The sequence below is a fragment of the Leifsonia sp. P73 genome (genome assembly GCF_051059105.1).
Classification (GTDB): domain Bacteria; phylum Actinomycetota; class Actinomycetes; order Actinomycetales; family Microbacteriaceae; genus Leifsonia.
Window position 1 is genome coordinate 3,230,845 of sequence record NZ_CP194931.1, and the last position, 55,601, is coordinate 3,286,445.

At 70.3% G+C, this 55,601-nt stretch carries 55 protein-coding genes and 3 pseudogenes (2 of these 58 only partly in view); 38 read left to right on the top strand and 20 right to left on the bottom strand.

Features of this window, described 5'->3' with window-relative positions; translation table 11 throughout:
* From ACQ86L_RS16755 to ACQ86L_RS16775, 5 genes are all read left to right on the top strand, one after another.
* Positions 1-357 carry the final stretch of a diguanylate cyclase gene (locus ACQ86L_RS16755; RefSeq protein ID WP_434316423.1) on the top strand. The gene continues 933 nt to the left of window position 1, outside the view, so the window shows 357 of its 1,290 coding nt (coding positions 934-1,290); the start codon falls outside the window, past its left edge; it ends in the stop codon at positions 355-357.
* A gap of 78 nt (positions 358-435) precedes the next feature.
* Positions 436-1,389, top strand: coding sequence for a serine/threonine-protein kinase (locus ACQ86L_RS16760; RefSeq protein ID WP_434316424.1), 954 nt, complete (start codon positions 436-438; stop codon positions 1,387-1,389).
* Entirely contained in the window at positions 1,377-1,679 is a 303-nt protein-coding gene (locus ACQ86L_RS16765; RefSeq protein WP_434316425.1) for an ATP-dependent DNA ligase, read from the top strand. The genes ACQ86L_RS16760 and ACQ86L_RS16765 overlap by 13 nt, the downstream gene beginning before the upstream one ends.
* Positions 1,679-2,035 (top strand): hypothetical protein, encoded by a 357-nt coding sequence (locus tag ACQ86L_RS16770; protein WP_434316426.1) that lies wholly within the window; start codon positions 1,679-1,681, stop codon positions 2,033-2,035. The genes ACQ86L_RS16765 and ACQ86L_RS16770 overlap by 1 nt, the downstream gene beginning before the upstream one ends.
* A complete protein-coding gene (locus tag ACQ86L_RS16775; RefSeq protein WP_434316427.1) occupies positions 2,032-2,307 on the top strand; it encodes a hypothetical protein in 276 nt (91 codons plus the stop codon). Before ACQ86L_RS16770 ends, ACQ86L_RS16775 begins: the two co-directional genes overlap by 4 nt.
* Positions 2,308-2,328: 21 nt before the next feature.
* On the opposite strand, the gene ACQ86L_RS16780 is transcribed toward ACQ86L_RS16775, so the two are convergent.
* From ACQ86L_RS16780 to ACQ86L_RS16800, 5 genes are all read right to left on the bottom strand, one after another.
* A complete protein-coding gene (locus ACQ86L_RS16780) occupies positions 2,329-3,555 on the bottom strand; it encodes an ROK family transcriptional regulator (protein ID WP_434316428.1) in 1,227 nt (408 codons plus the stop codon).
* Entirely contained in the window at positions 3,552-4,436 is an 885-nt protein-coding gene (locus ACQ86L_RS16785; RefSeq protein ID WP_434316429.1) for a substrate-binding domain-containing protein, read from the bottom strand. Before ACQ86L_RS16785 ends, ACQ86L_RS16780 begins: the two co-directional genes overlap by 4 nt.
* Before the next feature lie 52 nt (positions 4,437-4,488).
* Entirely contained in the window at positions 4,489-5,277 is a 789-nt protein-coding gene (locus tag ACQ86L_RS16790; RefSeq protein WP_434316430.1) for a carbohydrate ABC transporter permease, read from the bottom strand.
* Positions 5,270-6,073, bottom strand: a complete 804-nt coding sequence (locus ACQ86L_RS16795; protein ID WP_434316431.1) for a carbohydrate ABC transporter permease — start codon at positions 6,071-6,073, stop codon at positions 5,270-5,272. The genes ACQ86L_RS16790 and ACQ86L_RS16795 overlap by 8 nt, the downstream gene beginning before the upstream one ends.
* 240 nt (positions 6,074-6,313) lie before the next feature.
* Complete coding sequence (locus ACQ86L_RS16800) at positions 6,314-7,693, bottom strand: ABC transporter substrate-binding protein (RefSeq protein ID WP_434316432.1); 1,380 nt, start codon at positions 7,691-7,693, stop codon at positions 6,314-6,316.
* A gap of 255 nt (positions 7,694-7,948) precedes the next feature.
* Here ACQ86L_RS16800 and ACQ86L_RS16805 point away from each other — a divergent pair, with 255 nt between their 5' ends.
* Genes ACQ86L_RS16805 through ACQ86L_RS16820 form a run of 4 tightly spaced genes read left to right on the top strand, consistent with a single transcriptional unit; the run spans position 7,949 to position 11,429 of the window.
* Positions 7,949-8,701 carry a VOC family protein gene (locus ACQ86L_RS16805; protein WP_434318914.1) on the top strand — a complete coding sequence of 251 codons (753 nt, stop codon included), beginning with the start codon at positions 7,949-7,951 and terminating at the stop codon, positions 8,699-8,701.
* Positions 8,698-9,657 (top strand): aldo/keto reductase, encoded by a 960-nt coding sequence (locus ACQ86L_RS16810; RefSeq protein ID WP_434316433.1) that lies wholly within the window; start codon positions 8,698-8,700, stop codon positions 9,655-9,657. The genes ACQ86L_RS16805 and ACQ86L_RS16810 overlap by 4 nt, the downstream gene beginning before the upstream one ends.
* A 42-nt stretch (positions 9,658-9,699) precedes the next feature.
* Positions 9,700-10,062 carry a tautomerase family protein gene (locus ACQ86L_RS16815; RefSeq protein WP_434316434.1) on the top strand — a complete coding sequence of 121 codons (363 nt, stop codon included), beginning with the start codon at positions 9,700-9,702 and terminating at the stop codon, positions 10,060-10,062.
* Positions 10,063-10,064: 2 nt separating this feature from the next.
* Positions 10,065-11,429 carry a GH1 family beta-glucosidase gene (locus ACQ86L_RS16820; RefSeq protein WP_434316435.1) on the top strand — a complete coding sequence of 455 codons (1,365 nt, stop codon included), beginning with the start codon at positions 10,065-10,067 and terminating at the stop codon, positions 11,427-11,429.
* Positions 11,430-11,435: 6 nt separating this feature from the next.
* Here ACQ86L_RS16820 and ACQ86L_RS16825 read toward each other — a convergent pair whose 3' ends face one another.
* Positions 11,436-12,599, bottom strand: coding sequence for an ROK family protein (locus tag ACQ86L_RS16825; protein WP_434316436.1), 1,164 nt, complete (start codon positions 12,597-12,599; stop codon positions 11,436-11,438).
* A gap of 179 nt (positions 12,600-12,778) precedes the next feature.
* Between ACQ86L_RS16825 and ACQ86L_RS16830 the strand changes: the two genes are divergently transcribed.
* The 5 genes and pseudogenes from ACQ86L_RS16830 to ACQ86L_RS16850 all read left to right on the top strand — a co-directional run bounded on the left by ACQ86L_RS16830 (position 12,779) and on the right by ACQ86L_RS16850 (position 19,308).
* Positions 12,779-14,065, top strand: coding sequence for an extracellular solute-binding protein (locus tag ACQ86L_RS16830; protein ID WP_434316437.1), 1,287 nt, complete (start codon positions 12,779-12,781; stop codon positions 14,063-14,065).
* Positions 14,066-14,069: 4 nt separating this feature from the next.
* Entirely contained in the window at positions 14,070-15,056 is a 987-nt protein-coding gene (locus tag ACQ86L_RS16835) for a carbohydrate ABC transporter permease (RefSeq protein WP_434316438.1), read from the top strand.
* Complete coding sequence (locus ACQ86L_RS16840) at positions 15,053-15,865, top strand: carbohydrate ABC transporter permease (RefSeq protein WP_434316439.1); 813 nt, start codon at positions 15,053-15,055, stop codon at positions 15,863-15,865. The genes ACQ86L_RS16835 and ACQ86L_RS16840 overlap by 4 nt, the downstream gene beginning before the upstream one ends.
* 82 nt (positions 15,866-15,947) lie before the next feature.
* A pseudogene (locus ACQ86L_RS16845) lies at positions 15,948-17,548 on the top strand (glycoside hydrolase family 66 protein).
* Positions 17,545-19,308 (top strand): glycoside hydrolase family 13 protein, encoded by a 1,764-nt coding sequence (locus ACQ86L_RS16850; protein ID WP_434316440.1) that lies wholly within the window; start codon positions 17,545-17,547, stop codon positions 19,306-19,308. Before ACQ86L_RS16845 ends, ACQ86L_RS16850 begins: the two are co-directional and overlap by 4 nt.
* Positions 19,309-19,389: 81 nt before the next feature.
* Here the strand turns inward: ACQ86L_RS16850 and ACQ86L_RS16855 are convergent, their stop codons facing one another.
* Entirely contained in the window at positions 19,390-19,851 is a 462-nt protein-coding gene (locus tag ACQ86L_RS16855) for a MarR family winged helix-turn-helix transcriptional regulator (RefSeq protein WP_434316441.1), read from the bottom strand.
* Positions 19,852-19,912: 61 nt separating this feature from the next.
* Between ACQ86L_RS16855 and ACQ86L_RS16860 the strand changes: the two genes are divergently transcribed.
* The 6 genes from ACQ86L_RS16860 to ACQ86L_RS16885 all read left to right on the top strand — a co-directional run bounded on the left by ACQ86L_RS16860 (position 19,913) and on the right by ACQ86L_RS16885 (position 24,418).
* Entirely contained in the window at positions 19,913-20,281 is a 369-nt protein-coding gene (locus ACQ86L_RS16860) for a VOC family protein (protein ID WP_434316442.1), read from the top strand.
* Between the two features lie 282 nt (positions 20,282-20,563).
* Positions 20,564-20,773, top strand: coding sequence for a hypothetical protein (locus tag ACQ86L_RS16865; RefSeq protein ID WP_434316443.1), 210 nt, complete (start codon positions 20,564-20,566; stop codon positions 20,771-20,773).
* 2 nt (positions 20,774-20,775) lie between these two features.
* The gene (locus tag ACQ86L_RS16870) at positions 20,776-21,939 is read left to right on the top strand and encodes a hypothetical protein (RefSeq protein WP_434316444.1); all 1,164 of its coding nucleotides are present in this window, start codon (positions 20,776-20,778) and stop codon (positions 21,937-21,939) included.
* Entirely contained in the window at positions 21,912-22,400 is a 489-nt protein-coding gene (locus ACQ86L_RS16875) for a hypothetical protein (protein ID WP_434316445.1), read from the top strand. The genes ACQ86L_RS16870 and ACQ86L_RS16875 overlap by 28 nt, the downstream gene beginning before the upstream one ends.
* Positions 22,401-22,967: 567 nt before the next feature.
* Positions 22,968-23,408 carry a MerR family transcriptional regulator gene (locus ACQ86L_RS16880; RefSeq protein WP_434316446.1) on the top strand — a complete coding sequence of 147 codons (441 nt, stop codon included), beginning with the start codon at positions 22,968-22,970 and terminating at the stop codon, positions 23,406-23,408.
* Positions 23,405-24,418 carry an NAD-dependent epimerase/dehydratase family protein gene (locus tag ACQ86L_RS16885; protein WP_434316447.1) on the top strand — a complete coding sequence of 338 codons (1,014 nt, stop codon included), beginning with the start codon at positions 23,405-23,407 and terminating at the stop codon, positions 24,416-24,418. The genes ACQ86L_RS16880 and ACQ86L_RS16885 overlap by 4 nt, the downstream gene beginning before the upstream one ends.
* 147 nt (positions 24,419-24,565) lie before the next feature.
* Here ACQ86L_RS16885 and ACQ86L_RS16890 read toward each other — a convergent pair.
* Together ACQ86L_RS16890 and ACQ86L_RS16895 are read right to left on the bottom strand one after the other, a co-directional pair.
* Positions 24,566-25,267 (bottom strand): annotated as a pseudogene (locus ACQ86L_RS16890) (substrate-binding domain-containing protein); the annotation flags it as partial.
* Positions 25,268-25,299: 32 nt separating this feature from the next.
* On the bottom strand, positions 25,300-25,524 hold the full coding sequence (locus ACQ86L_RS16895) for a LacI family DNA-binding transcriptional regulator (protein WP_434316448.1): 225 nt from the start codon (positions 25,522-25,524) through the stop codon (positions 25,300-25,302).
* A 135-nt stretch (positions 25,525-25,659) separates the two neighbouring features.
* Between ACQ86L_RS16895 and ACQ86L_RS16900 the strand changes: the two genes are divergently transcribed.
* The 6 genes and pseudogenes from ACQ86L_RS16900 (at position 25,660) to ACQ86L_RS16925 (ending at position 31,855) form a co-directional block, all read left to right on the top strand.
* Complete coding sequence (locus ACQ86L_RS16900) at positions 25,660-26,877, top strand: sugar ABC transporter substrate-binding protein (protein ID WP_434316449.1); 1,218 nt, start codon at positions 25,660-25,662, stop codon at positions 26,875-26,877.
* Between the two features lie 57 nt (positions 26,878-26,934).
* Positions 26,935-27,900 (top strand): carbohydrate ABC transporter permease, encoded by a 966-nt coding sequence (locus tag ACQ86L_RS16905; protein ID WP_434316450.1) that lies wholly within the window; start codon positions 26,935-26,937, stop codon positions 27,898-27,900.
* Complete coding sequence (locus ACQ86L_RS16910) at positions 27,897-28,754, top strand: carbohydrate ABC transporter permease (protein WP_434316451.1); 858 nt, start codon at positions 27,897-27,899, stop codon at positions 28,752-28,754. The genes ACQ86L_RS16905 and ACQ86L_RS16910 overlap by 4 nt, the downstream gene beginning before the upstream one ends.
* Before the next feature lie 35 nt (positions 28,755-28,789).
* A pseudogene (locus ACQ86L_RS16915) lies at positions 28,790-29,586 on the top strand (ThuA domain-containing protein).
* Complete coding sequence (locus tag ACQ86L_RS16920; protein ID WP_434316452.1) at positions 29,583-30,698, top strand: Gfo/Idh/MocA family protein; 1,116 nt, start codon at positions 29,583-29,585, stop codon at positions 30,696-30,698. The pseudogene ACQ86L_RS16915 and the gene ACQ86L_RS16920 overlap by 4 nt, the downstream one beginning before the upstream one ends.
* 41 nt (positions 30,699-30,739) lie before the next feature.
* A complete protein-coding gene (locus tag ACQ86L_RS16925; RefSeq protein WP_434318915.1) occupies positions 30,740-31,855 on the top strand; it encodes a Gfo/Idh/MocA family protein in 1,116 nt (371 codons plus the stop codon).
* A 4-nt stretch (positions 31,856-31,859) separates the two neighbouring features.
* Here the strand turns inward: ACQ86L_RS16925 and ACQ86L_RS16930 are convergent, their stop codons facing one another.
* The gene (locus ACQ86L_RS16930) at positions 31,860-32,780 is read right to left on the bottom strand and encodes a LysR family transcriptional regulator (protein ID WP_434316453.1); all 921 of its coding nucleotides are present in this window, start codon (positions 32,778-32,780) and stop codon (positions 31,860-31,862) included.
* Between the two features lie 101 nt (positions 32,781-32,881).
* Between ACQ86L_RS16930 and ACQ86L_RS16935 the strand changes: the two genes are divergently transcribed.
* The 5 genes from ACQ86L_RS16935 to ACQ86L_RS16955 all read left to right on the top strand — a co-directional run bounded on the left by ACQ86L_RS16935 (position 32,882) and on the right by ACQ86L_RS16955 (position 39,227).
* Positions 32,882-34,423: an aminotransferase class I/II-fold pyridoxal phosphate-dependent enzyme gene (locus tag ACQ86L_RS16935; RefSeq protein ID WP_434316454.1), complete on the top strand. Its 1,542-nt coding sequence runs from the start codon at positions 32,882-32,884 to the stop codon at positions 34,421-34,423.
* A gap of 48 nt (positions 34,424-34,471) precedes the next feature.
* Positions 34,472-35,968 carry an amino acid permease gene (locus tag ACQ86L_RS16940; RefSeq protein WP_434316455.1) on the top strand — a complete coding sequence of 499 codons (1,497 nt, stop codon included), beginning with the start codon at positions 34,472-34,474 and terminating at the stop codon, positions 35,966-35,968.
* A complete protein-coding gene (locus ACQ86L_RS16945) occupies positions 35,965-36,870 on the top strand; it encodes a universal stress protein (RefSeq protein WP_434316456.1) in 906 nt (301 codons plus the stop codon). Before ACQ86L_RS16940 ends, ACQ86L_RS16945 begins: the two co-directional genes overlap by 4 nt.
* 37 nt (positions 36,871-36,907) lie before the next feature.
* Positions 36,908-38,167: a diaminopimelate decarboxylase gene (gene lysA / locus ACQ86L_RS16950; protein WP_434316457.1), complete on the top strand. Its 1,260-nt coding sequence runs from the start codon at positions 36,908-36,910 to the stop codon at positions 38,165-38,167.
* Between the two features lie 127 nt (positions 38,168-38,294).
* Complete coding sequence (locus tag ACQ86L_RS16955; protein ID WP_434316458.1) at positions 38,295-39,227, top strand: aldo/keto reductase; 933 nt, start codon at positions 38,295-38,297, stop codon at positions 39,225-39,227.
* A gap of 21 nt (positions 39,228-39,248) precedes the next feature.
* Here ACQ86L_RS16955 and ACQ86L_RS16960 read toward each other — a convergent pair whose 3' ends face one another.
* From ACQ86L_RS16960 to ACQ86L_RS16970, 3 genes are read right to left on the bottom strand one after another with little or no spacing between them, the layout of a single operon-like run.
* Positions 39,249-40,100: a carbohydrate ABC transporter permease gene (locus ACQ86L_RS16960; RefSeq protein WP_434316459.1), complete on the bottom strand. Its 852-nt coding sequence runs from the start codon at positions 40,098-40,100 to the stop codon at positions 39,249-39,251.
* A 5-nt stretch (positions 40,101-40,105) separates the two neighbouring features.
* Entirely contained in the window at positions 40,106-41,065 is a 960-nt protein-coding gene (locus tag ACQ86L_RS16965) for a carbohydrate ABC transporter permease (RefSeq protein ID WP_434316460.1), read from the bottom strand.
* A gap of 4 nt (positions 41,066-41,069) precedes the next feature.
* On the bottom strand, positions 41,070-42,395 hold the full coding sequence (locus ACQ86L_RS16970; protein WP_434316461.1) for an ABC transporter substrate-binding protein: 1,326 nt from the start codon (positions 42,393-42,395) through the stop codon (positions 41,070-41,072).
* Positions 42,396-42,586: 191 nt separating this feature from the next.
* Between ACQ86L_RS16970 and ACQ86L_RS16975 the strand changes: the two genes are divergently transcribed.
* Both ACQ86L_RS16975 and ACQ86L_RS16980 read left to right on the top strand, forming a co-directional pair.
* Positions 42,587-43,627 (top strand): LacI family DNA-binding transcriptional regulator, encoded by a 1,041-nt coding sequence (locus ACQ86L_RS16975; protein ID WP_434316462.1) that lies wholly within the window; start codon positions 42,587-42,589, stop codon positions 43,625-43,627.
* 100 nt (positions 43,628-43,727) lie between these two features.
* Positions 43,728-45,308, top strand: a complete 1,581-nt coding sequence (locus tag ACQ86L_RS16980) for a stealth family protein (RefSeq protein WP_434316463.1) — start codon at positions 43,728-43,730, stop codon at positions 45,306-45,308.
* 9 nt (positions 45,309-45,317) lie between these two features.
* Here ACQ86L_RS16980 and ACQ86L_RS16985 read toward each other — a convergent pair whose 3' ends face one another.
* The 4 genes from ACQ86L_RS16985 to ACQ86L_RS17000 form a co-directional block, all read right to left on the bottom strand.
* On the bottom strand, positions 45,318-46,256 hold the full coding sequence (locus ACQ86L_RS16985; RefSeq protein ID WP_434316464.1) for a phosphodiesterase: 939 nt from the start codon (positions 46,254-46,256) through the stop codon (positions 45,318-45,320).
* Positions 46,257-46,378: 122 nt separating this feature from the next.
* The gene (gene ppk2 / locus ACQ86L_RS16990; protein WP_434316465.1) at positions 46,379-47,209 is read right to left on the bottom strand and encodes a polyphosphate kinase 2; all 831 of its coding nucleotides are present in this window, start codon (positions 47,207-47,209) and stop codon (positions 46,379-46,381) included.
* Positions 47,210-47,329: 120 nt separating this feature from the next.
* Positions 47,330-47,542: a hypothetical protein gene (locus tag ACQ86L_RS16995; RefSeq protein ID WP_434316466.1), complete on the bottom strand. Its 213-nt coding sequence runs from the start codon at positions 47,540-47,542 to the stop codon at positions 47,330-47,332.
* The gene (locus ACQ86L_RS17000) at positions 47,539-48,198 is read right to left on the bottom strand and encodes a sigma-70 family RNA polymerase sigma factor (RefSeq protein ID WP_434316467.1); all 660 of its coding nucleotides are present in this window, start codon (positions 48,196-48,198) and stop codon (positions 47,539-47,541) included. Before ACQ86L_RS17000 ends, ACQ86L_RS16995 begins: the two co-directional genes overlap by 4 nt.
* Positions 48,199-48,233: 35 nt before the next feature.
* On the opposite strand from ACQ86L_RS17000, the gene ACQ86L_RS17005 reads away from it, so the two are divergent.
* A complete protein-coding gene (locus tag ACQ86L_RS17005; RefSeq protein WP_434316468.1) occupies positions 48,234-49,457 on the top strand; it encodes a lactonase family protein in 1,224 nt (407 codons plus the stop codon).
* Positions 49,458-49,488: 31 nt separating this feature from the next.
* Here the strand turns inward: ACQ86L_RS17005 and ACQ86L_RS17010 are convergent, their stop codons facing one another.
* Positions 49,489-50,376 (bottom strand): arginase family protein, encoded by an 888-nt coding sequence (locus tag ACQ86L_RS17010; RefSeq protein ID WP_434316469.1) that lies wholly within the window; start codon positions 50,374-50,376, stop codon positions 49,489-49,491.
* A 162-nt stretch (positions 50,377-50,538) separates the two neighbouring features.
* Positions 50,539-51,186 (bottom strand): TetR/AcrR family transcriptional regulator, encoded by a 648-nt coding sequence (locus ACQ86L_RS17015; RefSeq protein WP_434316470.1) that lies wholly within the window; start codon positions 51,184-51,186, stop codon positions 50,539-50,541.
* A gap of 84 nt (positions 51,187-51,270) precedes the next feature.
* Between ACQ86L_RS17015 and ACQ86L_RS17020 the strand changes: the two genes are divergently transcribed.
* The 4 genes from ACQ86L_RS17020 (at position 51,271) to ACQ86L_RS17035 (ending at position 55,438) form a co-directional block, all read left to right on the top strand.
* Positions 51,271-52,701 carry a purine-cytosine permease family protein gene (locus tag ACQ86L_RS17020; RefSeq protein WP_434316471.1) on the top strand — a complete coding sequence of 477 codons (1,431 nt, stop codon included), beginning with the start codon at positions 51,271-51,273 and terminating at the stop codon, positions 52,699-52,701.
* Positions 52,698-54,317: an amidohydrolase gene (locus ACQ86L_RS17025; RefSeq protein ID WP_434316472.1), complete on the top strand. Its 1,620-nt coding sequence runs from the start codon at positions 52,698-52,700 to the stop codon at positions 54,315-54,317. Before ACQ86L_RS17020 ends, ACQ86L_RS17025 begins: the two co-directional genes overlap by 4 nt.
* Before the next feature lie 91 nt (positions 54,318-54,408).
* Entirely contained in the window at positions 54,409-54,648 is a 240-nt protein-coding gene (locus tag ACQ86L_RS17030; protein WP_434316473.1) for a three-helix bundle dimerization domain-containing protein, read from the top strand.
* A gap of 79 nt (positions 54,649-54,727) precedes the next feature.
* Entirely contained in the window at positions 54,728-55,438 is a 711-nt protein-coding gene (locus ACQ86L_RS17035) for an alpha/beta fold hydrolase (protein WP_434316474.1), read from the top strand.
* An 8-nt stretch (positions 55,439-55,446) separates the two neighbouring features.
* Here the strand turns inward: ACQ86L_RS17035 and ACQ86L_RS17040 are convergent, their stop codons facing one another.
* Positions 55,447-55,601 carry the final stretch of a potassium transporter Kup gene (locus tag ACQ86L_RS17040; protein WP_434316475.1) on the bottom strand. Its footprint extends 1,840 nt past the window's final position, so the window shows 155 of its 1,995 coding nt (coding positions 1,841-1,995); the start codon falls outside the window, past its right edge — the gene reads right to left on this strand; the stop codon is at positions 55,447-55,449.

The following is a 55,601-nucleotide window of genomic DNA, read 5'->3' on the forward strand; positions in this document are numbered from 1 at the left end:
ACCCTCGGGCATGCCGCGGGCGACACCGTGCTCAAGGAGGTCGCGGAGCGGCTGAGCCGGGTCTTCCGCCAGGAGGACATGATCGCCCGCTACGGCGGCGACGAGTTCATCGCCGCCCTGCACGTCGCCGACACGACCGACGCGCTCGAACTCGCCGACCGGGCCAGAGCCGCCATCGCCGAGGACTTCGCCGGCATCCCCCCGGAGCTGAGCATCACGGCGAGCGTCGGCATCGCCATCACGGACGACGTCGCGGGCCAGTCGATCGACCACCTCATCCGGCTCGCGGACCAGGCGATGTACGCGGCGAAGCGGGACGGGGGCGACCAGGCCGTCGTCTACGGAGCGGGGCGGTAGCGGGTCGCACCTATACCAGGGACCGGCGTCCCGGTCTACCGGGGGGCGGGGAATTCTCGAATGCCGGAGAATATGCACGTGAGTGCACCCGACACCCCGGTCCCCCTCCTGCTCGAAAGGTACCGGCCACAGCGATTGCTCGCGCGCGGCGGCACCTCGATGGTCTTCCGTGCCCGGGATGAGAACCTCGGCCGCGACGTCGCCGTCAAGCTGTTCACGTCGGGTAGCCAGGGCGATGTCGCGCGGTTCCGGGCCGAGGTGGGCGTGCTCGCCGACCTCCGCCATCACGGTGTGGTGTCGATCCTCGACGCCGGGGTCGACGACTCGTCGCCGAGGGACCCGCGTCCCTTCCTGGTCATCGAGCTGGTCGAAGGCGACACCCTCCGCGCAGTGCTGAACGCGGGCACGCTGACGACGCGCCAGATCGGTGAGATCGCATTCGAGGTCGCCGAGACGCTGGAATACGTCCACGCGCGGGGCGTCATCCATCGCGACGTGACGCCGACGAACATCATGATCGTCGACTACGGGACCCGGTTATCGCGGCCCCGGGCGCGGCTGACGGACTTCGGCATCGCCATCCACGCGACCCGTCCCCAGGAGTTCGCGGAGGGCACGTTCGGGACGGCCGCTTATCTGAGCCCCGAGCAGGTGCGCAGCGAGAGCCTGACCCCGGCGTCCGACATCTATTCGCTCGGCCTCGTCCTGCTGGAGTGCTTCACGGGGACCGTCGCGTTCCCGGGGACGCCCGTGGGCTCCGCGCTCTCCCGGCTGGAGCGCGACCCGGAGATGCCCGACACGGTTCCCGAGCGCTGGCGCGCGCTCATCCGTTCGATGACGCACGCCGACGCGTCGCTGCGGCCGTCCGCCGCGGACGTCGCGACCGCCGCGCGCGGGGCCCTGCGCGCCGACAGGGAACACGACCCTGCCGCGAGCACCGGATCGACGGACCAGGCGGCATATGATCAACACGCCGTCGCGACCCGCGCCGGCGCCAGCCCTCGGAAGGAGAGCACCGGTTGGGCACTCTGATTTACGGCACCGGCGCGAAGATCGACATCGACGATCGCCTGCTGGCCCACCTCCAGCTCGTCATCACGTCGAAGCTGCGCCGCAACGAGCAGTTCCTCTTCGAGTGGGACCACGACGAGGCGTACTCGCGCGGCCGGACCGCGATCTGGATCAACCCCTCCGTCCCCGTGCACTTCCAGTACGTGGGCAGCCGCCGCCCCGCGCTCAACCGGGCGTGGACCGAAGCGCTGATGGACGCCGCCAACAGCGTCGGCGGTCTGCGCATGGTCCCCGAGCCTCCGGCGCACTGATGGGGACGCTCTTCTACGGCGACGCCGCGTCGTCGGTCGAGTTCGACGACCGCCTGCTCGCGCACCTGCAGCTCGCGATCGTCACGAAGCTGCGACGGAGCGAGAGCTTCGTCTTCTCGTGGGATGTCGCGGCCGCGGCGGGAAGCGGCTCCAACTCGGTCTGGATCTCCCCGACCGTCGGCCTCCGCTTCACCTATCCCACGCACACGCGCGAGCCGATCAACCGGGCGTGGGTCGAGGCGCTGGTCCGCACGGCCAACAGCGTCTCGGGGCTCCGTATCGTCGACGAACCTGGAGCGGGCGTAGAGTCGCCGGCGCAGGCCCCGAGCAAGACCGACCGAATGGATGAAGAGTGATCGTCAACAGGCTGACCGTCGATGGCAAGGACTACTTCCTGCCGGGATCGGTGACGGAGCTGCGCGAGAAGATCAAGAACGCGATCCAGGCGGGCGGCGACTACGTGAACATCCCGCCGCTGCACTCCGGCCCCGGCATCGACATCCTGTTCTCGCCGGGCATGCCGGTGGTCTGGAGCCAGATCGACGTCGGAGGCGACCCGATCGCGGAGGCCGACGGTGCGGAGGTGTCGGAGTCGAGCATCGACGACGACACGTTCGACGGGCTGTGAGCCCGAGCGCGGGCGGCTGGCCTACCCGCGCCCCGCGCTGCCCACCGCGTGCGGCGTCAGCGCGTGCTGCAGAGCCAGCGTCGCCGCACCGCCCGCCGCGGCGTCGAGCCCGGGGTCCGCGAGCTCGATGAGCACCGGGTGGACGGCGCGGGTGCGCGCGTTGCGGGCGACCTCCTCCCGGATGCGGCGGACGAAGACCGCGCCGGCGTCGGCGAAGCCGGGGCCGGCGAGCACGATGCGGTCGAGGTCCAGCACGTTGACGATCGACAGGACCGCCGCCGCCACGTAGCGTGCCGAACGGTCGATCAGCTCGGAGCTGCGCGCCTCGCCGCGGGCCGCAGCGCGCGCGATCAGCTCGTAGTCCGAGCGGAAGCGGTGCGGGTCGCCGGAGAGCCCGAGGTCGTCCGTCAGGGCTTTCTGCTGGAGGGCCTGCGCGACGATCGCGCGCGGGGCCGCCAGCATCTCCAGGCAGCCGCGAGCGCCGCACCAGCAGTCGGGGCCGTCGATGTCGACGATCATGTGGCCGATCTCGCCGACGTTGGACGACGCGCCTCTGGCGACGCTGCCGCCGCTCATGAGCCCCAGGCCGAAGCCGTTCGACAGGTACAACGTGGCGAAGTCCTGCGTCGCGGGGATGCGTCCGGCCCAGTACTGGCCGAGCGCCGCGCACGCCGCGTCGTTGTCGCGGACCACCGGCAGGCCGATGCGGGGCTCGAGGGCCTGGGTGAGGGCGAACGACTCCCACTCCGTGGCGGTGATCGAGAGCCGTTCGGCTCCCGCGCCGAGGTCGAGGCCTGCGCCTGCCACTCCCACGCCGACCACCGAGTCCACCGGGATGTCCAGCTGGACGAGGAGTTGCCCGAGCTCACGGGCGATCCTGGCCACGTCCTCGCTCGGACCCACCTGGTCGATGCCCGGCGAGACCAGCCGGCCGATGACCGCGCCGGAGAGGTCGGTCACCACATAGGTGAGCCGGCCGGCGTCGAGCGAGACGCCGACGGCGAAGCGCGCCCGGGTGTTCAACTCCAGCAGTGTGCTGCGCTTGCCGCCGGTGGACCCGAGGAAGCCGGTCTCCACCACGAGGCCGTCCTCGATCAGGGACTTCACCACCCGGGTGATGGAGGTCGGGGTCAGGCCCGATCGCTCGGCCAGCTCGGTGCGCGTGACGGTCCCTCCGGAGCGCACCAGGTCGAGGATGGCGCTCCGGGTGGTGGCGGACGACGGCCCAAGCCGCTGCTGGATCGTCATGTCGTCTGCCTCTCGACCACGAGAGGAGCCGGCGCGGGGATGCGCGGCGCGGCGTCGGCGCGGTCCGGGCGGCCGGCCGCCTGGACGGCCGCGATCGCCGCGGCGCCGAGGAGCTCGCCGATCTCCCTGCCGTGCCGGTCGATCGCCGTGATCGGTGGGCTCGCGCTCTGGCAGACGAGCGAGTCGCTCCAGCAGATCAGCGACACCGCGTCCGGCACGGCGACGCCGAGCTCCTGGAGCGCGTCCAGAACCGCGACGGCGTCGCGGTCGTTGTCGAGGATGAGAGCCGCCGGGCCTGAGTCCGCGGTCGCGGCGCCTCCGGACGCGCCCACTCCGATCGCCACCGCCTCCGCCACCACGTCCGCGGAGCGCACCACCTCGAACGTACGCGCCTCCTCCGGGAGGTCCGAAGCGGGGCTGTCCTCCACGAACGGCTCGCCGAGCTCGTCGGTCGTCACGTAGACCCAGCGCCGGGCGTCGTGCCCGTGGAGGTAGCCGATCAGCGCGTTCGAGGCCGCGGCGGCGTCCACGGTGACGGCCGGGCAGTCCACGTCGAGATCGGCGCGGGTCAGCGCCACGAACGGCAGGTCGATCTGGCGGAGCAGCCGGATGCGCGGATCGTCGTCGGCCGTGCCGAGGACGATCACACCGGCGATCCCGCCCACGCGCGCCCACAGCCGGTACGCGCGCAGCTCGGCCTCCTCGTCGTCCACGGAGCGGGTGATGAAGCGCAGGCCCGCCGCGACCAGCGGTCCGGCGATGGCGCGGATGATCGCGGAGGCGAGCGGGTCGCTCTCGCGGCCGTGCCGGACGACCAGGCCGATCGCCGCGCCGACGTCGGTCATCGTCTCGCTCCCTGCGGTGCTGCGGCGTGATCCCATCTAGGCAGTCTGCCGGATCGGACGCGCCGAACACGACCGCATGCTGTGCGCGTCATTTGATCGCGCCCGCTGCCATCCCGCGCTCGAACTGCCGCTGGAGCGCGATGTAGGCGATGATCGTGGGCACGGCGGTGATGACGGAGGCTGCGAGGATCTTCGGGGTGTCGTCGTTGTACTGCCGCCGGAAGAACTCCGGCAGCTGGGTGACGACACCCATGCCGTCGTCGATCAGGAAGACCTTCGGCAGCAGGTACGAGTTCCAGGCGTAGATGAGCACGAGCACCATCAGCGCGACGGCGATCGGGCGCGACAGGGGCACGAGCACCGACCAGAAGATGCGCCACGTGCTCGCGCCGTCGATCCGGGCCGCCTCGAACAGGGCGTCCGGGATGCCGTCGACGTAGCCGCGCGCGATGAGTACGGTGAACGGGATCTGGAGCGCGGCGATCGGCAGGATTACCGACCAGTACGTGCCGAGCAGGCCGAGCTTCACCGCGGTGGTGTAGAGCGGGGCGATGAGCACGACCTCGGGGAGGGTGAGCGCGGCCATCATCAGCCAGAAGTACAGCTCCTTAGCCCGCACCCGCAGCTTCGAGAAGCCGAACGCGGCGGCCAGGGTCGCCAGGAAGACGATGGCGATCGACGCGACCGCGATGATGATCGTGTTCAGGAAGAACCGCGGGAAGCCCGGCACGTCGATGACGGCCTGATAGTTGCCCCAGCCGGCCCCTTCGAGACTGGTCTGCAGCATCGCGTACAGCGGGATCACGAACGGCACGACGGCGACCGTGAGGATCAGCTGCAGCAGGATCCGGGAGCGCCGGGATCGGGTCTCAAACATCGGCGCTCTCCTTCAGTCGGCGCGAGGTGGATCGGCGCCCGCTCAGCGTGCGCGGGGTGCGGCCGGCGCGTTCCCTGCCGCGCAGCTGCATGAGGACGGACACGGCGACCGCGATCACGAGCACGAGGATGGACAGCGCGGACGCGTAGCCGAGATCACGGTCGGTGCTCGCGGTCTCGGAGTAGATCATGGTGCCGAGGAACTCCGACGAGTGCGCCGGGCCGCCCTGGGTGATCAGCCAGGGGTTGTCGAACAGCTTGAGCGCGGTGATGAAGTTCAGGATGGCGAGCGAGACGATGATCGGCCGCAGGGTCGGCAGCACGATCGAGAACAGCACCCGCAGGTTGCCCGCGCCGTCGAGCCGTCCGGCCTCCACGAGCTCCGGATCGATCTGCGCCATGCCGGCGTAGAGCAGGATGAAGCCGTACCCGATCGCGCCCCAGCAGCCGACGAGGGTCACGACGAGCAGCGAGGTCGTGGACTGGCCGAGCCACGGCTGCTGCAGGGCGGAGAGCCCGAAGAAGCCGAGGATGTCGTTGATCGTGCCGTCGGTCTGCCAGACCTGGATCTGGGCAGGGGCGAGCGTCGCGGGCGCCACGACCACCGGGATGACGATCAGCACCTTGTAGACGTTCGCGAGGTGCACCCGGGAGTGCATGGCCGCCGCGAAGAGGGTGCCGCCGACGACCTGGACGGCGAAGACGACCACGAAGTAGACCACCGTGTTGCGCAGCGAGGTCCAGAGCACCGGGTCCTGCAGCGCGGTCACGTAGTTGCCGAAGCCGACCGGCGTCATCAGCGCCCGGCCGCCCGGCCAGGAGAAGAACGAGAGGTAGCCGGAGTAGATGATGCTGTAGTAGATCAGGCCGACCGAGATGACGAGCGCCGGAAGGATCCAGCGCAGACCCCGGGGAGGAGGCGGGCGCGCCGCGTGGCGCGCCCGCCTCCCGCACCGCAGCCGTCGGGCGGTCGGATCCGATTCTGAGATCCGTGTCGATCATGGTCAGTCAGTCGATCCGTTCTGCTGGTGCACCGGTTACTTGGTGCCGACCTTGCTGGCCACGGACGCGGCCTGCTGGTCGGCGGCGATCTGGTCGATCGACTTGTTCACCGAGGGGTCGAGCACCTGCTGGATGGCGACCACGATGGCGTCGAGCGACTTCTGCGTGGTCTGCCACTGCCGAGACTCGGTGGTGTCGGCGCTGTCCTTGATGAGGGTCTCGATCGCCGGGCGCTGCACGGAGTCGTCCACGAGCTTGATGGACGACCAGTCGGGCGTCGTGCCCTTCAGCGCCGGCAGCAGGTCGAGCGCGTTCGCGACGTTCTGCTGGCCGTTCTTGTTCAGCGTCATCCACGCCACGAACGTCTTGGCAGCGCCGATGTTCTTCGACCCGGAGTTGATCGCGAGCCCGTAGTCGGCCTCGCCGAAGTAGGTGCTCTTGTTGCCCTTGCCCGCCACATCCGGGAAGGTCGCGGGCAGCTGGACGAAGCAGGTCGGGTTGCTGACGCCCGCGGCGGACATCGACGTCTTGCAGGAGTCCGCGCCGGCGTACTGGGTGTACCAGAAGCCCATCTGGACCATCGCCGCGTCGCCCTTCATGAACTCGTTGTTGGCGAGTGGGTACTGCGGGCCGTCGAGGGCGTTGGGCGCGATGATGCCGTCGGTCTTCATCTTCTTGATGATCTCCAGCACCTTCACGCCGTCGGGGTCGCTCCACTTGGCCTTGCCGGTCGCGGCCTTGATGAAGAAGCCGGGGTCGACCGAGTTGGCGATGGAGTGGTACATCTCGGTCGGGAAGGTGTCGGTGCCGCCGGCGCCCATCGTGAAGCAGGTCTTGCCGATAGCCGTGACCTTCTTGCAGGTGTCCACCCAGGAGGCGTAGTCGGTGGGGACCTTCGCCCCGGCCTGGTCGAGGATGTTCTTGTTGTACCAGAGGAACCCGGCCGACATGCCGCCGAGCGGCAGCGAGACGAACCGGCCGTCGGAGCTGGTGAGCTGCTTGACGTAGTCGCCGCCGATCTTGGACTTCCAGTCCGAGCCGAGGGTGTCCTGCGCGAGCGAGGTGAGGTCGAGCGCATAGGGGCCCCAGGTGTCGGTGGAGCCTCCCGCGGGCGAGAGGTCGAAGACGTCCGGGCCCTTGCCGGAGTCGAGGGCCGGCGTGATCGTGTTGCGGTAGTCGACGTTCTCGAAGTTCTTGTACGTGACCGTGATGTCCGGGTACTTCTTGTTGAACTCCTGGATGTACTTCTGGGCGACCGGGGTGTCCGGCGTCCAGCCCCACCAGGTGACCGTGCCCTTCGTGGCCGGCTTGACGTCGGAGCCCTGGTCACCGGACGAGCCGGTGCAGCCGGTGATCGCCAGCGCGGCGGCGATGGCCACCGCTGCCACGGGAACGAACCGCGTACTACGCATCATGTGTGATTCCTCCACATCCTTGTGTGCTGATCGAGAGTGCGGGGCCGAGCCTATACAGATCGCGATCACCAAAGCAAGAGTTAAAACCTTTTTGTCACAAACTCGATCAATGCGACCAGCTTGGCCGCTGAATCGCCTGACTTATTGGGATCGAACTTAGTTGCGAACAGTCAGATAGTCGGCTAGCGTGACCAACGCCCCGGGCCGCGAATGCCCGCTTCAGCGTAGAAAGGACCTCTTTTGGCCATCGAATCCGTGCTTCTGAACGTGACCGACATCGCACGCTCCGTGGAGTTCTACCGCCGTCAGCTCGGCGCCGTGGTCGTGGCCCAGCGGGAGGACGCGGCCGAGCTCGACCTCGTCACGGCCCGCCTCCTGCTCTCGCGGGTGGACGCCCCGGCCGAGTCCACGTGGATCGGCGACGACCTGCAGCGCGGGTTCCGGCACGTCGGCTTCAAGGTGTCCGACCTGGACGCGCGCGTCGCGGCGCTGCACGAGGCGGGGGTGCCGTTCCACCTGGAGCCGATCAACGCCGAGGGCGGCGTGCGCATCACCTTCTTCTTCGATCCCGACGGCACCCTCCTCGAACTCGTGGAGGGCCCGCTGCAGTACCACGAGGTCTACGACCGCGACGCCGTCGAGCAGGACTGGGCGCTCGGCGACCCGGAGCGTCCGCGCTTCGACCACGTCGCGGGAACGGTCGACGACCTGGAGGCGACCCGCGAGCACTACGCGAAGCTCGGCTACCTGCACATGTCCGGCATCCACCAGCCGTCGGACGACCGCGGGTTCGAGATCAACTTCCTCCGCTCGGGCGACAGCTCGCTGGAGATCTTCACCTACGACCGCGCGGAGAAGTCCACGCGCGACCCGCAGTTCGACGCCCCCGGATTCGTCGCGGTCGCGTTCGACGCGGACACGGCCCCGGGCGCCCGGGTGGGCACGGTGTCCGGGCGCGACGTGTTCGCGGACCCGGACGGCCTCCACTACGTGCTCGTGCCGGCATGACCGCGACGATAGGGCTGCGCCCGCTCGGGCAGACCGGGATCGAGGTCAGCCGGGTCACCCTCGGCGGCGCGCCGCTCGGCAGCATGCCGGAGAACTTCGGCCACGAGGTGGCCGAGGCCGACGCGGTCGCCCTGGTGCGCGCCGTGCTCGACAGCGGCATCCGCACGATCGACACGTCCAACGGCTACTCGGAGGGCCGCAGCGAGCGGCGCATCGGCCTCGCGATCGCGGAGGCCGGGGGACTCCCGGCGGATGTCACGGTCATCACGAAGACCGACCCCTCCGGCAGCGACTACAGCGGGGACCGGGTGCGCCGGTCGCTCGCCGAGAGCGCCGACCGGCTCGGGATCCGGCCGCTGCCGCTCGTGCACCTGCACGATCCCGAGTTCCACGACTTCGCCGCGATGACGGCGCCCGGCGGGGCGATCGACGCGCTCGTGGCCGCCAAGGAGAGCGGCGAGGTAGGCCACCTCGGGCTGGCGGGCGGCGACGTGCACGCGATGCGCCGGTACCTCGACCTCGGGGTGTTCGAGGTGCTCCTCGTCCACAACCGGTGGACGCTCGTGGACCGCAGCGCGGGGCCGTTGCTCGACCGTGCGGCGGAGCTCGGTGTCGGAGTCGTCAACGCAGCCGTGCTCGGCGGCGGCATCCTCGCCGACGAGTCCGGCCGCACCGCCTCCTACGGCTACCGGCCGGCCGCCCCCGCGACGCTGGCGGCGATCGCGCGGATGCGGGAGGTCTGCCGGCGCTGGGACACGACGCTCGCTCAGGCCGCCATCCGCTTCTCCACCCGGGACGAGCGGTTCGCCAGCACCGTCGTCGGCATCAGCCGGCCGGAGCGGATCGAGGCGACCCTGAGCGCCGCCGCGCTCGACCGTCCCCAGGAGTTCTGGGACGAGCTGGAGTCGCTCCTCCCGTCGCCGGAGAACTGGCTCGACCAGCCGGCCCGGCGCTGACCACCCACCACCGACCACAGACCCACTCGAATCGAGGTTCACATGCCACTCGTCCGCATCGACATGCACCGTCCGCTCGCCGGCCTCCGGCCGCAGCTGAGCGAGGCGATCGACTCCGCGCTCGCCGACGGCTGGGGGATGCCCGTCGACGACCTGTTCCAGATCTTCCAGCTGCACGACGAGGGCGACCTCTTCTACAGCCGGACGTTCCCGGACGCCGACCGCTCCGACATCGTCTTCATCGACATCCTCGTCTACAACGGCTACTCGGCCGAGGTGAAGCAGCGCGGCGCGGCGCTCATCGTCGAACGGCTCGCCGCGCTCGGGATCAAGCGGGACGACATCCTGATCTCCCTGCACGAGAACGGCGACGGCGACTGGCTCGCCCCGTCGAAGGAGCAGTGACCATGCGGCGCAGCGACCTGCCGGACGGCTTCGTGATCGGGACGGCCACCGCCTCGTACCAGATCGAGGGCGCCACCCGTGAGGGCGGACGCGGCGACAGCATCTGGGACACCTTCGCGCGACAGCCCGGCGCCATCGTCGACGGCAGCACCGGGGACGTCGCCGACGACCACTACAACCGATCCGAGGAGGACGTCGCCCTGATGTCCGACCTCGGGTTCGAGGCGTACCGCTTCTCCATCGCCTGGCCGCGCATCCAGGCCGACGGCGCCGGGGCGCCGAACCCTGCGGGCATCGACTTCTACCGCCGGCTGGCCGAGTCGCTGCTGGAGCGCGGCGTGACGCCCTGGGCCACGCTGTACCACTGGGATCTGCCGCAGGCGCTGGAGGACAAAGGCGGCTGGCTGTCGCGGGAGACGGCGCTGCGGTTCGCGGACTACGCCGCCCACGTCGCCGATCGGCTCGGCGATGTGATCACCGACTGGATCACCCTGAACGAGCCGTGGTGCTCGTCGTTCCTGGGCTACGCGAGCGGCCATCACGCGCCGGGACGCGCGCTCGGCTCCGCCTCCGCGCACGCGGCGCACCACCTCCTGCTCGGGCACGGCCTCGCCCTGGAGGCGCTGCGGGAGGTCCGGCCGGAGGCCCGCGTCGGCACGACGCTGAACCTGTACGCGGTCGAGCCCGCGAGCGACTCCGGGGCCGACCGCGACGCCGCCCGCCGCATCGACGGCCTGAGCAACCGGCTGTTCCTGGAGCCGCTGCTGAGCGGCGCGTACCCCGAGGACGTCCTGGACGACCTGGGCGAGACGGAGTGGTTCGCGGAGAATGCGACCGACGACGACCTCCGCCGCATCTCTGCGCCGATCGACTTCCTCGGCATCAACTACTACAGCCGGCACACGGTCGCCGCCGGCTCCGCGCCCGCGCCGGGCTCCGCGCCGAGCGCCTACCCCGGGAGCGAGCACGTGACGTTCGTCTCGACGGGGGCGCCGGTGACGCGGATGGGCTGGGAGATCCACCCGGACGGCATGCTCGACGTGATGCGCCAGGCGCACGAGCTGGCGCCGGGACTCCCGCTCTACATCACCGAGAACGGCGCGGCGTTCGAGGACACGGTGGACGCCGACGGCCGGATCGACGACGCGCAGCGCACCGACTACCTCCGCTCGCACTTCGCCGCCGCCAGGGACGCCGTCGAGGCGAAGCTACCGCTCCGGGGCTACTTCGTCTGGTCACTGATGGACAACTGGGAGTGGGCGTGGGGCTACTCCCGCCGCTTCGGCATCGTCCACGTCGACTACGAGACGCAGGCGCGCACGCCGAAGCGCAGCGCGCGGTGGATGGCGGAGTTCATGCGGGGGTGAGGGGCGTCAGCTCCCCGCCGACCCCGCGTGCGTGCCGAGCACGTAGGTCTGGATGGCGATCACCGCGGCGCCCCGGCACCACTCCAGGTTGTCGCCGGGGGTCGCGATCAGGTCGAGCGTCTTGGCGCGCGGGTCGCGGTCGGCGGCGATGCCCTGATCGATGGCCTCGCGGGCGACCTCGACCAGGCGGACGCCCTCTCCGCCGAGGACGATGCGCTCGGGCATGGTGAGGTTGGCCACCGCCGCCAGCAGGCGGCCGAGGCCGCGGCCGGCGTCGTCGACGACCCGGCGCGCGGCCGGCTCGCCGGCGGCCGCCAGGGTGAGGGCCTCGTCGTAGCTCACGTCGCGCCCGAGCGCGGTGCCGACCTCGTGCACGATGGCCTCCTGGGTGAGCACGCTGCGGGCGCAGCCGCGGTGGCCGGCCGGGCAGAGCGGGCCGTACGGGTCGAGCGGCCAGTGGCCGATGAGCCCGATGCCGGCGTCGTCGTCGGCCACGATCCCATCGTGGATGACCAGGCCGTAGCCCACGCCGGCGCCGAGGGTGATCACGGCGAAGCGGTCCAGGCCGCGGCCGTAGCCGAACCAGTGCTCCGCCTCGGTGAAGGCGACGACGTCGTTCTCGATCACGGTGGAGATGCCGGTGCGCTGCTCGATCATCTCGACCAGGGGCACATCCTCCCATTCCAGGAACGCGGCGCTCGCGACGCGGGAGTTGTCGGCGATGCGGCCGCCGAGGCCGACGCCGAGGGCGGTCACCGGGGGCACGTCGCGGGAGAGCCGCTCGGCCAGCACGGCGATGGCGTCGGCGACGGTCCCGGGGTCGCGGGAGCCGAACTCGACCATGTCGGTGGCGATGACGTTCGCGCGCAGATCGGTGGTGACGCCCTGCACCCGGTCGGCCATCAGCTTCATGCCGACGAAGTGGCGCGAGCCGGACACGACGTCGAGGGGGCGGGAGGGGCGTCCCGTCCGGCCCTCGGTCAGCTCGCCCGTCTCGACCAGGAGCCCTGACTCGATGAGCGGGGCGCTCAGCCGGGTGAGCGACCCGGGGGAGAGGTCGAGCCGCCGGGCGATCTCGCTCCGGGACAGCGGCCCGTTGAGGAGGACTTCGAGCGCGACGGACCTCGATGCGCCGGTGTCCGGCGTCCACGTCGGTGCAGTGATCGTCACGCATCCCCCTCAGGTCTCGTGAACACACTTTTGCATATCGGGATTGTTTCGTCAATCAATCAACTCGGCCGAAAATCGGCTTTTGCGAGTCGTTGTTGACAGCGGGTTGTTTTTGTCATAGAAATAACTCCACACCGCGGGGCCCGCACCGAGCGCCCCCTTCCGACAGGAGAACTGCAATGAAGCGTTCCACCGCACTGGCCGCGACGGCGGCGCTCGCGGCATCCATCGCACTGGTCGCCAGTGGATGCTCCGCCTCGTCGTCCGGCTCCTCCGACGGCTCGTCCAGCCACCCGGTCACGCCGACCTTCTGGGGCTCCTACGGCAACGGCGGCAACTCGGCCCAGCAGGACGCGCTGAACAAGACCCTCATCCCCGCCTTCGAGAAGGCCAACCCGGGCATCACGATCAACTACGTCGACATCCCCTACGACAGCCTGCACCAGAAGCTGACCACCAGCGCCGCCGGCGGCACCCTCCCCGACCTGGTCCGTTCCGACATCGGCTGGGTGCCGCAGCTCGCCCAGCTCGGCGTCCTCACCCCGCTGTCCCAGTCGATGTCCGACTTCGGCACGCTCTCCAAGGCGGTCTACCCGGGGACATTGACCACGAACAAGTACAAGGGCAAGTACTACGGCCTGCCGCTGGACACCAACACCCGGGTGCTCATCACCTCGCAGAAGGCGCTCGACGCCGCGGGCATGAGCACGCCGCCGGCGACCTTCGACCAGGTCAAGCAGATGGCGGCCAAGCTCAAGGGCACCGGGGTCTCCGTCTTCGCCGACGGCGGCCTGGGCGGGTGGAACATCTTCCCGTGGATCTGGTCCAACGGCGGCGAGATCACCAACGCGAGCCTGACCAAGGCCAGCGGGTACCTCGACGGAGCCAAGTCGGTCGCAGCGGTCCAGTTCCTGGTCGACCTCTACAAGGAGGGCCAGATCCCGAACCTGATCACGGGCAACCAGGGCGCGACCTCCACGTCCGACGGCCTGCCGACCGGCAAGTACGCGACCATCCTCGACGGGCCGTGGATGAAGGCGATCTGGGCGGGACAGTACAAGGACTTCCAGCCGATCTACGCCCCGGTCCCCAAGGGCGACGGCGCGTCGACCAGCGTGGTCGGCGGCGAGGACATCGTGCTCACGGCCTCCTCGAAGAACCAGGCCGCGGCGGAGAAGTTCATCCGCTTCACCCAGTCCGAGAAGTTCCAGATCGAGATGGCCAAGACCGGTCAGATGACCGTGGTCCCGGCCTTCGCCTCCAAGCAGGCCGCGATCGACCCGTACTTCACCACCTTCGCCGACCAGCTCAAGACGGCGAAGTCGCGGCTCGCCATCCCGCAGGGCGACAAGGTCGACGGCATCCTGAGCGCGGCGCTGACACCGGCCTTCTCCGGGACGACGAGCGTCAAGGACGCGCTGACCACGGCGGCCCAGCAGATCGACCCGCTGCTGACCGGAAAGTGATCCCGTGAGCACCACGACGGAACGGACCGCGCGCGCGGTGGGGACCGACCCCACCGCGCCGCGGCGCTCGCCAGCGGGACAGGGGCGCCCGCAGCGGGGACGGCGGCGGACGCTCGGCGCCGGCGCGACGCCCTACCTCTTCATCGCCCCCGGCTTCATCCTCTTCGCGGTGCTGATCCTGCTGCCGATCTTCCAGGCGGTGCAGATGAGCTTCTTCGACTGGAAGATCATCCCCGGCGCGGTCAGCCAGTTCCTCGGCCTGGACAACTACGTCCGGGCGTTCCAGGACCCGCACTTCTGGCTGAGCCTCACCAACAGCGGCATCTACATGCTCTTCACCGTGCCGCCGCAGATCGTGCTCGGACTCGTCATCGCCGTCCTCCTGAAGCGCAGGAGCCCGACGCAGCCGGTGTTCCGCGTCCTGTTCTATCTGCCGGTCGTCACGAGCTGGGTGGTCGTCTCCCTGCTGTTCAAGTTCCTCTTCGCGGACGGCGGCCTCGTCAACTTCACGCTGCACGACTTCCTGCACCTGATGAGCTCGGACGTGTCCTGGCTCTCCGGCCGCTGGACCGCGCTCGTCGCGATCTGCGCGCTCGGCGTCTGGAAGGGCGTCGGCTGGTCGATGATGATCTTCCTCGCCGCGCTGCAGGGCGTGCCGCAGTCGCTGGAGGAGGCCGCGACGATGGACGGCGCGGGCCGCTGGCAGCGTTTCCGCGTCGTCACCCTCCCGGCGATCTGGCCCTCGGTGGTCTTCGTCCTGGTGATGCTCGTGATCGGCGGCTTCAACGTCTTCACCTCGGTGCTCGTGATGACCGCCGGAGGTCCGGGCGGCCAGACCGATGTCGTCCTCACCTACATGTACGACCAGGCGTTCGCGAACCTCGACTTCGGCTACGGCTCGGCGCTCGCCGTGATCCTCGCCGTCATCGTCTTCGTGCTCGCCGTCATCCAGCTGCGCGTCTTCCGCGACCGCGGAGAGGAGCTCTCATGACCGCCGTCCCAAACGGCCGGAGCGTCGGCCGGAGCATCGGCCCGCGCATCGCCCGGCCCCGGTTGCGGACGCAGCGGAGGCTGGGCGCCGGTGTCCGGATCGCCGCGCTCGTCGTCGGAGCGGCCGTCATGGTGACGCCGTTCCTCTACATGCTGTCCACCAGCTTCAAGAGCCAGGCGTACGTGCTCACCGTTCCGCCGCAGTTCATCCCGAACCCGGCGACCACCGAGAACTACACGCAGGCGCTGACCACGCAGGACTTCGGGCTGTACTTCCTGAACTCGACCATCGTCGCGGTCATCTCCACCGCGCTGTCCGTGCTGATCAGCTCGATGATGGCCTACGGGTTCGCGCGCTACCGGTTCGCCGGCCGCGAGACGATGTTCCGCATCCTGCTGATCGGCCTGGTCGTGCCCGCGATGATGCTGATCATCCCGCAGTTCATCATCGCCAAGTTCTTCGGGCTCATCGACTCGCTCGGCGGCCTGGTCGTGTTCTACGTCGCGGGCTCGCTCGCGCTCAACACGTTCCTGCTGCGGGGCTTCTTCGCCTCCATCCCCGCCGAGCTCGACCAGGCGATGCAGGTCGACGGGGCGAACGCCTGGACCCGGTACTGGCGGCTCGCGCTGCCGCTGGCCAAGCCGGCGCTCGCGACGGCGACGATCTTCACGTTCCTGTCCTGCTGGGACGAGTTCGCCTGGGCGCTGACGATCATCAACACTCCGCAGAACCGCACCCTCCCGATCGCGATCGCACTGTTCCAGGGGCAGAACGCCACGCAGTGGGGCTCGTCTTCGCGGCGTCGGTGATCGCGGTCGTCCCGGTCATCGTGGTGTTCCTCGTCTTCCAGCGCTACTTCGTGCAGGGACTGACCTCCGGGGCGGTGAAGGGATGAGCGAGCTGCTGCCCGAGCGCGCCTGGTTCGGCGCGGGCGACGAGGTCCGGGTCGAGGTGCGCGGCGTCGCCGGGGCCGGAGAGCTCACGCTCTGGCGCCTCGGCGAGCAGCTGGGCGCCTGGGCGACGGACGGCCCGGGATTCGTCTCGCTCGGCACTCCGGCGGCCGGCTGCTACGGCGTCGAGTGGACGGACGGGACCGTCCTCCTCCGCACCGCCGTCCAGGTCGCCGGAGCCGGCACGACGCGCCTGCGGTACGGCTTCACCGTCGACTACACGCCCGGTCGCGACCCGCGAGGACTGGCCGACACCGTGCGCCGCCTCCACCTCACCGACGTGCAGTTCTACGACTGGGCGTACCGGCACGCCGACCTGCTGGGTGGCGGGGAGGACTACGACGACGCGCTGGGCCAGCCGGTGTCGCTGGCGACGGTGCGGCGGCTGGCCGACGGCGTCCGCGCGGCCGGGGCGCGCGCCCTCGGGTACGCGGCCGTGTACGCGGTCGGTCCGCGCGAGTGGGACGGCTGGAAGCAGTGGGCCCTCCTCGACGCGGCCGGGGAGCCGTATGCGCTGGGCGACTTCCTCTTCATCGTGGACCCGGCCGCCGTGCCGTGGCTGTCGCACTTCCGTGACGAGCTCGCGGCCGCCGTCGAGGCGGTCGGCTTCGACGGGTTCCACCTCGACCAGTACGGCTACCCGAAGCACGCACGACGCGCGGACGGCCGCACGGTGGACGTCGCCCGGTCGTTCGACACGATGATCGGCGGGGTGCGGGACGCGCTCCCCGACGCCCACCTGGTCTTCAACAACGTCAACGACTTCCCGACCTGGACGACGGCGGCGAGCCCGCAGGACGCCGTCTATATCGAGGTGTGGGACCCGCACCTGACGCTCGGCTCGCTCGCGTCCGTCGTCACCCGGGCTCGCGCGGCCGGCGGGGACAAGCCCGTCGCGATCGCGGCGTACCAGCACGTCTACGACTCGGCGCCCGCCGTCGCAGCCGACCGGGCCACCGCCTTCACGATGGCGACGCTGTTCTCGCACGGGGCCACCCAGCTCCTGGCGGGGAGGCCGACCGCATCCTGGTGGACCCGTACTACGTGCGGAACCACGTGGTCGAGGACTCCACGGCCGGGCTGCTCCGGCGCTGGTACGACTTCATGGTCGAGCACGACGAGCTGTTGTTCGATCCCGCGATCGCGGACGTCACCGGCTCCTACGCCGGGCGGTACAACGACGACCTCGACGTCACGTACGCGAAGGCGGAGGTCACCGGCGAGCCCGTGGCCGGCGCGGTCTGGCGCCGCGTGGTGCAGACCGGGCGCGGCCTGGTCGTCCACCTCATCAACCTGGCCGGTCAGCCCGACACGCTCTGGGACGCGCCCAAGGAGGCCGTCGGCGACATCGGTCCGGGGACGCTGCGCCTGCGCGCGGTCGCCGGCTCGACCCCGCGCGTCCGCGTAGCGGACCCGGACGGTACGCCCCGGCTGGTCGACCTCCCCGTCCACGTGGAGGGGACGCACGCGACGGTCGTCCTGCCGCCTCCTGGCGCGTGGCAGGTCGTCCTCGTCGAACTCGAACCGGATGGAGCACCATGACCGACCTGACCACGAACCCCGCCGCGCGCGCCGGTGCGCCGGCGGCCGACGACCAGTGGTGGCGTTCCGCCGTCGTCTACCAGATCTATCCGCGCAGCTTCGCGGACAGCGACGGCGACGGCGTCGGCGACCTGCGCGGGATCATCCAGCACCTCGATCACCTGCAGGAGCTCGGCGTGGACGTCGTCTGGCTGTCGCCGGTCTACGCGTCCCCGCAGGACGACAACGGCTACGACATCAGCGACTACCGGGCGATCGACCCGGCGTACGGGACCCTGGAGGACTTCGACGAGCTGCTGGCGGACCTCCACGCGCGCGGCATGAAGCTGGTGATGGACCTGGTGGTCAACCACACCTCCGACGAGCACCCGTGGTTCGTGGAGTCCGCGTCGTCCGTCGACAACCCGAAGCGCGACTGGTACTGGTGGCGGAAACCGAAGGCCGGCTTCGCGGCGGGCGCTCCGGGCGCGGAGCCGAACAACTGGGGCTCCTTCTTCTCGGGGCCCGCCTGGCACCACGACGAGGCGTCGGGGGAGTACTACCTGCACCTGTTCTCGCGCAAGCAGCCCGACCTCAACTGGGAGAACCCGGAGGTGCGGGAGGCCGTCTACGAGATGATGAACTGGTGGCTCGACCGCGGAGTCGACGGCTTCCGGATGGACGTCATCAACCTGATCTCGAAGGTGCCGGAACTCCCGGACGGCGAGGTGCCGCCGGGCGCCGTTCACGGCGACGGGTTCCCGTTCTACGCGCAGGGGCCGCGCATCCACGAGTTCCTGCAGGAGATGCACGAGCGGGTGTTCGCCGGACGCACCGGCGACTACCTCACCGTGGGCGAGATGCCGGGGGTGACGATCGAGCACGCCCGGCTGTTCACCGATCCGGCCCGGCGCGAGGTCGACATGGTGTTCCAGTTCGAGCACGTCGGGCTGGACCACGGGGCCGGCGGCAAGTTCGACCCGGGCGCGGCCTCGCCGCGGGACCTGAAATCATCGCTCGGCCGCTGGCAGGAGGGCCTCGCGGAGACCGGCTGGAACAGCCTGTACTGGAACAACCACGACCAGCCCCGGGTCGTCAGCCGGTTCGGCGACGACCGGCCGGAGCACCGCGTCGCCTCCGCGAAGGCGCTCGCGACGGTGCTGCACCTGATGCGCGGAACGCCCTACGTCTACCAGGGCGAGGAGCTGGGCATGACGAACATGCCGTTCGCATCCATCGACGACTTCCGCGACATCGAGTCGCTCAACCACTTCGCCGTGGCGGTCGCGGCGCAGGGCCAGGCGCCGGAGGCCGTGCTCGCCGCGCTACGCGTGATGAGCAGGGACAACGCGCGCACGCCCGTCCAGTGGTCGGACGGCCCGGCGGCCGGGTTCACCTCCGGGACGCCGTGGATCGCGGTCAACCCGAACGCCGCGCAGATCAACGCCGAGGCGCAGCGCGAGGATCCGCAGTCGGTCTTCGCGCACTACCGCGCACTCATCGCACTGCGCCACAGCGAGCGGGCGGTCTCGCACGGCAGCTTCGAGCTTCTGCTGCCGGAGCATCCGACCGTGTTCGCCTACACGCGGACGCTCGGCGACCGGCAGCTGCTCGTGATCGCGAACCTGTCCGGCGAGCGGGCGGAGTACGACCTCCCGGACGTCGGCGGCTGGCGGGAGGCGGAGCCGGTGCTCGGCAACCTCGACGGGCGGCTGCCGCGGGTGGACGGGCGCTGCGAGCCGTGGGAGGCGCAGGTGTTCCTCCGGGAGGTCGCGGGCTGACTCGTGTCCGCCCGCGACCTGCGCCGGCGTGTCCGTGGCGAGCGCGGTGCGCACCGGGCGAGCGCGGCTCTGGGATTGCGCTCAGATCGTCGCGGAGCGCTCCTCGCGCAGCGCCCGCACCATGCTCTGCAGGCTCGCGAACGCAGCGGACTGCTCCGCCGGCGTCATCCCGGCCAGCATCCTGACCTCCACCGATCGCACCGCCGCGCTCGCCGCCGCCAGGCTGCGCCGGCCGCGCGCGGTGAGCCGTGCGGGCAGGATCTTGCCGACCGGCGCCTCCGCGGGGCGGCTGACGAAGCCGTCGCGCTCCAGCGCCTGGAGGAGCACGTTCATCGTCTGCCGGGTCACGAACGCGCCGCGGGCCAGTTCGGAGTTCGACAGGCCGGGGCGCTGGGCCAGCAGTTCGAGACAGGAGTAGTGGGTCACCGTCATCCCGAGCGGGCGGAGGACCTCCTCCATCGCCGCGCGGAGGGCGCTGGAGGCCTCCTTCAGCAGGTAGCCGAGGGAGGTCTCGAGGTGGATTCCGTCGTCAGGGACGCTCATGTCAGTAGTCTGACATAGGCTCAGTCATGTCAGAAAACTGACACACGAGAGGAGTTCCACCATGTCCGCCATCGGCCCCGATTTCATCTCCCTCCAGGTGCGCGACCTCGACGCCTCCCAGGCGTTCTACGAGCGCTACCTCGGCCTCGTCCGCTCACCCGCAGGCCCTCCGCACGCCGTCGTCTTCATGACCGAGCCGATCGCCTTCGCGCTCCGCGACCTGGTCGCGGGCACCGACCTCGGCTCCGTCGCCCAGCCCGGTCTCGGCGTCGCGCTCTGGCTCCGGGCGACGGCCGTCCAGGCGATCCACGACGCGCTGGCCGCCGACGGGCGCACCATCGTGTCCGCCCCGATCGACGGCCCGTTCGGCCGGACCTTCACCTTCGCCGACCCGGATGGCTACCACGTCACCCTCCACGACCGGGCCTGAGGGCCCGAGGCTGAGAACGGGCGTCGCAGTGACGGCGCCTGCGCGGGGAGGGCGTGGGTGGGACTGGATGCCGACGTGACGTGACCTGGCGGACGGCCCGCCGCCCATCGGTGGCTCAACTGATACTTTTGAGGCTAGCGTGGGAGACATGAGTTCTTCCCCCGCGGAGACTGAGAGGTACGGGTTGCGGTGAAAGTGAGTATTGCGCCAGAGGCGGTCGTTCAGGGCGCCTCCAAACTGTCTGCGGTGCGAGAGGTGCTTCCCACGGGTTCGTTACCGCCCGTGGAGGGAGCAGGGGACCACGCCGTCGATAAGGGGCGGCAGTCCCTGGAGGCCTGGTGGAAGGTCGTCTGCCAGGGAACAGTGGATGACGCCGCCGCTCTGCACACGCTGGTGATGTCGGCGACGGAAGCGCAGATCCAGAGGGATCGGAAAGCCGCCGCCGATTTCGCGAACACGGCGGGCCAGGCGGCCGCCTCCACGGAGCGGTAGCCGTGGAGGAGTTCACAGAGGAAGACCCGGGTCTGGGTGATCCGGCGGCGCTGGACGAGCTGATCTGGCAACTCAGGCGTGATCAGACGGCCCTCGAGAAGGCCCACGCCGCCATCCAGACATCCGCTGCCACGATCCGCGAGCACTGGAAAGGCAAGGCGGGGGATGCGGCAGCGGCGACCCACGACGTTCTGATGGCCCGCATCAAAGCCACGCATGCGGAGTTGGACCGGGCGGTCTCCGCCTGCGGGGCGTACCAGCTGGCTCACGACGAGGTGAAAGAATCCGCGGCCCCGTGGGTGACCCAGTTGGCGGAGGCGCGCAGAACTCTGGGCCTGCCGACCACCACGATCGCGGGCCCGCGCGGTGAGCTGGGAGTGGAGGAGTTCATCTCCTCGGCGATGCGGAACAGGGCCGCCGCGATCGAGGAGGAGGCGGAGGCTCTCTCCCACCTCGCGGCTCTCCACGAGGCGCGAATCGACGCCCAGTCGAGGTTCCGGAAATCCATCGCGGAGATCACCGAGAAGAAGCGCGGCCCAGGCATCACGGCCGGCATCTTCGGCGACCCGACCCCGAAGGGTACGCGCCGCCGCATGCAGGGCCCGAACGAAAAGGACATGCGTGCGATCCGGGACCGCATCGACCGGGCCAACGCGACCGTGTGGACGATGGTCGACGCGTGGATCAGCGGGAAGGGAAAGCGGACTTTCACGTTCGACGAAAATCACCCGTTCACGCAGGTGTTCACGCAGAGCGCGAGCGTCGCGCGCGCGGAGGCCGATATTCAAGGAAAGATATTGGAGGGCGAATCCAACCTTGAGCGGAAGGGTCGGTACGACGCACGCGGCGAAGACCTGCCGCGCGATCTCAATACGATCGTGAATGCGGGGTTCGAGGGGAACCTTCCCGAAGCGTTTATCGGCTCCTTCGACTACACCTACGAAGTGACCAAGCTGAACGACGACGGTACCGCCGTCGTCACCATCAAGGCGACCAACGTGACAACACCGGAGTCCGCGACCCGCATCCCGTCGACGGAGACGTGGCCGTTCGGCCCCTACCATGTGCCGCCCTACGACAAGATGAAACACCTTCAGGAGACAAAGGGTCAGTTCCAGCCGATTACCCAGGAGATCACGTGGACGCAGACGCTCAGGACCCGGTGATGGTCTCGCGCACGGGGCCGGCGCGGTGGTTGCTGTGGGTGCCATGGGTGCTCCCGGGGTTGATTGTGGCGTTTGTCGGTTATGTGGTGGGTATGTCCTTCTGGATGCAGCGTCCGGTGCAGTTCGAAGAGCGGGACCTGTACGGGACGTGGGTGAGCGAAGGCCGGATGGTGACGCAACTCGACTTCAGAGCGGACGGGCTGGTGACCATATCCGGTGACCCGTTCCCCTTTGACTCGAGGGTGCCCAATTGTCCGTCGGTCGGCGAGTACCCTTGGGAATTCTTCCCCGGTGACGATCCGAGCGTGTCGGTCGGTGCGACCTGCGGCCAACTCATTTATGCAGAGAACGGTATGTTCACGACCGTTCTCGCCCTCTACGCCGGTGACCCGGATCAGCCGGAGTCGCGAATAAAGTTCACCCGCACGAGTACTGCGCCGCCGACCTCGGCGGCTGAATGACGCAGGAGATCACGTGGACGCTCAAGACGCGGTGAAGGTCTCGCGCGGCGGGCCGGGGCGGTGGGTGCGGTGGGGGCGGTGGGCGCCGTGGGTGAGCTCGGGGCTGATTGTGGCGTTCGTCGGTTATGTGGTGGGTGTGTCCTTCTGGTCGCAGCGGCCGGTGCAGTTCGAAGAGCGTGACCTGTACGGGACGTGGGTGAGCGACGGCGCGCAGGTGACGCGACTCGACTTCAGGGCGGACGGGCTGGTGACCATCTCCGGTGGCCCGCTTCCTTATCTCCCGAGGTTGGCCGATTGCCCGTCGGCGGTCGGTGAGTACAGGTGGTCCTTCTCCCGAGGTTACGATCCGAGCGTGTCAATCACTAGTGGGACCTGCGCCCGAAGCATCGGCGCAAAGAACGGTATGTTCACGACCTACCTAGTCCTCACTACCGGTGACCCGGATGATCCGGAGTCGCGAATAAGGTTCACCCGCACGAGTACTGCGCCGCCGACCTCGCTTGGCCGACACTGATACGGGTTTCCCGCGCTTGACTTCAAGCGCTTGAGGTCTGTTCTGATGGGGACATGACCAGTTTGAGCATCCAGGACGTGTCCCGGCAGAGCGGTCTCAGCGAGCCCACCCTGCGGTACTACGAGGAGGTCGGCCTCCTCGGCCCGATCGCCCGCGACGGCAGCAGCGGTCACCGGCGCTACAGCGAGGGCGACCTCGACACGGCGCAGGTGCTCGCCTGCCTGCGGGCGATGGGCGTCGGGATCGAGGACATGCGCACCTACCAGGCCAACCGGCTGCGCGGGCACGACGCCGCGGGCGAGCAGCGCGACATCCTGCTGCGGCACGCCGTGCGGGTGGAGGAGCAGATCGTGACGCTGCGCACCCACCTCGACTACCTGCGGGCGAAGGCCGCGCTGTGGGACGCCCGCGCGCGTGCCGACATCGCGGGCGAAGCCGAGGCGCAGCTCGAACTGGAGACCATCCTTCCCCGACTCGAGGAGACCTTCCGATGAACGACACCCCCACCACGCCCGCGACTCTCGTCACCGGAGGCAACGGCTACCTCGCCACACGCCTCATCGCCGACCTCCTCGACTCCGGGACTGCGGTGCGCGCGACCGTCCGGTCCCTCGACCGGTCCGAGGAGGTCCGCGCGGCGGTGCGGCGCGCGGGCGCGGACGATGCCGGGCTGACCTTCGCGGCGGCCTCGCTCACCGACGACGACGGCTGGGAGGCCGCGCTCGCCGGGATCGAGGACGTCTACCACGTAGCCTCCCCGATGATCCAGACGGCCGACCCGGCCGAGGTGGTCGTCCCGGCGCGCGACGGCTCCCTGCGGGTGCTGCGCGCGGCTCGCTCCGCCGGGGCCAGACGAGTGGTGCTCACCTCGTCGTTCGCGGCGGTCGGGTACTCGCCGAAGCCGGTCCGCGACTACGACGAGTCCGACTGGACCGATCCGGAGACGCCCGGCCTGCCGGCCTACCCGCTGTCGAAGGCGGTCGCCGAGCGCGCGGCGTGGGACTTCATCGAGCGGGAGGGCGGCGACACCGAGCTGGTCGTGGTCAACCCGACCTGGGTCGCCGGCCCGACCCTGACCGCCGCCGCGCGATCCTCCCTCCAGCTGTTCGCGGGGATGCTCAGCGGCGCGATGACGGCGGTCCCGCGCCAGCGCTTCGGCATCGCGGATGTGCGCGACGTGGCGACGGCCCACATCGCCGCGATGACGACGCCGGAGGCCGCGGGCAAGCGCTACCTGGTGCTCGCGGACGGCCCGACGATGACATTCCTCGACGTGGCGAACGTCCTGCGCGCCGAGCTCGGCGACCGGGCGCGCCTGGTGCCGACGGCGGAGCTGCCGGGCGACGAGCCCGCGCCGCTCGTCATCCACAACGACCGTGCGAAGGCCGAGCTCGGGCTGCGGCCGCGGCCCGCGGTGGAGACGATCGTGGCGACGGCGGAGAGCCTGGAGGAGTTGGGGATGTTGCGTGCAGCGGAGGAGATCAACGGCGACACGCCGGCCTGAAGCAGCCTCCGAAGGAGGGCGCCGGGCGTGTCCGGCCGGATCTCCTCCGGTCGCGACGGGCGGCGCCGAAGGCGCCGCCCCTCGAACCGTGCTCGACCGCACGATCAGCTCCGGCTCCAGCAACTCCTGCCTCACGGTCGTCCCCTCACCGACGAGGATGTCGACCAGGATCTCGGCGATACGGTCCTTGGGCTGGCGGATCGAGGTGATCCCGAAGCCGGACTCCCCGGCCACCGGCGAGTCGTCGAAACCGGTGACCGCCACGCCCGTGCCCACCGGTATGCCGAGCTCGCGGGCGGCGAGGACGACAGCCAGCGCGTGCTGGTCCGTCGCGCTCACGATCGCGGTCGGCGCGTCGTCGGAGGTCAGCAGGGTGCGCGCTGCGACCAGCGTGTCGGTGAACTCGGGTCCGGTCTCCACCAGCCGGCCCGGCGCGAGGGAGGACTCCAGCCCGCGCTCGGTGCACGCGCCGATGTACCCGAGCCGCCGGTAGCGGGTCGTGATCAGCTCGTCGGGGTAGCCGAGGTAGGCCAGCTCGGTGTGGCCGAGCGACGTCACATGGTCGACGGCGAGGACGATGCCCTTCTCGGCGTCGGTGTCGACCCAGTTCCAGGTGGCGGTGTCGTCCTGCGGGTCGCCGCCGTACGCGACGAACGGGATGCCGCGTTCGGCGAGCGCGGGGAGCCGGGGGTCGCCGATGGAGATGTTGGGCACGATGAAGCCCGCCGCCATCTGACCGTAGTAGAGGTCCTCGCAGGCCTCGATCTCCTGCGACCGCGCCGAGATGAGGGTCAGATTGCGGCCGTGACGCTCGGAGGTCGCGGCCAGGTCGTGGAGGAACTGGTCCATGTAGGCGTCGGCCGCGAAGCGGTGCGGACCGATCAGGTAGCCGATCTGGCGGGGAGGGCCAGCCGCAGGCTGCGGGCCACGAGGTTGTTGCGGTAGTCGAGCGCGTCCATCGACGCGCGCACGCGCTCCCTGGTCGCCTCGCTGACGATGTCCGGCCGGTTGATGGCGTTGGAGACGGTCATGACGGAGACGCCGGCGTGCCGGGCGACGTCGGCCATGCTGGGCTTGCGTGTGCCCGCCTTCTTGGGAGCGGTCATGAGTCCTTCATTTTCGCACAGAGTGGTCTCCGTGGTTGTAAGCATAAAAAAGTTCGTGACTTCCGTCTGATTTTATGCTTACAATCCTGCACACACCGTCGTCAGCCACAGTGCAATGCAAAGGAGCATCCACCCATGAAGACAGCACATCGCGCCGTCGCGGTCCTCGCGGCCGCGGCCATCATCCCGCTCGGACTCGTCGCGTGCAGCAGCGGCAGTGGAGGAGCCTCCACCGCCAAGAGCATCACGCTCGAGGACTACTTCACCGACGGATCGCACGACGCCCAGTACGCCAAGTGCGAGGCCAGCACCGGCATCAAGGTCAACGCGGTCCACGTCGCCGGAGCCTCCCTCATCCAGAAGGTCCTGCAGCAGGTCTCGTCCAAGACCCTGCCGGACGTCCTCATGATCGACAACCCCGATGTGCAGCAGATCGCCGCCACCGGCGCCCTGGCGCCGCTCAAGGACTTCGGGATCACCGGCGACGGCCTCACGCCGGCCGCCGTCAAGGCGGGCACCTACAAGGGTCAGCTCTACGGCGCGCAGCCGCTCGCCAACTCCATCGCCCTGTTCTACAACACCGACATCCTGCAGGCCGCAGGCGTCCAGCCGCCGAAGACCTGGGACGAGCTGCGCACCGCCGCCCGCCAGCTCACCGACGCGAGCAAGGGCCGCTACGGCTTCGCCATGAGCAACATCAACACGTACGAGGGCACCTGGCAGTTCCTGCCCTTCTTCTGGTCCAACGGCGGCGACGAGAAGAACATCGCGACGCCGCAGGCCGCCCAGGCGCTGCAGTTCGTCCTCGACCTGCAGAACGACGGATCGCTGTCGAAGAGCTCGATCTCGTGGGCGCAGGCGGACGTGAACAACCAGTTCATCGCGGGCAAGGCCGCCATGATGATCAACGGACCGTGGCAGATCCCGGCGCTCGCCAAGGCGAGCGGACTGCACTGGGCCAGCGTCTCCGTCCCGGTCCGCGAGGCGTCGCAGACCTCGGTCGCGCCCCTCGGCGGCGAGCAGTACACGCTGCCGCAGACGGGTAAGAAGGACGCACAGGCCGCGGGCGCGAAGTTCGTCCAGTGCCTGATGAGCCCGGCCATGCAGTCCTTCGAGGCCAAGACCGCCCAGACCGTTCCGACCGACCTCGCCGAAGCCAAGAAGTTCGGCGCGGCGAACCCGGACGTCGCCTCCTTCGTCGGGGTCGTCGCCGACGCCCGGGCGCGCACCGCCGAGCTCGGCGAGGGGTGGCCCAAGGCGGCGACCAAGATCTACACCGCCGTGCAGCTCGCCCTGACGGGCAAGGCGTCCCCGGCGGACGCCCTCAAGCAGGCTCAGTCGGAGAACCAGTAGCGAACTCGCCGGAGGCGGAGCCGCGTGCTCCCGCCTCCGCGGGAAAGGACGAGGTCGATGACGACTCTCAACGCGGAGACACCCGCGATCGCACCACCCGTGCGGGACGACCGTCCCGTCGCCGGCAGCCCCCGCCGCCGCCGGTTCCGGCTGGCCCGGTCGATCAGCAAATGGCTGTTCGTCCTGCCGGCGGTCCTGTTCGTCCTGATCTTCTTCGGCTACCCCATCGTCAAGAACGTGGCGATGTCGTTCCAGGACTACACGACCAGCACCTTCTACACGGGGGAGGCCCCGTGGGTCGGCCTCCAGAACTACGTCACGACGGTCACCAGCTCACTGTTCACGACGACGATGCTGAACACGGCGCTGTTCACGATCGGCTCGATCGTCCTCCAGTTCGCCATCGGCCTCGGGCTGGCACTGTTCTTCAAGCGCAACTTCCCGCTCGGCGGCTTCCTGCGCTCGCTTCTGCTGCTGCCGTGGCTGCTGCCGTTGATCGCGTCGAGCGCCGTCTGGAAGTGGATCCTCGACCAGGACAGCGGCGCGCTCAACCAGTTCCTCGGCGTCTTCGGCGTCCAGCCGATCCCGTGGCTGGTGAGCCCGTCGCTCGCGCTGATCGCGGTGATCGGCGTGAACGTCTGGCTCGGCATCCCGTTCAACACGACCATCCTCTACAGCGGTCTGCAGGGCGTGCCGGAGGAACTGTACGAGGCGGCGGCGCTCGACGGCGCGGTCGGCTGGCGGGCGTTCCGGCACATCACCTGGCCGAGCATCCGGCCGGTGGTCAGCGTCGTGATCGTGCTCGGCGTGGTCTACACGCTCAAGGTCGTGGACGTGATCCTCGGCCTCACCGGAGGCGGCCCGGCCAACTCCACGCAGACGCTCGCGACCTGGGCGTACCAGAAGTCGTTCGTGCAGTTCGCGTTCGGGGAGGGCGCCGCGATCAGCAACATCCTGATCGTGATCTCCCTCGTCTTCGCGGTCGTCTATCTGTACATGTCACGCAAGGAGGTCGACGAATGACCGAGACCAGAGCCATCGTGCTCCCGAAAGGACAGCGCCCGCGCCCGCACGTCAAGCGGCGCTGGCCGATGACCGTCCTCGGCGTCGTCTTCCTCGCGGTGATGATCTTCCCCGTCTACTGGATGGTCAACAGCAGCCTGCAGGCCAACGCCGGGGCGGCCACGACCGCGTGGTTCCCGCTCCAGCCGACGCTCGACGGCTACGTGACCGCCCTCAAGCAGCAGGGCGGCAACCTGGTCACGAGCACGATCATCGCGCTGAGCACCGTGGTGCTGACCATCGCCATCGCGACTCCGGCGGCGTACGGGCTCGCCCGGTTCCGGATGCGCGGCATGACCGTGTTCGTGTTCGCGTTGCTGATCACGCAGATGATCCCCGTCATCGTGATCGCGAACGCGCTCTACGCGCTGTTCAACGACCTGGGGCTGCTGAACTCGTACGCCGGGCTGATCCTCGCCGACACCGCGGCACAGATCCCGTTCGCCATCCTGCTCATCCGGGCGTTCATGGGATCGCTGCCGCCCTCCCTGGTGGAGGCGGCGCTGGTCGACGGCGCGAACAACTTCCGCGCCTTCATCTCGATCGTCGTCCCGATCAGCAAGAACGCGATCGTCACCGCGGCGCTGTTCACCTTCCTCGGGGCGTGGGGCGACTTCCTCTTCGCCCTGACCCTGACCAGCACGCCGGAAGTCCGGCCGATCACGCTCGGCATCTACAACTACATCAGCGCCAACGTGCAGCAGTGGGGGCCGGTGATGGCGACAGCGGTGCTGGCCTCCATCCCGGCCGGCGTGCTGCTGATCCTCGCGCAGCGCTACATCGCCGCCGGAGCCCTCGGCGGCGCGGTCAAGTGAAGAAACAAGGAGAGTGACCAGAAGTGTCTCATCGAATCGGAACCGCAGAAGACCCGATCCGCGTGGTCGTGTGGGGGAGAACCGCCACGAGCAGCTGGAGCCGGAGGTCGCGGAGATCTACCCGTCCGGGATGCACACCACCATCAAGGAGGGCATCGAGGAGTTCGCGGGCGACCGCGTGAGCGTGCGCACCGTAACGCTCGACGATCCGGAACACGGGCTGACGGAGGAGCTGCTGGAGCAGACCGACGTGCTGACCTGGTGGGGCCACGCCGCGCACGCGGAGGTGTCCGACGAGATCGTCGAGCGCGTCCACCGGCACGTGCTCTCCGGGATGGGGCTGATCGTGCTGCACTCCGGGCACTGGTCGAAGATCTTCACCAAGCTGATGGGGACGTCGTGCACCCTGCGCTGGCGCAGCGACAACGACCGGGAGCTGGTCTGGACGGTCGACCCGACGCACCCCATCGCGCAGGGCATCCCGCACCCGATCGAGATCCCGGCGCAGGAGATGTACGGCGAGCAGTTCGACGTGCCGGCCCCCGACGAGCTGGTCTTCATCAGCACCTTCAGCGGCGGCGAGTGCTTCCGCAGCGGGATGACGTTCAAGCGCGGCAACGGCAGGATCTTCTACTTCAGCCCCGGCGACCAGGACTACCCGGTGTACCACCACCCCGACGTCCGGCACGTCATCGCGAACGGCGTGGAGTGGGCGGCCTCCGATAGGCCGGCGCGGCAGGAGCCTGTGCTGCTGCGCTACGAGCGCGGGGACTTCTTCACTGGGCACGGCTACGCCGGCGCGATGCACAACCGCGACGAGGTCGTCCTGTGAGCGGCCTCGCCCCCGGCTACCAGCAGGAGCCGCTGCCGGTCGTGCTCGTCGGCGCGGGCAACATGGGCCGAAACTGGATCCGCACCGTCGGGTCCTCGCCGGACGCCCGCGTTGTCGGGATCGTCGATCTCGACCTGGAGCTGGCCGGGCGGGTGGCGCGGGAGGAGGCGCTCGACGTGGTCCTCGGCTCCTCGGTGTCCGAGGTCGCCGCCCGCAGCGGCGCGGTCGCCGTCGTGAACGTCACCGTGCCCGCGGCCCACCGCCCCGTGAACGAGGAGGCCCTCTTCACCGGCCTCCCTGTGCTCTGCGAGAAACCGATCGCGCCCACGCTCGTCGACGCCCTGCAGCAGGCGGCGCTCGCCGAGGTCGCGGGCGGGCTGCTCATGGTCAGCCAGTCGCGACGGTTCTTCACCGAGCTGACCAGGCTGCGCGCCGTCGCCGATCGGCTCGGCCGGGTCGGCGCCATCACGACCGAGTTCTACAAGGCCCCGCACTTCGGCGGCTTCCGCGACCGGATGGAGCAGCCGCTCCTGGTGGACATGGCCATCCACCAGTTCGACATGGCCCGTTACCTGCTGCGGGCGGACCCGGTGACGGTGTCCTGCTCGTCGTGGAACCCGGCGTGGAGCTGGTACGACGGCGACGCCTCCGCCACCGCGACGTTCGCGTTCGACGACGGCGCCCGCTACACCTTCACCGGGAGCTGGTGCGCGCCGGGCCGCGAGACCTCGTGGAACGGCTCCTGGCGGGTCAGCGCCGAGCACGGCACCGCCGTGTGGGACGGGGACGGCGCACCGGAGGCGGACGGGATCGACACGCTGCCCGATGTGCCCGCCGGTCCGGAGGAGATCGCCGGCTCGCTCGCGGAGTTCGTGCGCTGCCTGCGCAGCGGCGAGACGCCGCAGAGCGAGATCCACCGGAACATCCCCAGCCTCGCGATGGTGGAGGCCGCCGTGCTGAGCGCGGACACCGGCGAGCGGGTCGACATCCCGCGACTCCTGGAGCAGCGCTACGCGGAGGCGGTGCGGACCGAGCGGCGCACCGACGTGCGGGAGCGGCTCGAGCAGTGGGGGAGCGTCGCCCACGTGCGCGGAGCGGAGGCCCTGCGGTGACAGGCGCGCCCCTCCGGGTCGCGCTCATCGGCCACGGCTTCATGGGGGCGGCGCACTCGCAGGCGTGGCGCGTCGCCCCGCGCTTCTTCGACCTCCCGTTGCGGCCGCAGATGGCGCTCCTGGTCGGGCGCACCGGCGCGCGGGAGTCGGCAGACCGGCTCGGCTGGGCGGAGAACGCGACCGACTGGCGCGAGGCGGTCGCGCGCGACGACATCGACCTGGTCGACATCGTGACGCCCGGCGACACCCATGCCGAGATCGCGATCGCCGCGCTGGAGGCCGGCAAGCACGTGCTGTGCGAGAAGCCGCTCGCGAACAGCCTCGGCGAGGCCGAGCGCATGGCGTCGGCGGCGGCGACCGCGCAGGAGCGGGGAGTGCTCGCGATGTGCGGGTTCACCTACCGCCGGGTGCCGGCGATCCTGGAGGCGCGCAGGCTGGTGCGGGAGGGCGCGATCGGCGACGTGCGCGAAGTGCGGGCGCAATACCTCCAGGACTGGCTGAGCGACCCGGCCGGCCCGATGACCTGGCGCCTCGACCGCGCGAAGGCGGGCTCCGGCTCGCTGGGCGACATCGGCGCGCACATCATCGACGCCGCCGAGTTCGTGGCTGGCGACCGCATCGCCTCGGTCAGCGGCACGCTCGAGACCTACGTGCGTCAGCGGCCCATCCTCGCCGAGCAGCGCGGCCTCGGCGGCGTGGCCTCCGACCGGCTCGGCGAGGTGACCGTCGACGACGCGGCCTGGTTCACGACGCGCTTCGCCTCCGGCGCGATGGGCTCCTTCACGGCGACCCGCTACGCGACCGGCCGCAAGAACGCGCTCCGGCTGGAGATCTCCGGCACGCGCGGCGCGCTGGCGTTCGACCTGGAACGCCTGAACGAGCTCGACTACTACGACGCGACCGAGCCGCCCGACCGCCTCGGATTCCGCCGCATCCTCACCACCGAGCCGGAGCACGCCTTCGCGGGGAGCTGGTGGCCGACCGGCCACGCACTCGGCTACGAGCACGCCTTCTCCCACCAGGTCGTCGACTTCGTGACCGACATCGCGGAGGGGCGGGCGCCGGAGCCGTCGTTCGCGGACGCGCTGCACGTGCAGCGGGTACTGGCGGCGGTCGAGGAGAGCGCAGCGGCGGGGAGTGGGTGGGTGGGGGTGTAGCCGGTCAGCGGAGGGCGGCGAAGCCGTCGCGGACGGCGGCGACGAGGTGGCGGACGGCGGGGGAGGGGCGGCGGCTCGCGTCCTCGGCGGACGTGGCCACGAGGATCGAGCGCACGAACGACGGGTCGTTGATCGGGAGCAGGACGATGCCGGGATGCGCGGCGGTCGTCGCCAGGCCGGGAATGATCCCGACCACCATCCGCGCGGCGGTCATCCCGAGGAGGACCTGGAAGTCGTCGGTCCTGATCGCGACGTCCAGGACGTGCCCCTCGGCCGCGAACGCGTCGGCGACCACGCGGTCCATCGCGTCCTCCGCGGAGGTGGCGAAGACCCAGCGCTCGTCGCGGAGCGAGAGCACGGCGGCGAGGTCGACCGACGTGCGCGACGCGAGCGGGTGGCCGACGGGCAGCGCCAGCATCAGGGGGTCCCGGTAGACCTCCCTCGTCACCACGTTCGGGCGGAACGGCAGGTCGTACCCGGGCACCGTGTAGACGAGCGCGGCGTCGAGGGCGCCGCGGTTGATCCGGTCGACCAGCGTGGGGACCTCCTCGAACGTGGCGTCGATCTCGATCCCGAGGTCACCGACGGTGTTCGCGACGAACGGGAGGATGCTCGCCGCCGCCGTCGCGAAGGTCCCGAAGCGCAGGCGCACCCGTCCGAGCCGGCTGAACTCGCGCGCGTCCGCGATGGCCCGCTCGCTGAGCGTCAGGATCTCCTGGGCGCGTTCGAGGAGCAGTACGCCGACCGGGGTCAGCCTGCTGCCGCGGGGCGAGCGCACGAGCACGGGCGCGCCGACCAGGCGTTCCAGGTTCTTGAGGTGGTAGTCGACGGTCGGCTGGCCCCAGCCCAGGCGGCGGGCGGCGGCGGTGACGGAGCCTTCGGCGTGGACCGCTCTCAGCGCCTCGAACTGTCGCAGATCCGCCATCGGAAGCCCTGTCGTGAGGTGAGTGAGTCACATACAGTCTATGTGGGTAGGGCGAACTTCGGGGGATTCTGACGGCGGGACGCCGCCCTCACGATGGAGGAATGGCCCCCACCCGTCCGTCTGCGACCGACTCGCGTCCGCTGCTTCCCGCCTCCGACCTCCGCCACTGGGAGACGCCGTACGCGGACGCGCTGGAGCGCCACGCCGCCCGGTCGCCTCTCCCGCTGATGGTGCCGGGGCACGGCGGCGACGAGCTCGGACTCAGTGCACGGCTCGCCGACTTCCTCGGGCCGCGGCCGCTGCAGCTCGACGTCCCGATGCTGGTGGACGACATCGACCTGGGCGAGGACTCGCCGCTGAGCCGGTCACTGGACCTCGCGGCCGACGCGTGGGGCGCGCGCCGCACCTGGTTCCTGACCGGCGGCGCCTCGCAGGCCAACCGGATCGCCGCGCTGGCCGTGCGGGGGCTCGGCCAGAACATCCTGTCGCAGCGCAGCGCGCACTCCAGCTTCAGCGACGGCGTGCTCTCGGCGGGACTCGCGCCCTCCTTCGTGCTGCCCTCCCTCGACGCGGGACACGGTGTCGCCCACGGCGTCTCGCCCGCCTCCCTCGATGCGGCGCTGACCGCCGCAGCGCAGACCGGACGCCCGGCGGACGCGGTCTACATCGTGTCGCCCAGCTACTTCGGCTCCGTCGCGGATGTCGCCGGGCTCGCCCGGGTGGCGCACGCGCACGGCGCCCCGCTCATCGTGGACGGCGCCTGGGGACCGCACTTCGGGTTCCACCCGGACCTCCCCGAGTCGCCCGCCCGGCTCGGAGCCGACCTGGTGGTCTCCAGCACCCACAAGCTGGGCGGCTCGCTCACCCAGTCCGCCATGCTGCACCTCGGCCACGGACCGTTCGCCGACGCCCTGGAGCCGCTGGTCGAACGCGCCGTGTCGATCACCGCGTCCACCTCCACGTCCGCGCTCCTGCAGGCCTCCCTCGACATCGCCCGGCACGCCCTCGCCACCGGCGCGGAGCTGATCGGCCGCTCGATCGCGGCCGCCGATGCGTTCCGCGACGCGCTGCGCGACGACCCGCGCTTCGGCGTCCTCAGCGACGGGTTCGGCGCGTTCGACGACATCGTCGCCGTCGACCCGCTGCGCGTCGCGATCGACGTGTCCGACACCGGGGTCAGCGGCCACTGGCTGCGTCAGCGGCTCATCGACGCCGACGGGATCTTCTTCGAGATGTCCACGGCGACCACCCTCGTCGCGCTGATCGGCGCGGGCAAGACGCCCGATCTGGCCCGGGCGCACCGGGCGCTCGCTGCGGCGGCCGACTCGGCGGAGGCCGGCGCCGAGCGGGCGGGCGGCGGCGCCGGCGGGTTCCCGGCGCTGCCCGAGGTCGGCCCGCTGCGCATCCTGCCCAGGGACGCGTTCTTCGCCGCCACCGAGCTCGTGCCGGCGGCCGAGGCGGTCGGCCGCATCTCCGCCGACACGCTCGCCGCGTACCCGCCCGGGATTCCGAACCTCATCCCCGGGGAGGAGATCACGGAGCAGACCGTCGCGTTCCTGCAGGCGGTCGCGGCCTCCCCGTCCGGCTACGTGCGCGGCGCCGTCGACCCGCGCGTCGAGCTCTTCCGGGTGACCCGGGACTGAGCGCGACGGATTTCTGAAACCCCCACCAATCAAAGGAGACTGGTAGATATGCCCACCATCGCTCAGCAGCTGCTGCGCAGAAAGCCCACGACGCCTCCCGGCGCCGGCGAGGCCCACCTGCGACGCAGCATCGGCCTCTTCTCGCTGACCATGATCGGAGTCGGCGGGACGCTCGGCACCGGAATCTTCTTCATCCTGTCCCAGGCGGTCCCCGTCGCCGGTCCCGCGGTGATCTGGTCGTTCGTCATCGGCGGCGTCGTCGCCGGGCTGACCGCGCTCTGCTACGCCGAGATGGCGGGCGCCGTCCCGGCCTCCGGGTCGACCTACTCGTACGCCTACGCGACGCTCGGTGAGGGCACGGCGATGGCGGTGGGAGCCTGCCTGCTGCTGGAGTACGGCGTCTCCACCGCGGCCGTCGCCGTCGGATGGTCCCAGTACGTCAACCAGCTGCTGCAGAACCTCCTCGGCTGGCAGCTCCCGGTGCAGCTCTCGCAGGCGCCGGAGCAGGGCGGCATCGTCAACGTCCCCGCGGTGATCGTCATCGTGCTCTGCTCGCTGCTGCTGCTGCGCGGGGCGCGCGAGTCCACGATGGTCAACAGCATCATGGTCGTCATCAAGATCGCCGTCGTGCTGTTCTTCTGCGCCGTCGCGTTCACCGGGTGGAACAGCGACCACTTCCACAACTTCGCGCCGGCCGGTTTCGCGGGCATCGTCGGCGGCGCCGGCATCATCTTCTTCTCGTTCGTCGGGCTGGACGCCGTGTCGACGGCCGGCGAGGAGGCTAAGAACCCGAAGCGGAACCTGCCGCTCGCGATCATCTTCGCGCTCATCATCATCATCGTGCTGTACGTCGGCACCAGCCTCGCCGCGCTCGGCGCGCAGGCCCCGGAGAAGTTCGCGAACCAGGACGCGGGGCTCGCCGCGATCCTGCAGAACATCATCGGCTCGACCTGGCCGGGGACCATCGTCGCGATCGGTGCGATCATCTCCATCTTCTCGGTGACGCTCGTGGTCCTCTACGGGCAGACGCGCATCCTGTTCGCCATGTCGCGCGACGGGATGATCCCGAAGGTGTTCGCGAAGGTCAACCCGCGGACGATGACGCCGGTGAAGAACACCGTCATCGTCATGATCGCCACGAGCGTGCTCGCGGCCGTCGTCCCGATCGACTTCCTCGCCGAGATGACGAGCATCGGCACCCTGGTCGCCTTCCTCGTCGTGTCGCTCGGCGTCATCATCCTGCGCGTGCGGGAGCCGGAGCTGGAGCGCGGCTTCCGCCTGCCGCTCGGCTGGACGATCCCGATCCTGTCGATCGCGGGCTGCATCGCGATCATCACGCAGCTGCGGCTCATCACGATCATCGTGTTCCTGATCTGGACGGCCGCCTTCCTCGTCTTCTACTGGTTCTACGGCCGGAAGCACTCCACGCTGCAGACCGGGACACCGGTCGCCGGCACGGATGCCCCGTACACGAGCAACTTCGCCCAGCCCAGCAAGGCCGAGATCCGGGAGGCCGCCGAGCGCAGGAAGGCGGGCAGACGATGAGCATCGTCGTCGGCGTCGACCCCGCGCACCGGTCGGCCTCCGCGCTGCACCTGGCCGCGATGCTCGCCCGCTCCTCCGGCTCCGACCTGATCGTGGCCGCGATCGTCCCGCCCGCCTGGCCGACGACGGCGGGCGGTGCGGACACGGAGTGGCGCGGCTACACCCGCGACAACGCGGACAGCGCCCTCGACCACGCCGCAGCCGTGCTCGGCGGGTCGGTCACGGCGGAGTACCTGCTGCACGAGGCCCCATCGGCGCGTCGCGGGCTCGTGGAGCTCGCCGAGCAGCGCGAGGCCTCGCTGATCGTCGTGGGCTCGGCCACGGACGCGCCCGCGGGGCGGATCGGCCTCGGCTCCGCGAGCGACACCCTGTTGCACGCGTCCCCGGTCCCCGTCGCGATCGCGCCCCGCGGGTACCGCACCGAGGAGGGCGCGCGCGTCGGCCGGGTGACCGCCGCCTACCGCGGCACCGGCGCATCGACCGGGCTGGTGTTCGGCGCGGCCGGAGTGGCCGCGTCGGTCGGCGCGGACCTGCGCGTCGCCTCCTTCGCCGTCGTGCCGCGCGACTCGGGCACCTCCGGCGCCGGGCTCGACGCCGAGCAGGCCGTCGCGGACACCTGGGCCGCCGACATCGAGCGGCACGCCGCCGCGCTGGTGCGCCAGGTGTCCGACCTCCCGGACGCCCCGCCGGTCTCCGACGTCGCGGTCGGGAGGGGCGAGACGTGGGAGTCGGCCCTGGCCGACGTCGGCTGGGAGCCGGACGAGGTGCTGGTCGTCGGGTCGAGCACGCTCGGCCCGATCGCCCGGGTGTTCCTCGGCTCGCACGCGGCCAAGATCGTCCGGCACTCGCCGGTCCCGGTGATCGTCGTCCCGCACGGCGTCACCGGGCGCGAACGCGACTAAGCACCACCTGATCCGAATCCGACCCAAGGACACCGTCATGCCCCACCCCCTCGTCGACCTCTTCCCCGCCGGTGCGACCGTCGACCCCGACGGCGTCCTCGTGATCGCGGGCTGCCGGGTGGACGACCTCGCGCGCGAGTTCGGCACGCCCGCGATCGTCGTGGACGAGGACGCGCTGCGGGCCAGGGCGCGCGAGTACCGCACCGCCCTGACCTCGCGCCGGCCGAACGCGCGGGTCGTCTTCGCGTCGAAGGCGTTCCCGGCGACCGCCGTGCAGCGCGTCATGGTGGAGGAGGGGATCGGCCTGGACGTCGCGGGCGGCGGCGAGATCCTCAGTGCCCTGCGCGCGGGGGTGGACCCGGCCCTCCTGGTCATGCACGGCAACGCCAAGACGACGGAGGAGCTGCGGATCGCGGTGGAGGCCGGGGTCGGGCTCGTCGTCGTGGACAACGCGGACGACGTCGACCGCCTGGAGCAGCTGGTCGCACCGGGGAGCGTCCAGCGCGTCCTGGTCAGGGTCATCCCCGACGTCGTCTCGTCCACGCATCCGCACGTGCAGACCGGGCAGGTGGGCTCCAAGTTCGGGCTCACGGCCGGCGCGGCACGCCTCCTCATCGCCCGGATCGAGGCGAGCCCGCTGCTCGAGCTGCGGGGCGTGCACGCCCACGTCGGCTCGCAGATCATGGACCCGGCGGAGCTCGCGGCCGCCGTCGCGCCGCTGGCGGCGCTCGGCGACTTCCCGGTCTACGACCTCGGCGGCGGCCTCGGCTCCCGCTACACGATCGAGGACCGGCCCGCGTCGGTCGACGAGTACGTCGAAGCGCTGCTCGCGGCCGCCGACGAGCACCTGCCGGCGGACGCCGAGCTCATCATCGAGCCCGGTCGCAGCATGGTGAACGAGGCGGCCTTCTCGCTCTACACGGTGACGACGGTCAAACGGGACGCCCGCACCTTCGTCGCCGTCGACGGCGGCATGGGCGACAACCTGGAGGTCGCCCTCTTCCAGCAGCGCTACGAGGCCGTCCTCGCCGAACGGCTGCACGAGGAGGACGCCGAGGAGGTCGTGGTCGTCGGTCGGCACTGCGAGTCGGGGGACGTGCTCATCGACCCGCTGCGGCTGCCCGCCGCCCGGGTCGGCGACCTCCTCGCCGTGCCCGCGACCGGCGCGTACACGCACACGATGGCGAACAACTACAACGGGTACCGCCGTCCGCCGGTGGTCTTCGTGCGCGACGGTGAGGCGCGGGCCGTCATCCGCCGCGAGACGTGGGAGGACCTCTTCGACCGCGACGTGTGAGGACGTTTGATCGTTCTGACTCATCAGTAGCAGAGACAACAGTTGTTGGACTTCCGAATGCCGCCTTCGTAGCGTGGAGGGGCGTCCGTCCGGGCGTGCCCCCACCGCTGTCCAGAAGGGACGACCCGTGCGAACATTCACGTTGCCCGGCACCGAGATCACCGCGCCCAATGTGGTGCTCGGCCTGATGCGCATCCAGGACAAGTCCGACGAGGAGGTGCGCACGCTCGTGCGGACCGCCCGCGACGCCGGCATCACCTTCCTCGACCACGCCGACGTCTACGGCTCCCCGCTGCACGGCTGCGAGCGCCGGTTCGCCGAGGCGATGAAGCTGAGCCCCTCCGAGCGCGAGGAGTTCGTCATCCAGTCCAAGGCGGGCATCGTGCCCGATGGGCCGTACTTCGACTTCTCGGCCGAGCACATCCTGGAGTCGGTGAACGGCAGCCTGGAGGCGCTGGGCACGGACTACCTCGACATCCTGCTCCTGCACCGTCCGGACGCCCTGGTCGAGCCGGAGGAGGTCGCGCGCGCCTTCGACGAGCTGTCGTCCTCGGGCAAGGTCCGGGCGTTCGGCGTCTCGAACCACACGCCGGGCCAGATCGACCTGCTCCGCCGGTACGTGACCCAGCCGATCGTCGCCAACCAGCTGCAGCTCTCGATCACGCACGCGCCGATCATCGCCCAGGGCGTCGCCTCCAACATGCAGGCCCTGGACCAGTCGATCAGCCGCGACTACGGCATCCTCGACTACTGCCGCCTCAACGACATCACGATTCAGGCTTGGTCGCCGTTCCAGGCGGGCTTCTTCGACGGCCCGTTCCTGGGCTCCGACCGCTACCCCGAGCTCAACGCGGTCGTGGATCGGCTGGCCGGGAAGTACGGCGTCCCCGCCGAGGCGATCGCGGTCGCGTGGATCACCCGGCACCCGGCGCGGATGCAGGTCGTGCTCGGCACCACGACGCCGTCGCGCGTGGCCGCCGCCGCGCTCGGCTCCGAGCTGCCGCTGACGCGGCCGGAGTGGTACGAGCTGTACCGGGCGGCGGGGTACCTGGTTCCCTAGTGCCCCGGCGGGGCTCCCCGGTCATCGCCCCGCCAGGGAGCCCCCGATCCCCCCGACGCTGAAGTACCGGTTGAGCACCGCGAACACGACGACCGGCGGGATCATCATCACCACCGCGACGCTCATCACCGGGCCCCAGTCGGTCTGGTTCTGCTGGAAGAACGTCTGGAGGCCGATCGGCAGGGTGTAGTTCTGGTCCGACCGCAGGAAGATGACGGCAACGAGGTAGTCGTTCCAGGCCAGCAGGAAGGCGAAGATCGCCGTCGACAGCACCCCGGGCAGCGAGTTGCGCAGCACCACTCGCGAGAAGCTGCCGAACACCGAGCAGCCGTCCATCCAGGCCGCCTCCTCCAGGCTGATCGGGATCGAGTCGAAGTAGGCCGCCATCATCCAGATGGCGACGGACATCGTCCCGCCCACGTAGAGGATCACGACGCCGCCGAGGGTGTCGACCAGGCCGATGCGGGCGAACAGGATGAACAGCGGGATGACCGCGGTCACCACGGGCAGCGACTGGATCACGAACAGCGTCAGCGAGAAGCCGGCCACCAGCCTCCCGCGACCCCGCGAGAGCACGTAGCCGGCCGGCGCTGCGATGACGACCGAGACGACCACCGTCGCGAGCGTGACGACCAGGCTGTTGGTCACCCAGACGCCGAGGTCGGTGGAGGTGATGACGCCGACGTAGTTGTCGAGCGTCACGCCGGTCGCGGAGCTGCCCAGCCCCGGCTGCAGGGAGAGCAGCACGACGGCCGCGAGCGGCACGAGCACGAGGGCGGTGACCACCGCGAGGAGGCAGAACCGCCACCATCGCCCGCGCTCGCCCTCCGGTCGGGGACGCCGGGCCACCGCCGGCACGGTCTGCTGAGCCACTGCCGTCATTCGATGGCCGCCTTTCGGATCCGCCGGTAGAGGGTGACGCTGACGATGACGAGCACGATCGTCATCAGGAAGGCGATCGCGACACCGGGGCCGGTCTGGAAGTTCTGGAACACGGTCGTGTACGCGAGCACGACCAGGGTCTGGGTGGAGTTCACCGGGCCTCCGCCGGTGAGTAGGAAGATCGTCGGGAAGTCGTTCACGCAGAAGATCGTCATCAGGATCCAGCTGATGTAGGTGGACCGGGAGATCATCGGGAGCGTGATGAAGCGGAAGGTCTTCCAGTGCGACGCGCCGTCCACCCGGGAGGCCTCGTAGACGGTGGTGTCGACCGACGCGAGCGCCGAGGACATCATCATCATCATGAACGGGAAGCTGACCCAGACCTTGAAGACGCACACCGTGATCTGCGCCAGGAGCGGGTCTGCCAGGAAGAGCACGTCGCCGAAGCCGAGCGCCTTCGCCAGCAGCGGGAGCGGGCTCTGCGGCGTGGCGACCAGCCAGTTCCACGACGTGGAGGAGACCACGATCGGCACGACCCAGGGCAGGAGCAACAGGACCTTCAGGATGCCGTTGGCGGGCACGCGGGTCCGCAGGAGCAGCGCCAGCCCGAGGCCGATGGTCCAGCTCCCGAAGACTCCGACGACCGTGAAGACGACGGTGAACCAGGCGGCGTGCCAGAACTCCGGGGAGGTCAGCACGGTCACGTAGTTCTGCAGGCCGACGAACGTGCCGGCGTCGACCAGGTCGCCGTTGCGCAGCGACTGCTGACCGGCGTACAGCACCGGGTACAGGTTCAGCAGCAGGAGGAGCAGGACGGCCGGGGTCGCGAAGAGCACGAGCGTCAGCGCGCCGGAGCTCAGGCGTGCCGGCGGCCGCGCGCCGGGACGGCCCCGGCCGGCGACCGCCACGCCGCGACGCGCGCGCCGGACCGACTCCAGTGTCGATGAGGTGGCCATGGTCCTACTTCTGCTGGGAGGTCAGGGTCTTCTGCAGCGTCTGCAGGGACTCCTTCGGGGTGGCCTTCAGCGACAGGACGCTCTGCGCCCACGTCGTCATCGCGGGGGTGCTGTCGACCAGGGTCACATCGGCGAACAGCGCGTCGCCGCCGGGGGCCGCCCAGGTCTTGCAGATCGGCTGCCACTTCTCGATCATCGCGACCGCGTTGGGGTCGGACCGGAACTCCTTCGTCGCCGCGATCGACTTCAGCACGGGGAGGCCGATGCCGGTGTTTTCGGTCCAGAGCGGAGCCATGTTCTTGTAGTAATAGGTCAGGAACGCCTCCGAGCCCTTCTGGCTGGGCGTGTGCTTGTACATCATGATGTTGTTCGGGAAGGAGAGCGCGCCCTTGCCGCCCCGTGCGCCGGTGAGCGGGTCGGTGACGGCCATGTCCTGCACGAGCGGGCCGCCGAGCACCTGCGCGAGACCGGGGCTCTCGAAGCCCAGGCCGAACGTGCCGGCCTTCCACTGGGTCTGGGCGTTGGTCGTGGAGTAGCTGACGCTCCCGGGGTCCATGTAGCCCTTGCGGACCATCTCGACCACGAACTCCAGCGCCTCGATGTTGGCCGGGGTCACGCAGTCCGGTTTCTGGTCGGCGTTGAAGAGGCCGCCGCCGTTGTTGATGAGCAGGCCGGTCAGGACCTGGAAGCCGTTGCCCTGCGCGCCGGACGCGATCCCGAAGCCGAAGACGCCGATCTTCTTCAGCGCCGCACAGACGTCCAGGTAGGACTGCCAGTCGGTGGGCGGCTCGACGCCCGCCTTCTCCAGGAGGGACTTCCGGTACCAGAGCACGCGCATGTCGAGGTTGTACGGCACCGCGACGTAGCCCTTGCTCGTCTTCATGGTGTCGAGGACGCCCGGCAGGAAGTCGTCGAGCAGGCCGTTGGACTTCCACGAGTCGAACAGGGCGTCGGCGTACGCGATGTAGTTCTTCTCGGCGAACTGGAACGCCTGCGTGCCGCTGCCGCTGCTGACCGCCGGCCCGGTGTTGGACGCGATGGCCGAGGCGAAGGTCGTCGTGAAGTTGGACCACTGCACCGCCTGGTAGCCGGCCGCCGGCAGCCCGCTCGCGGGCTGGTAGGCGAGCGTGATCTTCTTGTCCAGGGGCGAGAACGCCGTTCCTCCCCACGGCATGTTCCAGAACTTGACGGTCTGGGAGGCGGTCCCGCCCGGCGAGCTGCAGGCGGCCAGGGCGGCGAGGACGGCGAGTCCTCCGGTGCCGGCGAGTAGTCCTCGCCGGGAGACGGTTCCCGAGAGCAGGCCGTTCGTCATGCGTGTCTTCTCCTCCATCGGCCGGAGCGTTTCCGGCGGCTTTCTTCGTCGAACACCTGGAGAGGTGGACCGCCGCATCCAGTGATTTGCGCAAATTCGCGGTACTGGTTGGTGCGGTTCGGTCATGTTTTCAGCAAAAGCTCCGGGAGCGCAAGACATCCGGTTTACGAAAGTTTGCGCAAGCAGGAGCGCCTGGATAGGCTGCGGTCATGGGTGACGAGGGTCTCAGGCGCGAACGGCCGACCCTGTCCGACGTCGCGGGAATGGCCGGCACGAGCGTCCCGACGGTGTCGAAGGTGCTCCGGGGAGGGACCGACGTGTCGCCCGCGACGCGCGACCGGGTGATGGAGGCCGTGCACGCGGTCGGGTACGCGCGTGCGCCGCGGGCGAGCGCGCCGAGGGCAGGAGCGGCGGAGCCCGACGCTCCGGCGATGATCGACCTCGTGGTCGACCACGTGCACGGAACCTGGGCGAACGGCGTCCTCACCGGCGTCGAGGCCGCGGCGACCGCCGCCAACGTCGACGTGGTCATCACGATCGCCCGCCCGGACGGCAACTGGGTGTCCCGCCTCCTGCGCCGGCCCTCGCGCGGCGCGGTCGTGGTGCTGGTCGATCCGGCGCCGGGGCAGTTCGCCGCGCTGGAGGCCGCGCGCATCCCCGTCGTGCTGGTCACGCCGATGAGCGAGCCCGCCGCTCCCGCGATGCGGGTCGGGGTCACGAACTGGGACGGCGGGCGCACCGCGGCCGAGCATCTGCTCGGGCTCGGCCACCACCGCTTCGCGGTCGTCGGCGGCAGCCGGACGCACCTCTACAGCCGGGCCAGGATCGACGGGTTCCGGTCGGCGCTGGAGGTCGGCGGAGGAGCGGCCCTCGACGTGGTGCACGGCGACTGGGACCGTGCGCGCGCCGCGGAGGCCATCGCCCCGATCCTCCGGGGCCCCGACCGCCCGACCGCGGTGTTCGCCTGCTCCGACCTCATGGCGATGGGGGTCTACGACGCCGCGAAGGCGGCCGGCCTCCGCATCCCCGACGACCTCAGCGTGGTCGGATTCGACGACGTGCCCGAAGCGAGCTGGGGGACGCCCCCGCTCACGACGATCCGCCAGCCGATCTCCGAGATGGGCGAGGTCGCGGTGCGCTTGCTGCTCGCGGCGCCCGATCAGGCGGCGCCGGAGGCGGCGGACCTGCCGCGGGTGGACCTGTCCACCAGCCTGATCGTCCGCGCGTCCACGGCGCGCGCTGCGGGCTGACTCCGGACTGGACAACCCGCGTGGGCTGACGTTCGGACGCCTCGGCGTCCGGGCTCCGCGGTCAACCGATACGACCGCGGGAGCCTAGAGTGAGGGGCGTATGCCTGACTTCCCTCCCGCCTCCCTCTCCGTCGAGCCCGAACCCGTCGTCGTCACGCGTGACTCCGGTTCTGGCGCCCCACGGTTCGCCCGCGACGGCATCGTGCAGCGGAAGGGGATGTTCACGCTGGTCTCCGGTCCCTTCACGCCGCGCGAGTCGATGATCGAAGACCTGCTCGCGGTCGGGGAGGCGCTGGACGCGGCCGGGCTGGAGTACCTGCTGGTCCGCGGCGACGACAACCGGCCGATCATCGCGATCGACCGCCGTCGCCGCAAAGAGACGGCCGCCGCGCTCGCGGCCGCCTTCGCCGATGAGCCGTTCTATGTCCACGGCGTCGACCAGGAGGACGACGACCTGCTCGTCGCAGACGGACGGCTCTCCCGTCGCAAGGCGGACGTCCTGCGGCTCTACCGTCCCCGGGTGGAGCCGATCGGGCGCCTGCGCTACGGCGCGGACACCGCGTTCCAGCTGGAGTTCTGGCGGTTCGGCGACGACGAGATCACGGCTCCGCGACCGAACGCCATCATGCGGCCGCGACTGCCGCGCAGCGAGGCCGTGGAGGCCGAGGTCGAACTGTACGGCCGCCGGTGGCGCACCCTCCAGCAGATGTTCGATCCGCTGGCGAGCGACATCGCTTTCGACATCGACATCGTGTTCTCGTGGGTGGACGGCTCCGACGCCGAGTATCAGCGCCAGCGCGCCGCGCGGATGGAGTCGTACGTCGTCGGCGAAGGCGATGACAACGAGGCGCGGTACCGGCAGATCGACGAGCTCAAGTACGCGCTGCGCAGCGTCCACATGTTCGCGCCCTGGATCCGGAACATCTACATCGCGACCGACTCGCCCGTGCCGCCGTGGCTCGATACCGAGCACCCGAGCATCCACATCATGCGGAGCGAGGACTTCTTCCCCGACACCTCCGGGCTGCCCACCCACAACTCGCACGCCGTCGAGAGCCAGCTGCACCACATCCCGGGGCTGGCCGAGCACTTCCTGTACTCCAACGACGACATGTTCATCGGCCGCCCTCTGTCGCCGGACATCTTCTTCTCGCCCGGCGGGGTGACGAAGTTCGTGGAGGCGGGCACCCGCATCGGCCTCGGCGAGACCGACCCGGCCCGCAGCGGTTTCGAGAACGCGGCCCGCGTCAACCGGCGGCTGCTGTGGGAGCGGTTCGGCCGCGTGACCACCCGCCACCTGGAACACTGCGCCGCCCCGCTGCGGATCAGCGTGCTTCAGGAGATGGAGCGCGAGTTCGCGGAGGACTTCCGTCGCACGGCGGCCAGCCCGTTCCGCTCGGCCACGGACATCTCGGTCACCAACTCGCTTTACCACTACTACGGGCTGATGACCGGTCGTGCGGTCACTCAGACCCAGGCGAAGGTGCTCTACATCGAGACCACGCTGCGGCAGGCGCCGGACATGATGCGCCGGCTCCTGAAGAAGCGCGACCAGGACATGTTCTGCCTCAACGACGGCTCCCACCCGGAGATCGAGCCGGCCGAGCGCCTGCGGGTCGTCACGGACTTCCTGGAGCGGTACTTCCCGTTCCGCGCCCCGTGGGAGCGATCGGCCGAGTAGCGCGCCCGGTCAGTGCAGGATCGGGATGGGCGTGGTCGGCGGTTGCGCTTCCACCGCTGACCGGCGCACCGGCCCGGGGATCCGGATGCCGTCGGCGGCCAGGCGCCGCGCCGACTTCTCCGCGTCGATGTAGTCGAGCGCCGGGTACTGGCCGAGCGGGACGACCGAGTGCAGCACGGTGTCCGGGTAGACGTGCACCAGGTTGAAGGCGCGGGCGCCGTCGCGACCGCGCGTGCCGCCGACAGGGACGTTGAGGTCCTGCGTGTAGCAGCTCGCCGAGGCGACGGAGACCGGGATGCCGGCGAACATGGCCGTCGACGAGTAGTGCAGGTGGCCGGCGATGATGGAGCGCACGTCGCTCCCCTCCAGCACCTCACGGAGCTGCCACTGGTTGCGCAGCTCGACCGAGACGGCCAGGTCGAGCACGCTCGGCACGGGCGGGTGGTGCATTGCCAGGATGGTGCCCTCCGGCGCGGGCGACGCGAGCTCGGCGGCCAGCCAGTCGAGTTGCGACTCGCTCACGTCGCCGTAGTGGTGGCCGGGGACGGTGGAGTCGAGCGCGATGATCCGCAGGCCGCCGATCCAGTGCACGTCATCGACGGGAGCGCTGCCGCCCGGCTCGTCGCGCAGGGTGCGCCGGAAGGCGGCGCGGTCGTCGTGGTTGCCCATCACCCAGACGACGTGCGCGCCCATCCGAGCGGCGACGGGCTCCACCATCGCCCGAAGCCGTGCGTAGGCGTCGGGCTGGCCGCGGTCGGCCAGGTCTCCGGTGAACACGATCGCCTCCGGGCGCCCGCCCGACCCCTCGACCTCGCGGAGCAGAGTCCGGAGATGCTCTTCGCTGTCGACGCTCCCGTACAGGCGCTCACCACCGGCGAGCAGGTGCGTGTCGCTGATGTGGAGCAGGAAGTGGTCCGGCCGCGGATACTCCGCGATTCGCGTCTTCACACGGTTATCGAACCACTCCCGACTGAACGGCCCGTGAACGTTGCGGGCGTGGCCCCGATGAGAATTCGTGCAGGCAGCCGGCGCCACGAGTACAGGGCGGCCCAGTCCATGCGCGGCGATCGCTAAGCGCTGAGGTCATCGGAGGCTCGATCCGGTACGTACTTGTACAGTTCGCGCATCGGCCGCTCATAGTCGTCGGCAGCCGGTCGCTCGGGGAGCTTCAGCTTCTTCGGCTCGATCTTCTCGTACGGGATCTGCGAGAGGAGATGGCTGATGACGTTCAGGCGGGCCGACTTCTTGTCGTCGCTCTCCACCGTCCACCAGGGCGCCTCGGGGATGTCGGTGGCCTTGAACATGTCGTCCTTGGCCTGCGAGTACTCCTCCCAGTGCGTGATCGAGTGGAGGTCCGTCTCGGAGAGCTTCCAGCGGCGCATCGGGTCCTTGAGCCGCTTCTCGAACCGCTTCTGCTGCTCGTCGTCGGACACCGAGAACCAGTACTTGAAGAGCATGAGGCCGTCCTCCACGAGCAACCGCTCGAGCGCTGGGGCCTGGCCGAGGAAGGTCTCGTACTGTTCCGGCGTGCAGTAGCCGAGCACATGCTCGACACCCGCGCGGTTGTACCACGACCGGTCCATCAGCACGATCTCGCCCGCCGCGGGAAGCCGCTCGATGTAGCGCTGGAAGTACCACTGGCTCTTCTCGCGCTCGGTGGGGACGCCCAACGCGACGACCCGCGCGGACCGCGGATTGAGGCGCTGGATGATCCGCTTGATCGCCCCGCCCTTGCCCGCCGCATCCCGTCCCTCGAAGATCACGAGCACGCGGGCCCCGGTCGCGACGACCCACTGCTGCATGGCCACCAGCTCGATCTGAAGCCGCTGCAGTTCCGCTTCATACGCAGCCTTGCCAGGTCCGTCGCCCTTCGGTTTCTTCTTCTTCTTCTGAGTACTCATCTGCAGCCTTCGGTTCGCATGGTCGACCGAGCATACGGCGAAGTGGGCGGCATCCCCCGGGGTTGAACACCTCGCGTTTCGTGCTAAGCGCGCTGTCGCCGGCGACAGCGCCGGGGCGGACTATCCGCCCAGCGCCGCCAGCAGCCCTGCGTAGTCGTCCCCGCACGCCGCGCAGCGCTTCAGGTGCAGGGCGACGGCCGGGTAGCGCGCCGCGGCGTCCCGCCCGGAGAGCACGAGCTCGGCGTAGACGTGCATGAGCGACATCGTCTCCGCGCAGCCCGCGTCTCGCGTGCCGGTGTCCAGGAAGTCCCCGATCCGGGATCGCGCGCTCATCTCACCTCCTCGCCGTCGTCGTCCAGATAGTGATTAGTGACAAGGTAGCGCCGTAACTTCCTTCTCGCGTCGAAGAGGACTTTGTAGAGCGCCCCGCGGGAGCTCCGGCGCGCGACCGCGAGCGCCTCCAGCGGGACGCCCTCCACCACGACGGCGAGCAGCACCTCGCGCTGCTTGCGCGTGAGCACGGTGTCGATGACGTGCCGCAGTGCCGCCAGCAGCTCGGCCGCCATCCCGGCCTCCTCCGGTGAGATGCCGAGCCGGTCGGGGAGGCGGTCCCAGCCGGCCGCGTCGAGGGAGAGCGTCCGGCGCTGCCAGTAGTGCCGGCCGACCTTGGTCGAGACCTCGAAGATCGCGAAGGTGTACGCCCAGGTCGTGAAGCGGCTCTCGCCGCGGAACTCGTGCAGCCGGCGCAGCACACCGACGACCGCGTCGGCCGCCGCCTGGTGGGCGATGTCGTCCAGCTCGGGCCCGGCGAACGGCAGTGACGCCGACCGCCGGCGGACCTCGCCGCGCGCCACGCGCAGGAGCAGCTCGTAGAGCCGGGCCTCGGCGGTGCGCTGGACGGCGCCGCCGGCGGTCAGGGTCCGCCGCCACTCGTCCGTCTCGGCGCGATCGTCGTCGCTGGGGCGCCACTGCTCCGCGTCGACACCCATGGGTCGATCGTAGGGCCTCGCGAAAACTTCGCGCCGTGCAGGTAAGCATCCCGTCGCGCACGACACTCACCCCTCGAGTGCGCCGTGCCCGGCGCCGAACGGAAGGATCGAAGGAGAATCATGAGAACACCACTTCGTCTCGCCCTCGCGTCGGCGGTCGCCGTCGCCGCGACGGCCCTCTTCGGGGGCCCGCCCTCGCCGCACCGCCGGCCGGCGGGGTCCCGGACTCCAGCGCCGGATCGGCGGTCTTCGTCCAGACCGACGGGCTCGCGGGCAACGCCGTGGTCGCCTACGACCGCTCGGCGGACGGCTCGCTGCACCAGGCCGGGACGTACCCGACCGGCGGCCGCGGCGGCGCGCTGGACGGCGCCGTCGTCGACCACCTCGCGTCGCAGGGCTCGCTCGTCCTCGACCGCGGCCTCCTCTACGCGGTGAACGCCGGCAGCAACACCGTGACGGTCTTCGCCGTCCACGGCGACCAGCTCGTCCGGCGGGAGGTCATCGGCTCCGGCGGGAGCTTCCCGGTCAGCGTGACCGCGCACGGCGGCCTCGTCTACGTGCTGAACGCGCGCGCGGGAGGGACTGTGCAGGGCTACATCCGCGTGGCCGACTTCCTGGTCCGCATCCCGGTCTGGAACCGTCCGCTCGGACTCGACCCGACGCTCACTCCGGAGTTCACGCACACCCCGGGCCAGGTCGCGTTCACGCCGAACGGGTCGCAGGTCGTCGTCACCACCAAGGGCAACGGCAGCGCCATCGACGTGTTCGGCGTCGACCGGCTGGGCGGTCTGTCCGCGCATCCGGTGACGAACGTCGAGCCGGGCGCGGTGCCGTTCGCCGTGTCGTTCGACGCGGGTGGCCACCTGGTGGTGGCCGAGGCGGGCACGAACGCCGTGGCCACCTTCGCCCTCGCGTCGAGCGGCGTCGTCACCCCGGTCGCGACCGCCGCGACCGGTCAGGCCGCGACGTGCTGGATCGTCCGGGACGGCTCCGCGTTCTACGCCTCCAACGCCGGGAGCGGGACGCTCTCCGGCTACGCCGACCCCGGGACGGGCGCCCTGACGGCGCTCGGGAACACCGCGACCGGCGCGGGGACGGTCGACGCCTCGGTGACCGCGGACGGCACGTTCCTCTACGTCCAGACCGGCAAGGACGGCGCGGTCGACGGGTTCCGGGTGAACGCGGGCGGCGGCCTGACCAGCGTCGGATCCGTCGTCGTCCCCGGCGCCGCGGGCGGAGAGGGGATCGCCGCGGAGTGACGGCCCTGGCCGGCCGCTGCTGCCGTGCGTGCTACACGCGCGGCAGCAGCGGCGCCAGCATCTCCACCACGAGCTGGGCGGAGGTGTTGAAGCGGTCGGTCGGGTCGTGCTCCAGCTCGCTGACCTGGAGGCCGATCACGCGCTCGCCGGCGAGGGTGCGGGCGGTCGCCGCGACGGTGTCGATCGTCAGGCCGTTCGCGATCTGGTAGTCGGTGAGGACGATGCCCGGCTGCAGGACGTCGGCGGAGAAGTGCACGAACACGTAGCGGCCGGCGATCGTCGCGGCCAGCTCCTCCTGCATCCGCGGGCCGGCCGGGATGTTGCGGATGGGGGAGTTGGCGATGATGTTCCGCTCGGCCTGGTCGAGGTCGCGGGCGCCGAGCAGCACCACGTTCGACAGCGCGAGCTCGCCGCCGTGCCCGGACTTCCAGAGCCCGGTCGCGCCGCCGAGCGCCATCCCGCTGAGGTCGCCGGTGCGGGTGGTCGCGGGGGTGTGCAGGCAGGGGTGGGCGCCCATCCACACGATCGCCGCATCCGGGTAGGCCCGGGCGATGGCCGGGAGGGTGGCGAGGGCGGCTGCGTTCCTGGTCAGGCAGAAGGCGCTGAACGGCGCGGACCGCAGGGAGTGCTCCGTCGTCTCCGCCAGCGCGTCCAGCTCCGCACGGGCCTCGTGGAGGGCGGCCCGCCAGCCGAGGCTCGGGGTGTGCTCTGTGCCTTCGCCGATCACGCCGACCGTGGCCTCCAGCCGCCGGCCCAGCGCCTTCGCGAGGTCGATGGTGGCGCGCCGGGCGCGGTCGTTGTGGCCGGACACGGCGTCCACGAACGCGGTGACGGTCGGCCGGGCGGGCTTCGTCCGGCCGGACTCGTGCGGCGCCGGCGCGAGAGGGTTCGCCGGAACCTGGTCGACCACGGTGCTCATTTTTCCAGACGCCCTTCGGGTAAGCGTGGGAGTTGCGGTGAGGACACGATAGCAACAATTAGTTGCTGCCGAGCAAGCACATCGGGAATGTCCCAGCCATCTCTTCCGGAGTTGTGCACGCTCAGCACCGGCGTGTCGCGTGCACAACTCCGGAACGGATGGTCAGAGGGTGCCGGAGGGGAGGGCCAGGGTCCACTCGACGACGTCGGCGACGAAGCGCGCTTGCGCGGGGTTGCTGAGGTCGCCGGCGCTGTTGACGTACGAGCCGCTTCCGTCGACGGCGATGAGGATGCGAATGCTCGCCCACTCGGGGTCGACCGCGGCGAAGACGCCGGCGTCGGCCCCTTCCTGGACGATCTCGCGCAGCCGGGAACGGTCGAGGGCGTCCTGCTCGCGCAGCGTCTCCTCCAGTGACGGAGTGAAGCGGGAGAGGTGGCGCGCGTTCAGCCACAGGCGGGCCAGCGGCCAGGAGGCCCCGGAGTCGATGTGGTGCACGAAGTGCGCGAGCCGCTCCAGCGGCGGCCCCTCGGCCGGGAAGAAGCGCTCGCGCTCGATGGTCGCCGCGCGCGCGAAGGCCTCGTCGACGAGATCCTCCGCCGCGGGGAAGTAGTGCGAGATCAGGCCGGCCCGCACTCCCAGCCGGGCGGCGACCGCGCGCAGCGTGATCCGCTCCAGGCCCTCCTCGATCGCGATCTCGGCCGCCGCGGCGAGGATCTCCTCGCGGCGCTCCTCGGCAGGTTTGCGCGAGCGGGGCTGGCTCGTGGCCGGCGCCTGCTCCGCGGTGCTCTCGGACGTCGCTCTTGACTCCATGCCTCCCATGCTATTGAATGACTGACCAATAGCCAATTGGGCACATGACCAATAGCAATGGAGCTGAGTCAGAGAGGAACGCCAATGACCCGAGAACGGATCGGCGCCGACGAATTCGTGGATGTGTCCACCCAACCCGAGACCCGCGGGATCGAGGTCATCGGCGACGCCGAACGCCACGGCCGCGCCCGCGACCTCTTCTTCGTGTGGGCGGCGCCGGGGGTGAGCATCCTCAACTTCACGATCGGTGCGACGCTCATCCTGCTGGGGCTGGAGATCTGGCAGGCCGTCGCGGTCATCCTGGTCGCCGCGCTGCTCTGGGTGTTCCCGGGGATCATCGCGGCCAGCGGACCGGCCTCCGGCACCTCGGGCTCGGTGGTGACCCGTGCCATGTACGGGATCATCGGCAACAAGCTCTTCGTCGCGTTCGTCGGCTGGTTCATCGGCGCGGTCTTCCTCGCGCTGACCTGGCTGGCGTCATCCTTCATGGGCGCCGACCTGCTGCGGAGGGTCGGGCTGAGCGACCCGGTCTGGGTGCCCATCGGCGTGACGATCGTGGTCTCGGCGGTGACGATCGCGGTCGCGATCTTCGGGCACGCGCTCATCCTGCGCATCTACCCGGTCATGGCGGTGCTGCTGTTCGTGATCTTCGTCGGCGTCTCGCTGTTCATCCTGCCGACCGTGGACTGGGGCTACACGGCCGCGCACCCGCTGAGCGGGGTCGCGCTCTGGTCGGCGATCACCGTCGGGTTCACCATTCTGGCGTCCTCGCCGCTGTCGTTCATCAACAGCCCGGACCTGGCGCGCTACCTGCCGCGCTCGACCAAGCCCTCGCACATCGCCGCGGCGACGGCGCTCGGCGGCGCCCTCCCGTTCGTGGTGTTCACGATCGTGGGAGTGCTGCTGGCGACCGGGCTGAAGGCCGGCGCGTTCGACGCGGGGATCGACGTCGCGCTGTTCGACCTGCTCCCGGGCTGGATGGGCCCGCTGCTGGTCATCGGCGTCATCGTGAACACGATCGCGCTCAACGCGATGACCGCCTACTCGTCGAGCATGTCGCTGCAGGCGATCGGCTTCAAGCTCAAGCGCATCCCGGCCGCGATCATCGTCGGCGTCGTCGGGACGGCGCTCACCATCTACCTGGTGCTGTCGTCCAGCCTGCTGGAGGCCGCCAACCTGCTGCTGCAGTTCCTGGTCGTGGTCTCGGGACCGGCGATGGCGATCTTCGTGGTCGACGTGATCCGGCGCCGCAACGTCTACGACGGTCTCGACCTGTTCGACGACCGGCGCGGAGGACGGTTCTGGTACACCGGCGGCTGGAGCATCCCGGGCATCACCGCGCTGGTGGTCGGCGGGGTCGCGACGGCGCTGTGCCTGTCGACCGACGTGTGGACGGGCGCCGTCTCGGGCGCGATCGGGCATATCGACCTGTCCGTGCCGGTCGGGATGACCGTGAGCGCACTCCTGTACGCCCTGTTGAGCCGCACCCGGCTCGGGAAGGAGGGCCGGCTGTGACCGACCGGACCCTGACCACGCTCTACCGCAACGGCCGCGTCTTCACCGCGGACCCCGACGTCGCCTGGGCGACCGCGTTCGCCGTGACCGGCGAGACGATCAGCTGGGTGGGGGAGGACGGCGCCGGGCCCGCGGCCGATCGCACCGTCGACCTTCGGGGCCGTCTCGTCCTCCCCGGGATCACCGACGCGCACACCCACCTGCTGATGATGGGCGCCGCGCTCAGCCAGGTGTACCTGACCGGCGCGCGCGACCTCGACGGCATCCTCCGGCTGCTGGTGGAGGCGCGCGAGGCCCAGCCGGACGCGACCGTGCTGCGCGGGCGCGGCTGGCTGTTCGACGCCGTCCCGGACGGGGCGCCGACCGCGGCGATGATCGACGCGGTCCTCCCGGACATCCCCGTCTACCTCGACGCCAACGACTACCACTCCTGCTGGGTGAACACCGCGGCGCTGGCCGAGCTCGGCATCACGCGCGACACCCCCGACCCGATCGGCGGGGAGATCGTGCGCGACGAGGACGGGGAAGCGACCGGCCTCCTGCTGGAGACCGCGGCGACCCAGTACGCCTGGGCGCAGCGCGACGAGGCCACCACCGACGCCGACCGGGACGAGCACGTCGAGCGCACGATCGACGCCTACCTCGCGACCGGCGTCTCCGGCGTCGTCGACATGGCGTTCGACGAGTTCGGCCTGGCGGCGCTGACGCGGGCGCAGGAGCGGCGCGGGGGAGAGCTGCCGATCCGGGTAGCGGCGCACTGGCTCATCACGAACACCGGCGACGACGCGGCGAACCTCGCGCAGGTCCAGCGGGCGGCGCAGCTCGCGGCCGAACCGTCGACGCCGTGGCTGCGCGTGGTCGGCATCAAGCTCATCCTGGACGGCGTGATCGACGCCTGCACCGCCGCGATGCGGCAGCCCTACGCGGACGGCAGCAACGCGGACCCGATCTGGCCGCTGGAGCGGCTCGCGCCGGTCGTCGCGGCGGCCGACGCGGCCGGCCTCCAGATCGCGCAGCACGCGATCGGCGACTACGCCAGCCAGCTCGCGCTCGACGCGCTGGAGCAGGCCGTGGCCGTCAACGGCGACCTCCCTCGGCGGCACCGCATCGAGCACCTGGAGTACGCGGCGCCGGGGACGGCGGAGCGGATGGCGCGCCTCGGCGTGACCGCGTCGATGCAGCCGGTGCACTCCGATCCGGCGATCTTCGAGAACTGGGCCGAGATGCTGGGCGACGAGCGCGTCGACCGGGCCTTCCCGTGGCCGGAGTACGAGGACGCCGGCGCGCTCCTCGCCTTCTCGACCGACTCGCCGACCGCGCCGCACCAGGCGCTCGCGAACCTGTACGTGGCCTCCACCCGGGCGTCCGCGCTCGACCCGTCGGTCCCGGCGGTGCACCCGCAGTACGCGCTGCCGCTGGAGCGGGCGGTCGCGCACGCGACCCGGGACGCCGCGGCCTCGGTGGGCGACGGCGACTGGCGCGGGCGGATCGCGCCGGGCTACGCCGCCGACCTCGCCGTGCTGGACGCGGACGTCTTCGCGGAGGGGGCGGCCTCCCTGCTGCGGGCACGGGTGGTGGAGACGATCGTGGCCGGGAGGACGGTGTACGCCGGGTAGGCGTTCAGGCACGAGGCCCTGTGGAGGCGTGTGTCCTGTGGATCGGCGTAGGGCCTCTTGCCATTTCCGCGGCCCGGCGGACAATCGCGGCATGACGAGCGAACACGACAAGCGCCCCCAGGGCGGTCTGCAGGACGAAGCCGTGGCACTCGAGCACGCTGCCGAGCGGCTCAGCGACCGCTTCCCGGAGGTGCCGAAGGAGCAGATCGACCAGCTGGTCGAGGAGCACTACGAGCAGTACGAGGACGCACCCGTGCGCGACTTCGTGCCGGTGCTGGTCGAGCACGAGGTGCGCACGGAGCTGGACGCGGAGAACGCCGCCGCCGAGTAGCGGTCGGGTCTTGCCGCGTGCGGTGAGGGAGTCTCAGGATGGCGACGTTCACCTCACTCACTGACACGAAGGAAGACTCATGGCTGCACAGCCCACGATCGTGCTCGTTCACGGTGCCTTCGCCGACGCCTCCGGCTTCGCCGGTCTGATCGGCGACCTGGAGGCATCCGGCTACCCGGTGGTCGCACCGCCGAATCCGCTCAGGAGCCTGCTCACCGACGCGGACTCGGTCGCGCGGGTCGTCGGCGCCATCGACGGGCCGGTCGTGCTCGTCGGCCATTCGTACGGCGGCGCCGTCATCACGCAGGCCTCCGCCGGGATGAGCAACGTGAAGGCCCTCGTCTACCTGGCCGCCTTCGGCCTCGACGTCGGCGAGAGCTGCGTGAGCGCGCAGGAGCCGTTCCCGGCCCCGCTGCTGGCGACCGAGAACCAGCCGACCCCGTACGACGCGGTCGGGTCGCCCGGGGGACCGGAGGTCTACGTGAAGAAGGAGCGCTTCCGCGAGGTCTTCTGCGGCGACTCCTCGGAGGAGGTCGCTGCCGTGATGTACGCCACGCAGCGTCCGCTCGCGGTGGCCTCCCTCACCCAGAACGCGACCGCTGCCGGCTGGAAGGACATCCCGAGCTGGTTCGTGGTGTCGGATCACGACAATTCGATCTCGCCGAAGGCGGAGGAGTTCTACGCCGAGCGGATGAAGGCGACCACCTCGCACATCGACGGGTCGCACACGGCGTTCATCCCGAGGCACGCGGAGATCGCGGAGGTGATCCGCGCGGCGGCGGAGGCCTGAGTCCGCGCTCAGATCTCGACGTCACTTCCCATCGTGACCGTCCGCAACGCCGGCAGCCCGAACCGGGCTGCCGGGTTCGCGGCGTTGTGGGCGAGCGCGACGAACAGCGACCGGCGCCACGGCACCATGCTGTCCTTCCGGGTGATGCGGATCGCGCCGCGGG

Bases quoted from the DNA above. Each gene is read 5' to 3' on its own strand.
- ACQ86L_RS16770 (WP_434316426.1), top strand. From the start codon at position 1,679: ATGGGGACGCTCTTCTACGGCGACGCCGCGTCGTCGGTCGAGTTCGAC.
- ACQ86L_RS16780 (WP_434316428.1), bottom strand. From the start codon at position 3,555: ATGACGATCCAGCAGCGGCTTGGGCCGTCGTCCGCCACCACCCGGAGC.
- ACQ86L_RS16785 (WP_434316429.1), bottom strand. From the start codon at position 4,436: ATGGGATCACGCCGCAGCACCGCAGGGAGCGAGACGATGACCGACGTC.
- ACQ86L_RS16790 (WP_434316430.1), bottom strand. From the start codon at position 5,277: ATGTTTGAGACCCGATCCCGGCGCTCCCGGATCCTGCTGCAGCTGATC.
- ACQ86L_RS16795 (WP_434316431.1), bottom strand. From the start codon at position 6,073: ATGACGCCGGTCGGCTTCGGCAACTACGTGACCGCGCTGCAGGACCCG.
- ACQ86L_RS16800 (WP_434316432.1), bottom strand. From the start codon at position 7,693: ATGATGCGTAGTACGCGGTTCGTTCCCGTGGCAGCGGTGGCCATCGCC.
- ACQ86L_RS16810 (WP_434316433.1), top strand. From the start codon at position 8,698: ATGACCGCGACGATAGGGCTGCGCCCGCTCGGGCAGACCGGGATCGAG.
- ACQ86L_RS16815 (WP_434316434.1), top strand. From the start codon at position 9,700: ATGCCACTCGTCCGCATCGACATGCACCGTCCGCTCGCCGGCCTCCGG.
- ACQ86L_RS16820 (WP_434316435.1), top strand. From the start codon at position 10,065: ATGCGGCGCAGCGACCTGCCGGACGGCTTCGTGATCGGGACGGCCACC.
- ACQ86L_RS16830 (WP_434316437.1), top strand. From the start codon at position 12,779: ATGAAGCGTTCCACCGCACTGGCCGCGACGGCGGCGCTCGCGGCATCC.
- ACQ86L_RS16840 (WP_434316439.1), top strand. From the start codon at position 15,053: ATGACCGCCGTCCCAAACGGCCGGAGCGTCGGCCGGAGCATCGGCCCG.
- ACQ86L_RS16850 (WP_434316440.1), top strand. From the start codon at position 17,545: ATGACCGACCTGACCACGAACCCCGCCGCGCGCGCCGGTGCGCCGGCG.
- ACQ86L_RS16855 (WP_434316441.1), bottom strand. From the start codon at position 19,851: ATGAGCGTCCCTGACGACGGAATCCACCTCGAGACCTCCCTCGGCTAC.
- ACQ86L_RS16860 (WP_434316442.1), top strand. From the start codon at position 19,913: ATGTCCGCCATCGGCCCCGATTTCATCTCCCTCCAGGTGCGCGACCTC.
- ACQ86L_RS16880 (WP_434316446.1), top strand. From the start codon at position 22,968: ATGACCAGTTTGAGCATCCAGGACGTGTCCCGGCAGAGCGGTCTCAGC.
- ACQ86L_RS16885 (WP_434316447.1), top strand. From the start codon at position 23,405: ATGAACGACACCCCCACCACGCCCGCGACTCTCGTCACCGGAGGCAAC.
- ACQ86L_RS16895 (WP_434316448.1), bottom strand. From the start codon at position 25,524: ATGACCGCTCCCAAGAAGGCGGGCACACGCAAGCCCAGCATGGCCGAC.
- ACQ86L_RS16900 (WP_434316449.1), top strand. From the start codon at position 25,660: ATGAAGACAGCACATCGCGCCGTCGCGGTCCTCGCGGCCGCGGCCATC.
- ACQ86L_RS16905 (WP_434316450.1), top strand. From the start codon at position 26,935: ATGACGACTCTCAACGCGGAGACACCCGCGATCGCACCACCCGTGCGG.
- ACQ86L_RS16910 (WP_434316451.1), top strand. From the start codon at position 27,897: ATGACCGAGACCAGAGCCATCGTGCTCCCGAAAGGACAGCGCCCGCGC.
- ACQ86L_RS16925 (WP_434318915.1), top strand. From the start codon at position 30,740: ATGGGGGCGGCGCACTCGCAGGCGTGGCGCGTCGCCCCGCGCTTCTTC.
- ACQ86L_RS16930 (WP_434316453.1), bottom strand. From the start codon at position 32,780: ATGGCGGATCTGCGACAGTTCGAGGCGCTGAGAGCGGTCCACGCCGAA.
- ACQ86L_RS16935 (WP_434316454.1), top strand. From the start codon at position 32,882: ATGGCCCCCACCCGTCCGTCTGCGACCGACTCGCGTCCGCTGCTTCCC.
- ACQ86L_RS16940 (WP_434316455.1), top strand. From the start codon at position 34,472: ATGCCCACCATCGCTCAGCAGCTGCTGCGCAGAAAGCCCACGACGCCT.
- ACQ86L_RS16945 (WP_434316456.1), top strand. From the start codon at position 35,965: ATGAGCATCGTCGTCGGCGTCGACCCCGCGCACCGGTCGGCCTCCGCG.
- lysA (WP_434316457.1), top strand. From the start codon at position 36,908: ATGCCCCACCCCCTCGTCGACCTCTTCCCCGCCGGTGCGACCGTCGAC.
- ACQ86L_RS16965 (WP_434316460.1), bottom strand. From the start codon at position 41,065: ATGGCCACCTCATCGACACTGGAGTCGGTCCGGCGCGCGCGTCGCGGC.
- ACQ86L_RS16970 (WP_434316461.1), bottom strand. From the start codon at position 42,395: ATGGAGGAGAAGACACGCATGACGAACGGCCTGCTCTCGGGAACCGTC.
- ACQ86L_RS16975 (WP_434316462.1), top strand. From the start codon at position 42,587: ATGGGTGACGAGGGTCTCAGGCGCGAACGGCCGACCCTGTCCGACGTC.
- ACQ86L_RS16980 (WP_434316463.1), top strand. From the start codon at position 43,728: ATGCCTGACTTCCCTCCCGCCTCCCTCTCCGTCGAGCCCGAACCCGTC.
- ppk2 (WP_434316465.1), bottom strand. From the start codon at position 47,209: ATGAGTACTCAGAAGAAGAAGAAGAAACCGAAGGGCGACGGACCTGGC.
- ACQ86L_RS16995 (WP_434316466.1), bottom strand. From the start codon at position 47,542: ATGAGCGCGCGATCCCGGATCGGGGACTTCCTGGACACCGGCACGCGA.
- ACQ86L_RS17000 (WP_434316467.1), bottom strand. From the start codon at position 48,198: ATGGGTGTCGACGCGGAGCAGTGGCGCCCCAGCGACGACGATCGCGCC.
- ACQ86L_RS17010 (WP_434316469.1), bottom strand. From the start codon at position 50,376: ATGAGCACCGTGGTCGACCAGGTTCCGGCGAACCCTCTCGCGCCGGCG.
- ACQ86L_RS17015 (WP_434316470.1), bottom strand. From the start codon at position 51,186: ATGGAGTCAAGAGCGACGTCCGAGAGCACCGCGGAGCAGGCGCCGGCC.
- ACQ86L_RS17020 (WP_434316471.1), top strand. From the start codon at position 51,271: ATGACCCGAGAACGGATCGGCGCCGACGAATTCGTGGATGTGTCCACC.
- ACQ86L_RS17030 (WP_434316473.1), top strand. From the start codon at position 54,409: ATGACGAGCGAACACGACAAGCGCCCCCAGGGCGGTCTGCAGGACGAA.
- ACQ86L_RS17035 (WP_434316474.1), top strand. From the start codon at position 54,728: ATGGCTGCACAGCCCACGATCGTGCTCGTTCACGGTGCCTTCGCCGAC.